The 57,671-nt window shown below is 48.0% G+C and carries 41 protein-coding genes, 1 tRNA gene, 1 other RNA gene and 4 pseudogenes; 24 read left to right on the top strand and 23 right to left on the bottom strand.

Annotation, left to right across the window (positions count from 1 at the left end; translation table 11 throughout):
* Window positions 1-106 precede the first annotated feature (106 nt).
* The 4 genes from ATN88_RS15930 to ATN88_RS15915 all read right to left on the bottom strand — a co-directional run bounded on the left by ATN88_RS15930 (window position 107) and on the right by ATN88_RS15915 (window position 4,364).
* A complete protein-coding gene (locus ATN88_RS15930; RefSeq protein ID WP_067418009.1) occupies window positions 107-1,558 on the bottom strand; it encodes a bifunctional 2-methylcitrate dehydratase/aconitate hydratase in 1,452 nt (483 codons plus the stop codon).
* A gap of 22 nt (window positions 1,559-1,580) precedes the next feature.
* Window positions 1,581-2,717 carry a bifunctional 2-methylcitrate synthase/citrate synthase gene (prpC, locus tag ATN88_RS15925; RefSeq protein ID WP_067418004.1) on the bottom strand — a complete coding sequence of 379 codons (1,137 nt, stop codon included), beginning with the start codon at window positions 2,715-2,717 and terminating at the stop codon, window positions 1,581-1,583.
* Window positions 2,718-2,826: 109 nt separating this feature from the next.
* Window positions 2,827-3,699, bottom strand: coding sequence for a methylisocitrate lyase (gene prpB / locus ATN88_RS15920; protein WP_067417999.1), 873 nt, complete (start codon window positions 3,697-3,699; stop codon window positions 2,827-2,829).
* Window positions 3,696-4,364 (bottom strand): GntR family transcriptional regulator, encoded by a 669-nt coding sequence (locus tag ATN88_RS15915; protein ID WP_067417995.1) that lies wholly within the window; start codon window positions 4,362-4,364, stop codon window positions 3,696-3,698. Before ATN88_RS15915 ends, prpB begins: the two co-directional genes overlap by 4 nt.
* A 406-nt stretch (window positions 4,365-4,770) precedes the next feature.
* On the opposite strand from ATN88_RS15915, the gene ATN88_RS15910 reads away from it, so the two are divergent.
* From ATN88_RS15910 to ATN88_RS15890, 5 genes are all read left to right on the top strand, one after another.
* Window positions 4,771-7,929 carry a chitinase C-terminal domain-containing protein gene (locus ATN88_RS15910; protein WP_067417992.1) on the top strand — a complete coding sequence of 1,053 codons (3,159 nt, stop codon included), beginning with the start codon at window positions 4,771-4,773 and terminating at the stop codon, window positions 7,927-7,929.
* Between the two features lie 162 nt (window positions 7,930-8,091).
* Window positions 8,092-9,918 carry an ABC transporter ATP-binding protein gene (locus ATN88_RS15905; RefSeq protein WP_067417987.1) on the top strand — a complete coding sequence of 609 codons (1,827 nt, stop codon included), beginning with the start codon at window positions 8,092-8,094 and terminating at the stop codon, window positions 9,916-9,918.
* Between the two features lie 103 nt (window positions 9,919-10,021).
* On the top strand, window positions 10,022-10,252 hold the full coding sequence (locus ATN88_RS15900; RefSeq protein WP_067417983.1) for a hypothetical protein: 231 nt from the start codon (window positions 10,022-10,024) through the stop codon (window positions 10,250-10,252).
* A 209-nt stretch (window positions 10,253-10,461) separates the two neighbouring features.
* Complete coding sequence (locus ATN88_RS15895; RefSeq protein ID WP_067418068.1) at window positions 10,462-11,619, top strand: flavohemoglobin expression-modulating QEGLA motif protein; 1,158 nt, start codon at window positions 10,462-10,464, stop codon at window positions 11,617-11,619.
* A 70-nt stretch (window positions 11,620-11,689) separates the two neighbouring features.
* A complete protein-coding gene (locus tag ATN88_RS15890) occupies window positions 11,690-11,947 on the top strand; it encodes a hypothetical protein (protein ID WP_067417979.1) in 258 nt (85 codons plus the stop codon).
* Window positions 11,948-11,959: 12 nt separating this feature from the next.
* On the opposite strand, the gene ATN88_RS15885 is transcribed toward ATN88_RS15890, so the two are convergent.
* Complete coding sequence (locus tag ATN88_RS15885; protein ID WP_232313303.1) at window positions 11,960-13,042, bottom strand: endonuclease/exonuclease/phosphatase family protein; 1,083 nt, start codon at window positions 13,040-13,042, stop codon at window positions 11,960-11,962.
* Between the two features lie 51 nt (window positions 13,043-13,093).
* Window positions 13,094-13,593: pseudogene (locus ATN88_RS15880) on the bottom strand (hypothetical protein).
* A 275-nt stretch (window positions 13,594-13,868) separates the two neighbouring features.
* Here ATN88_RS15880 and mobB point away from each other — a divergent pair.
* From mobB to ATN88_RS15860, 4 genes and pseudogenes are all read left to right on the top strand, one after another.
* Window positions 13,869-14,443 (top strand): annotated as a pseudogene (gene mobB / locus ATN88_RS15875) (molybdopterin-guanine dinucleotide biosynthesis protein B).
* A 188-nt stretch (window positions 14,444-14,631) separates the two neighbouring features.
* Complete coding sequence (locus tag ATN88_RS15870) at window positions 14,632-15,087, top strand: methylglyoxal synthase (protein WP_067417976.1); 456 nt, start codon at window positions 14,632-14,634, stop codon at window positions 15,085-15,087.
* A 312-nt stretch (window positions 15,088-15,399) separates the two neighbouring features.
* Window positions 15,400-17,148 carry a nitrate- and nitrite sensing domain-containing protein gene (locus tag ATN88_RS15865; RefSeq protein WP_067417973.1) on the top strand — a complete coding sequence of 583 codons (1,749 nt, stop codon included), beginning with the start codon at window positions 15,400-15,402 and terminating at the stop codon, window positions 17,146-17,148.
* On the top strand, window positions 17,124-17,960 hold the full coding sequence (locus ATN88_RS15860) for a methyl-accepting chemotaxis protein (RefSeq protein WP_067417971.1): 837 nt from the start codon (window positions 17,124-17,126) through the stop codon (window positions 17,958-17,960). The genes ATN88_RS15865 and ATN88_RS15860 overlap by 25 nt, the downstream gene beginning before the upstream one ends.
* Here ATN88_RS15860 and ATN88_RS15855 read toward each other — a convergent pair.
* The gene (locus ATN88_RS15855) at window positions 17,957-18,253 is read right to left on the bottom strand and encodes a helix-turn-helix domain-containing protein (protein WP_067417968.1); all 297 of its coding nucleotides are present in this window, start codon (window positions 18,251-18,253) and stop codon (window positions 17,957-17,959) included. The two genes, ATN88_RS15860 and ATN88_RS15855, sit on opposite strands and share 4 nt — an antisense overlap.
* 433 nt (window positions 18,254-18,686) lie before the next feature.
* On the opposite strand from ATN88_RS15855, the gene ATN88_RS15850 reads away from it, so the two are divergent.
* A complete protein-coding gene (locus tag ATN88_RS15850; protein ID WP_067417965.1) occupies window positions 18,687-18,935 on the top strand; it encodes a hypothetical protein in 249 nt (82 codons plus the stop codon).
* Between the two features lie 298 nt (window positions 18,936-19,233).
* Window positions 19,234-20,601: a permease gene (locus ATN88_RS15845; protein ID WP_067417962.1), complete on the top strand. Its 1,368-nt coding sequence runs from the start codon at window positions 19,234-19,236 to the stop codon at window positions 20,599-20,601.
* Window positions 20,602-20,644: 43 nt separating this feature from the next.
* Here ATN88_RS15845 and ATN88_RS15840 read toward each other — a convergent pair whose 3' ends face one another.
* Complete coding sequence (locus tag ATN88_RS15840) at window positions 20,645-26,116, bottom strand: cadherin domain-containing protein (RefSeq protein ID WP_067417959.1); 5,472 nt, start codon at window positions 26,114-26,116, stop codon at window positions 20,645-20,647.
* Window positions 26,117-26,407: 291 nt separating this feature from the next.
* Here ATN88_RS15840 and ATN88_RS15835 point away from each other — a divergent pair, with 291 nt between their 5' ends.
* From ATN88_RS15835 to ATN88_RS15815, 5 genes and pseudogenes are all read left to right on the top strand, one after another.
* The gene (locus ATN88_RS15835; protein WP_067417956.1) at window positions 26,408-27,892 is read left to right on the top strand and encodes a carbon starvation CstA family protein; all 1,485 of its coding nucleotides are present in this window, start codon (window positions 26,408-26,410) and stop codon (window positions 27,890-27,892) included.
* Between the two features lie 100 nt (window positions 27,893-27,992).
* A pseudogene (locus ATN88_RS15830) lies at window positions 27,993-29,689 on the top strand (LytS/YhcK type 5TM receptor domain-containing protein).
* Window positions 29,683-30,411: a two-component system response regulator BtsR gene (gene btsR, locus ATN88_RS15825; protein WP_067417953.1), complete on the top strand. Its 729-nt coding sequence runs from the start codon at window positions 29,683-29,685 to the stop codon at window positions 30,409-30,411. Before ATN88_RS15830 ends, btsR begins: the two are co-directional and overlap by 7 nt.
* A 153-nt stretch (window positions 30,412-30,564) precedes the next feature.
* Window positions 30,565-31,896 (top strand): APC family permease, encoded by a 1,332-nt coding sequence (locus tag ATN88_RS15820; RefSeq protein WP_157490734.1) that lies wholly within the window; start codon window positions 30,565-30,567, stop codon window positions 31,894-31,896.
* On the top strand, window positions 31,869-32,756 hold the full coding sequence (locus tag ATN88_RS15815) for a DMT family transporter (RefSeq protein WP_067417950.1): 888 nt from the start codon (window positions 31,869-31,871) through the stop codon (window positions 32,754-32,756). Before ATN88_RS15820 ends, ATN88_RS15815 begins: the two co-directional genes overlap by 28 nt.
* 4 nt (window positions 32,757-32,760) lie before the next feature.
* Here the strand turns inward: ATN88_RS15815 and kch are convergent, their stop codons facing one another.
* The 10 genes from kch to ATN88_RS15765 form a co-directional block, all read right to left on the bottom strand.
* On the bottom strand, window positions 32,761-33,969 hold the full coding sequence (kch, locus tag ATN88_RS15810; protein WP_067417947.1) for a voltage-gated potassium channel protein: 1,209 nt from the start codon (window positions 33,967-33,969) through the stop codon (window positions 32,761-32,763).
* A gap of 108 nt (window positions 33,970-34,077) precedes the next feature.
* Window positions 34,078-34,947, bottom strand: a complete 870-nt coding sequence (locus ATN88_RS15805) for a hypothetical protein (protein ID WP_067417945.1) — start codon at window positions 34,945-34,947, stop codon at window positions 34,078-34,080.
* Window positions 34,937-37,390 (bottom strand): fimbria/pilus outer membrane usher protein, encoded by a 2,454-nt coding sequence (locus tag ATN88_RS15800; RefSeq protein ID WP_083539498.1) that lies wholly within the window; start codon window positions 37,388-37,390, stop codon window positions 34,937-34,939. Before ATN88_RS15800 ends, ATN88_RS15805 begins: the two co-directional genes overlap by 11 nt.
* Window positions 37,387-38,052 carry a fimbria/pilus periplasmic chaperone gene (locus tag ATN88_RS15795; RefSeq protein ID WP_067417942.1) on the bottom strand — a complete coding sequence of 222 codons (666 nt, stop codon included), beginning with the start codon at window positions 38,050-38,052 and terminating at the stop codon, window positions 37,387-37,389. The genes ATN88_RS15800 and ATN88_RS15795 overlap by 4 nt, the downstream gene beginning before the upstream one ends.
* A 13-nt stretch (window positions 38,053-38,065) precedes the next feature.
* The gene (locus ATN88_RS15790; RefSeq protein WP_067417939.1) at window positions 38,066-38,770 is read right to left on the bottom strand and encodes a fimbrial biogenesis chaperone; all 705 of its coding nucleotides are present in this window, start codon (window positions 38,768-38,770) and stop codon (window positions 38,066-38,068) included.
* Between the two features lie 57 nt (window positions 38,771-38,827).
* On the bottom strand, window positions 38,828-39,319 hold the full coding sequence (locus tag ATN88_RS15785) for a hypothetical protein (protein WP_067417936.1): 492 nt from the start codon (window positions 39,317-39,319) through the stop codon (window positions 38,828-38,830).
* A gap of 94 nt (window positions 39,320-39,413) precedes the next feature.
* Entirely contained in the window at window positions 39,414-39,908 is a 495-nt protein-coding gene (locus tag ATN88_RS15780; protein WP_067417933.1) for a hypothetical protein, read from the bottom strand.
* Window positions 39,909-40,212: 304 nt separating this feature from the next.
* On the bottom strand, window positions 40,213-40,770 hold the full coding sequence (locus tag ATN88_RS15775) for a porin family protein (protein WP_067417930.1): 558 nt from the start codon (window positions 40,768-40,770) through the stop codon (window positions 40,213-40,215).
* 339 nt (window positions 40,771-41,109) lie between these two features.
* Window positions 41,110-41,254, bottom strand: a non-coding RNA gene (locus ATN88_RS15770) — RtT sRNA.
* Window positions 41,255-41,297: 43 nt separating this feature from the next.
* A tRNA-Ser gene (locus tag ATN88_RS15765) sits at window positions 41,298-41,388 on the bottom strand.
* Window positions 41,389-41,667: 279 nt separating this feature from the next.
* Between ATN88_RS15765 and ATN88_RS15760 the strand changes: the two genes are divergently transcribed.
* Window positions 41,668-43,032 carry a bifunctional NUDIX hydrolase/phosphatase PAP2 family protein gene (locus tag ATN88_RS15760; protein ID WP_232313301.1) on the top strand — a complete coding sequence of 455 codons (1,365 nt, stop codon included), beginning with the start codon at window positions 41,668-41,670 and terminating at the stop codon, window positions 43,030-43,032.
* A gap of 42 nt (window positions 43,033-43,074) precedes the next feature.
* On the opposite strand, the gene ATN88_RS15755 is transcribed toward ATN88_RS15760, so the two are convergent.
* From ATN88_RS15755 to ATN88_RS15740, 4 genes are all read right to left on the bottom strand, one after another.
* On the bottom strand, window positions 43,075-44,421 hold the full coding sequence (locus ATN88_RS15755; protein WP_067417924.1) for a dicarboxylate/amino acid:cation symporter: 1,347 nt from the start codon (window positions 44,419-44,421) through the stop codon (window positions 43,075-43,077).
* A gap of 342 nt (window positions 44,422-44,763) precedes the next feature.
* The gene (locus ATN88_RS15750; RefSeq protein ID WP_067417921.1) at window positions 44,764-45,249 is read right to left on the bottom strand and encodes a hypothetical protein; all 486 of its coding nucleotides are present in this window, start codon (window positions 45,247-45,249) and stop codon (window positions 44,764-44,766) included.
* A complete protein-coding gene (locus ATN88_RS15745) occupies window positions 45,246-46,178 on the bottom strand; it encodes an ABC transporter ATP-binding protein (RefSeq protein WP_067417918.1) in 933 nt (310 codons plus the stop codon). Before ATN88_RS15745 ends, ATN88_RS15750 begins: the two co-directional genes overlap by 4 nt.
* The gene (locus tag ATN88_RS15740) at window positions 46,175-47,026 is read right to left on the bottom strand and encodes an ABC transporter ATP-binding protein (RefSeq protein ID WP_067417915.1); all 852 of its coding nucleotides are present in this window, start codon (window positions 47,024-47,026) and stop codon (window positions 46,175-46,177) included. Before ATN88_RS15740 ends, ATN88_RS15745 begins: the two co-directional genes overlap by 4 nt.
* Window positions 47,027-47,231: 205 nt before the next feature.
* On the opposite strand from ATN88_RS15740, the gene ATN88_RS15735 reads away from it, so the two are divergent.
* The 3 genes from ATN88_RS15735 (at window position 47,232) to ATN88_RS15725 (ending at window position 48,764) form a co-directional block, all read left to right on the top strand.
* Window positions 47,232-47,612, top strand: a complete 381-nt coding sequence (locus ATN88_RS15735; RefSeq protein ID WP_332308917.1) for a cysteine-rich CWC family protein — start codon at window positions 47,232-47,234, stop codon at window positions 47,610-47,612.
* Window positions 47,613-47,694: 82 nt separating this feature from the next.
* Window positions 47,695-47,997 (top strand): PTS fructose transporter subunit IIB, encoded by a 303-nt coding sequence (locus ATN88_RS15730; RefSeq protein ID WP_067418055.1) that lies wholly within the window; start codon window positions 47,695-47,697, stop codon window positions 47,995-47,997.
* The gene (locus ATN88_RS15725; protein ID WP_067417912.1) at window positions 47,994-48,764 is read left to right on the top strand and encodes a PTS sugar transporter subunit IIA; all 771 of its coding nucleotides are present in this window, start codon (window positions 47,994-47,996) and stop codon (window positions 48,762-48,764) included. The genes ATN88_RS15730 and ATN88_RS15725 overlap by 4 nt, the downstream gene beginning before the upstream one ends.
* Before the next feature lie 12 nt (window positions 48,765-48,776).
* On the opposite strand, the gene ATN88_RS15720 is transcribed toward ATN88_RS15725, so the two are convergent.
* Window positions 48,777-49,622, bottom strand: coding sequence for a helix-turn-helix transcriptional regulator (locus tag ATN88_RS15720; protein ID WP_067417909.1), 846 nt, complete (start codon window positions 49,620-49,622; stop codon window positions 48,777-48,779).
* Window positions 49,623-50,031: 409 nt separating this feature from the next.
* On the opposite strand from ATN88_RS15720, the gene ATN88_RS15715 reads away from it, so the two are divergent.
* From ATN88_RS15715 to ATN88_RS15700, 4 genes and pseudogenes are all read left to right on the top strand, one after another.
* Window positions 50,032-51,942, top strand: coding sequence for a PTS fructose transporter subunit IIABC (locus tag ATN88_RS15715; RefSeq protein WP_067417906.1), 1,911 nt, complete (start codon window positions 50,032-50,034; stop codon window positions 51,940-51,942).
* Window positions 51,943-52,063: 121 nt separating this feature from the next.
* The gene (gene manA, locus ATN88_RS15710; protein ID WP_067417902.1) at window positions 52,064-53,251 is read left to right on the top strand and encodes a mannose-6-phosphate isomerase, class I; all 1,188 of its coding nucleotides are present in this window, start codon (window positions 52,064-52,066) and stop codon (window positions 53,249-53,251) included.
* 240 nt (window positions 53,252-53,491) lie between these two features.
* Window positions 53,492-56,694, top strand: a pseudogene (locus tag ATN88_RS15705) (glycoside hydrolase family 3 N-terminal domain-containing protein).
* Between the two features lie 156 nt (window positions 56,695-56,850).
* Window positions 56,851-57,564, top strand: coding sequence for a helix-turn-helix domain-containing protein (locus ATN88_RS15700; RefSeq protein ID WP_067417899.1), 714 nt, complete (start codon window positions 56,851-56,853; stop codon window positions 57,562-57,564).
* Window positions 57,565-57,671: the final 107 nt, after the last annotated feature.

Genomic DNA, 57,671 nt, shown 5'->3' with positions numbered 1-57,671 from the left:
GCTCCTTGCCGTGCTTTACACGGTGTCGTTCGCTGAACCCTGTATCTTCAGATTGTTTGGGTGGGAGAACCACTCTGGCGATGTCCACACCGCCAGAGTCCCTGCATCAGTTAATCGAAAACATCTCCATAAAGGTGTTTACGGGTGTTTTCATAAGCGCATCTTGATCGCTACATAGCGCAAAAATCTTGTCTGCCTGTGCCGCGGGGAAACGCGTCAACAGATTGCGTTTGAACTTCGCTTCCAACACTGGAATGCCTTCTTCTCTGCGGCGGCGGTGTCCGATTGGGTATTCAATTTCCACTTTGTCCGTGGAAGACCCGTCTTTAAAGAACACTTGGATCGCATTAGCAATTGAGCGTTTATCCGCATCCAAATACTCTTCGGTATAGCGGGCATCTTCACTAATCACCATCTTGTCACGAAGGGCGTCAATTCGCGGGTCATTGCGGTGAAAATCATCTTCATAGTGCTCCGCAACGAGATCGCCGTAGATCAGAGGGATCGCAATCATGTACTGCAAGCAGTGGTCGCGATCGGCAGGGTTCGCCAAGTCACCGACTTTTGAGATGATGCGAATCGCTGATTCATGGGTGGTGATTTCGATGCGATCAATATCATCCAATTGCTCGCTGACGTGTGGATGCAGTGCCACAGCACATTCCACGGCGGTCTGAGCATGGAATTCGGCAGGGAAGGAAATCTTAAACAGAACATTCTCCATCACGTACGAGTCAAACGGCTGATTCACCTTAAAGCTTTCGCCCTTGAACAATACATCGTAGAAACCCCACTTATCGGCCGTCAGCACAGAAGGCAGCCCCATCTCCCCTTTCATGGTGATCATGGCAAGACGAACAGCGCGAGACGTTGCATCACCCGCCGCCCAAGATTTTCTTGACCCTGCATTGGGTGCATGGCGGTAAGTACGCAACGCGCAGCCATCTACCCAAGCTTGCGACAAGGCATCAATCACTTGATCGCGCGTACCACCAAGCATGCGAGTCACCACACCCGTCGATGCAACCCGCACCAAAAGCACATGGTCCAATCCAACGCGGTTGTAGCTGTTTTCCAATGCCAACACACCCTGAATTTCATGCGCTTTGATCATGGCGGTGAGCACGGCTTCCATCGTTAACGCCGGCTTCCCTTCGCTAAGCGCCAAGCGGCTTAGGTAATCTGCGGTCGCCAAAATACCGCCGAGGTTGTCAGAAGGATGTCCCCACTCTGCTGCCAGCCACGTATCATTGAAGTCCAGCCAACGGATCATGCAACCAATATTAAATGCCGCGGTAATGGGGTCTAACTCGTGGGATGTTCCCGGTACACGTGCGCCATTTCGCACTGTTGTACCGGGTACCAATGGCCCCATGTGTTTGGTGCACTCAGGAAAACGAAGTGCCAACAGACCGCAACCTAGGGTGTCCATCAGACAGTTGCGAGCAGTGTTGTATGCTTCTGCGGAGGTGATGTCTTTTTCGCATACATAGTCTGCAATGGTTTGAAGCAATTCATCCGGTGCGGGTCGCTGGTTAAAATCAACGTTCTGTGACATGTTAAATCCTTCCCTGAGTTAATTAGTTTCGTTTCTCAATCGGCAGCCAGTTTTGGTGGTCTGGTCCTGTGTAGTCGGCACTTGGTCGAATAATTCGGTTGTTCTCACGCTGTTCAAACACATGCGCGCACCACCCTGTTACACGGCTCATCACAAATATCGGGGTGAACAATTTGGTCGGAATACCGATGAAGTGATACGCAGAGGCATGATAGAAATCGGCATTTGGAAACAAGTCTTTCTCTCGCTTCATCACCTGTTCAACACGCTCAGAAACGGCATAGAGGGTTTTCTCCTCATCGGTTTCTGCAAGCTCTTTGGACCATGCTTTGATCAGCACATTTCGAGGATCAGATTCGCGATATATGGCATGCCCAAAGCCCATGACTTTTTCTTTTTCAGCCAGCATTTGCATCAAGGTGGATTCGGCTTCATCTGGCGATGTCCAGTTTTCGATCATGGCCATAGCGGCTTCATTCGCCCCACCGTGCAGAGGGCCTCGTAACGTACCAATGGCGGCGGTCACGCATGAATGGAGATCTGAGAGTGTCGATGCACAAACTCGGGCGGCAAATGTCGAGGCATTAAACTCATGCTCTGCGTAAAGCACGAGCGAGCAATGCATAACGCGGGTGTGAAGATCCGACGGCTTATGGTCAAACAACATATCGAGGAAATATCCGCCAATGCTGTCTTCCTCGCTAGAGGCTGTATTGATACGAACACCGTCATGAGAGAATCGGTACCAGTAACAAATGATGGCGGGGAGATGTGCCAGTAAGGTATCGGTTTTGTCCGACTGCTCAGAAAAATCCAGTTCCGTATCAAGGTTTCCTAGCATGGAACAACCCGTGCGCATCACGTCCATGGGGTGTGCATCTGCAGGAATGTTTTCAAGAACGGCGCAGAGAGAGGTCGGCAAACCGCGTTTTTCCATCAAGCGTTTTTTGTAAGCATCAAGTTCAGATTGCGTGGGGAGCTTGCCCTTTAAGAGTAAATAGGCCACCTCTTCAAACTCCGCGTGATTCGCCAAGTCCGTAATGTCATAGCCTCGATATGTCAGTCCTGTCCCCGTTTTGCCTACGGTACACAACGCGGTACTGCCTGCGCTTTGACCTCGCAACCCTTCTCCACCAAGCGGTTTATTTTTGTCTGGCATGGTTCGCTCCTCCTTATTGATGACTTACATCTCTCTAATGACGCTTCCTTTCTCTTTCTTCTGTGATTGCTTTGTATTGCTGGTGACCGTGGCTCTACTAGCTCACCATCTAATTATTTTCATTGAACAGCTTGTCGAGCTTTTGCTCGTACTCGTGATAGCCCAAGTAGTGGTAGAGCTCTTCACGGGTCTGCATAGTTGCGACGACGTTTCGTTGATGACCGTCGACTTTGACTTGTTGATAAACATTCAGTGCCGCTTGGTTCATGGCTCTGAACGCCGATAATGGATAAAGGACTAGTGAAACACCTACCTCGCCAAGTTCGGGCACGGAGAACAGCGGTGTTTGCCCAAACTCAGTGATGTTTGCCAGTACCGGCACATTGACCGCATCAGTAAACTGTTTGTATTGCTCAAGCGTATTCATCGCTTCGGGGAAAATCATGTCAGCCCCCGCCTCCACACAGGCAATTGCCCGCTCAATGGCCGACGCCATGCCTTCAACGGCCAAGGCATCGGTCCGCGCCATGATGACGAAGTTTGAATCTTGTTTGGCATCGACGGCAGCTTTCACCCTGTCCACCATTTCGCTTTGGCTCACGATGGCTTTGTTCGGACGATGTCCACAGCGCTTTTGAGCCACTTGGTCTTCTATATGCACTGCCGCAACACCCGCGCGTTCCATTTCCTTCACTGTGCGCGCAATGTTGAACGCCCCGCCAAAACCGGTATCAATGTCCACCAACAGCGGTAAACTTGAGGCCGCGGTAATGCGTCTTGCGTCTTCAAGTACGTCGTTCATCGACGTCATACCCAAATCCGGCATACCAAAAGATGCATTCGCAACGCCGCCACCCGACAAGTAAATGGCTTGGTGCCCGACTTGCTCTGCCATCATTGCGGTATACGCATTGATGGTGCCCATCACTTGTAAGGGCTTGTGCGCCTCAACAGCTTGTCGAAATTTCTTCCCTGCACTCATGACGCTTTCTCCCTAAAGTCCCTCAGCCTTTCGGCTGCCAGTTGTCCGCTCCGGCGAATATGACGACGCATCAACATTTCCGCCAATTCCGCATCCCTGTCTTCCAACGCTGTCAGTATTTGAAAGTGCTCGTTCAATGCTCTTTCCGGACGCGCTTGCGTTCTTGTCGCTTGCTTTCTGTACATGCGCACTAAGTGATACAGCTCGTCACAAAGCAGTGCGATTAACTTGCTGTTTCTGCTGGCTTGAATGATGCGATAGTGAAAATCGAAATCGCCTTGCTGATGGAAATAAGACGCGCCGTCGACTTCATCGATGTGTTGTTGATGACGAATCAACAACGCGCGCAGCCCGTCCAATTCTCTTTCTGTGATGTGCGCGCATGCTTGACGAATTGCCATGCCTTCTAACGCTTCTCGCACAGCGTAAATTTCAGAAAGTTGAGCTTCACTGATAGTGACAACACGCGCACCGACGTGAGGCACACGCTCTATCAATCCCATTGCTTCCAAGCGCATCATGGCTTCTCGAAGCGGACCACGACTGACATTGAGTTCACGAGATAATTCGGGCTCCGAAATTTTACTGCCCGATGGGAATTTTCCAGAAACAATGGCTTCAATCAGCCACTCGGTCATTCCTTCTGACTTGGTCACATCCTTCAACGCAAAAATCCTCTAGCCATCACTACATTTTGTTAACCACTCTCGCAAATACTTTCTTATTGTCGACAATGTGGTCACCAATGAATAATTTATAGCCGAATAATTGGGTTTTATCTAATTTATTGTCAACAATCTGACTTAGACATTAGTCTACATACCGTTAACATTCAGTGCGTACTTGTCGCACAAATTGTTATGTCGTATGGGAAATTTGCGCAGTTGAAACTGTGAATCGCTACCAGAATGAACAAGATTTAGCAGGTCGTTACCGATTACAGATCTAACTCTGACGAAATCTGCAATGTTTCCTCGAAAGAACTCATCTACTTTATTTATTGCGCAATTTAAGTTGCGCTAATTACATATAAATCAATATTTAAAAATACTTTTTCTCGAGGGATTTACAATGGATGTTTCACGCTCAAGCAAAGGGTTCACGCTGTCGGCTGTCGCCGTCGCGTGTATGTTTGCTTTCAACGCGCAGGCAGCAACCGATTGTTCGACCATCGAACAATGGTCTGCCGACAAAGCCTATGGTGGCGGCTCTAAAGTTCAACATGAGAACAACGTCTACACCGCAAACTGGTGGACGATGGGCAACAACCCATCAACCTCTTCTGGTGATTACAAAGAGTGGAAGTTGGTCGACCAATGCGAAGGTGGTCCGATTGACCCACCACCAAACGAAGCACCAACGGTTTCTCTGGACTCACCATCATCGACCGATACCATTACAGATGGTGACGTTGTCACGTTAACCGCAACAGCTGCAGATGTTGATGGTACCGTGGCTAGCGTTGAGTTCTTCGTTGATGGCGTGTCTGTTGGCGTTGATACCACCTCCCCTTACTCTGCGACATGGACAGCAGCAGAAGGTAATTACACCCTTTCTTCAAAAGCAACCGACGATAAAGGTGCGGTAACAGAAAGTGCGGCCGTTAGCGTAACCGTTCAAGCAGGCAACATCTTACCCGGCAATGAGCCACCTACGGTTTCGGTAACCGCATCACCACTCTCAGTTGATCAAGGCGCAACGGTCACCTTGACGGCAAACGCCTCGGATACCGACGGCACCATTGCGAAAGTCGACTTCTATGCAGCAGGTCAACGTGTTGGCTCTGCGACATCTGCTCCTTTCACTTTTGACTGGGTCGCGAATACTGCCGGTAATGTTTCTGTTTACGCGAAAGCCACTGACAACGACGGCGCATCAACCGATTCTGCGCTTGTCACTGTCAACGTAACTGGATTGCCAACAGTGTCCAACTGTCGTCCAGAGGGGCTTTACCAAACAACGGGCGTAAACGTTCCTTACTGTACGATTTATGACGCGGATGGACGTGAGAAGATGGGTGCCGATCACCCTCGCCGTATCATTGGTTACTTCACTAGCTGGCGTTCGGGCGATGACCCGCAAGCGGCATACTTGGTGAAAGACATCCCTTGGGAACAATTAACCCATATTAACTATGCGTTTGTGAGCATCGGTGCTGACGGCAAAGTCAACATTGGTGATGTTAACGACCCAACGAACGTAGCAGTGAACAAAGAATGGCCTGGCGTTGAAGTTGATCCGGCATTGGGCTTCAAAGGTCACTTTGGTGCGCTCGCAACGTACAAAGAAAAACATGACGTTAAGACGCTGATTTCTATCGGTGGCTGGGCAGAAACCGGTGGTCATTTCGCAGCAGATGGTACACGTGTTGCTGACGGTGGTTTCTACACCATGACGACCAATGCTGACGGTTCAATCAACCATGCTGGTATCCAGAAGTTTGCAGACTCTGCGGTTGAAATGATGCGCCAGTACAAGTTCGATGGTTTGGATATCGACTACGAATACCCAACCTCAATGGCGGGTGCGGGTAACCCAGACGATAAAGACTTCATGGAACCTCGCCGTGCTTACTTGTGGGCTTCTTACCAAGAGCTGATGAAAGTACTGCGTGAAAAAGTTGACCGTGCTTCTGAGCAAGATGGCATTCACTACATGCTGACTATTGCTGCACCGTCTTCAGGCTACCTGCTGCGTGGTATGGAAACGTTCGACGTAACTAAATACCTCGATTACGTAAACATCATGTCTTACGACTTGCACGGTGCATGGAATGACCACGTTGGCCATAACGCTGCACTGTTTGATACAGGTCTGGATTCAGAGCTGGCAGCTTGGAATGTTTACGGCACCAGCCAATATGGTGGTATCGGCTACCTGAATACTGACTGGGCATACCACTACTTCCGCGGTTCAATGCCAGCAGGTCGCATTAACATCGGTGTTCCTTACTACACCCGTGGTTGGCAAGGCGTGACCGGCGGTGACAATGGTCTGTGGGGTAAAGCAGCACTGCCTAACCAATCCGAGTGTGCACCTGGCACAGGTGAAGGTGAGAAGAACAACTGTGGTAACGGTGCTCTGGGTATCGACAACATGTGGCATGACAAGAACGCCCGTGGTGAAGAAATGGGCGCAGGCTCTAACCCAATGTGGCACGCGAAGAACCTTGAGAAAGGTATCTACGGTACTTACACCGCAGCGTACAACCTAGACCCAGCAACGGATCCTACCGATGTACTGACTGGCACCTATGAGCGTAACTATGACGCAGTCGCTGTTGCTCCTTGGCTGTGGAATGCAGATAAGGGCGTGTTCCTGTCGACTGAAGATGTTGCGTCTGTGTCTGTGAAGTCTGATTACGTCATTGACAAAGGTATCGGCGGCATCATGTTCTGGGAACTGGCGGGTGACTATAACTGTTACGTCTTTGACGCGAACGGTAACCGCACCAGCACCATTGATGAAACCGAAAATGCCTGTGCAACCGGCAACGGTGAGTTCCACATGGGTAACAGTATGACGAAAGCGATCTACGACAAGTTCGCAGCCGCTACGCCATACGGCAACAAGTTGTCTGAAACGGCTATGCCAACGGAAGCAGTAGATATTGCAGTCTCTGTAGGCGGTTTCAAAGTGGGCGATCAGAACTACCCAATCAACCCGAAAATCACCTTTACAAACAACACTGGTACCGACCTGCCAGGCGGTACTGAGTTCCAGTTTGATATTCCAACGTCAGCACCTGACAACGCGAAAGATCAATCTGGTGGTGGCTTGAGCGTGATTGCGTCTGGTCATACGAAAGCGAACAACATTGGTGGTCTCGAAGGCACTATGCACCGCGTATCCTTCTCGCTACCAGGTTGGAAGTCACTGCCTGCTGGCGCGACCTATGAGCTGGATATGGTTTACTACCTGCCAATCTCTGGTCCTGCTAACTACACGGTTAACATCAACGGCGTCGAGTATGCGTTTGCGTTCGAATACAGTGATCTGCCTCTAGCAGACCTGAGCAGTGGCGGCAACGGTGGCGGTGGTGACCCAGGTACGTGTGACACGACTGGCCTCGCGGTTTACCCAGACCTTCCTCAGAAAGACTGGGCAGGTAACCCAAGCCACGCGAACACTGGTGATAAAGTGGTACACGAAGGCTCTATCTACCAAGCAAACTGGTGGACAGCGTCTGTACCAGGTAGCGATGGCAGCTGGACCAAAGTGTGTGGCTAACAACCGCTAAATCAATGCGTTAAATTATCATCAAACCGGCCTTTTGGGCCGGTTTTTCTTTTCTAATTGCTTCATAAACGCCCTGTTATTTTGTGCTTGAGGGCGTATGATATGACCTCTTAATGACCACTTTTCCCTACACACTTTCGAGACCGACTCTGCATGATTTACAGACTCTTCGAGCGGATCACATTGGCATTCCCGCAAGCAGACCCTGCTCAGCCGCCAAATTCACTGCTGGCTTTTTGTCGCCATTACACTAAAGGCTTCGAAAAACCGCTGATTCTTATGTCGTTGTTAACGGCCATGATCGCCGTTGCAGAAGTCACGCTGTTTGGCTTTTTAGGTCAGCTCGTTGATTGGCTTTCCAGCCAAGAGAAAAGCACCTTTCTAGCAAATGAAGGCCACACCCTTTTCTGGATGGGTGCGCTGATACTCGGTATGCCTTTGCTTGTTTCGCTGCACTCGCTTGTGCTTCACCAGTCACTTCTGGGTAACTACCCGATGTCGATCCGCTGGTTGGCACACCGTTACCTACTCAAGCAAAGCATTGGCTTCTATCAGAATGATTTTGCTGGACGCATAGCAACAAAAGTCATGCAAACTGCACTCTCAGTGCGGGAAACAGTGATGAAACTGTTGGATGTGGCCGTTTATATCTCGGTGTACTTCTTCAGCATGCTGTTTGTGGTCGGTCAAGCCGACATCCGCTTGATGCTTCCGCTGCTGGTTTGGTTGCTTGCGTACATAGGTATTCAGATTTACTTCGTGCCAAAACTAAAAGCGGTTTCTACGGAGCAAGCCGATGCGCGTTCACTGATGACTGGGCGTATCGTCGACAGTTACACCAACATCGCGACAGTAAAACTGTTCTCACACACAGAGCGTGAAACTGCCTATGCAGAAGAAGGCATGGAAAGCTTCATGGATACTGTGTACCGACAAATGCGTTTGGCGACAGGTTTCAACATCGCCGTTGAGATCATCAACTACGCCCTTGTATTTGCCATCAGTGCGATCTCAATTTGGTTGTGGCTGGACGCCAAAATCACCATAGGTGCAATTGCAATAGCTGTCAGTCTTGCTCTGCGGATTAATGGCATGTCCAAATGGATCATGTGGGAGATAGGCTCACTGTTTGAGAACATCGGTACCGTCGTTGACGGTATGGGGACGCTGTCTAAACCCGTCGAGGTGACAGACAAAACAAACGCACCAATGCTTGATGTACCAAAAGGTGAAATTGCCTTTAACGACGTCACCTTCCATTACGGTGAAAGCAAAGGCGTCATCGAGAAGCTCAACCTTCGCATCAAGCCCGGCGAAAAAGTGGGTTTGGTCGGACGCTCTGGTGCGGGCAAATCAACCATGGTGAACTTGCTGATGCGTTTTCACGATGTTGAAGGTGGCGAAATTCGCATAGACGGACAAAACATTTCCGAAGTTACTCAAGACTCGCTCCGTGCCAATATAGGTATGGTGACGCAAGATACCTCGCTCCTTCACCGCTCGATTCGCGAGAACATCCTCTACGGCAGACCAGATGCCACAGAGGAGGAAATGCTGGACGCGAGTAAAAAAGCACAAGCGCACGACTTTATCGAAACGCTCAATGACCCACATGGGAATCATGGTTACGATTCTCAAGTCGGTGAACGTGGTGTGAAGCTGTCAGGAGGTCAACGCCAGCGTGTGGCAATCACGCGTGTGCTACTAAAAGATGCGCCAATTTTGATCCTTGATGAAGCGACATCGGCACTCGATTCAGAAGTCGAAGCTGCGATTCAGGAAAGCCTGTACCAACTGATGGAAGGCAAAACTGTTATCGCCATTGCACACCGACTGTCCACTATCGCAGCCATGGACCGTTTGATTGTCTTGGACAAAGGTGAGATAGCCGAAGAAGGCACACACCAAGAGCTAATTGCTAGCGGAGGCATCTACGCCCAGCTCTGGCAGCATCAAACCGGCGGGTTTATTGGAGATTGAATCTGATATTTAAGGGTGCGTTTCGCACCCTTAGTTTTGTCGCAGAGTTGAGAATTCTCTCCTACCCTTAGCGAAAGACCATCGTTAAATTGAGGAAGACACCATGCGACTCACCCTACTCGCTGTTACCGTTTTAACGCTCTCAGCTTGCTCCGATTACGACCCCATCCCTGTAAGCCAGTGCAACAAAGTGGTCAGCCATGCGCAAAAAGTCCTTGGGGCGCTAGCACCCGCTGCCAATGAGTTGATGAGCCAATGTAAAGCCGCTTCTGACAGCGAGCGTGGTTGCGTGCTTGCATCAACAAAGAAAGGCCAATTAGCTCAGTGCCTTTAAGCCACAGCACCTAAATCAGCCCTACTAGTAAAAAGCCAGCGTAGTGATGTCGCTGGCTAATATTCTCCTCAAAGTCTCCGATTATTCCCCGACAAATCAAAGCACTTATTTTTGTTGTGGGAATCACAAAACCAAAGCATACTCAGAACGTTGTTGTACCCAAGGATGTGACAAGATGGCTTGTCGGGGTGCGATTGAGGGATGTGATTTTGAGTACAGGATGTTTGGCTTTTCCCCCACGCACAGATCTTCGCTACGCAGCGAAATTGGATGATGCGCTATTCTCACTGGTTAATGGCATTGAAATTCTCTCCGCGGTTAGCCCTCTTAATTACAAAGAACAAAAGGCGAATTTTTTTGACCGCCACTATTCGTTTGAGCCCACTTTCACCTACAAAGAATCTGTAGCCAACGCCTTTCAACTCAAACGACAACTATTCAACCTCCCTGTAGAAAAAGTGGAAGATCCCGATCTTCAAACCATCTACGAGGATGTCATCGTTTCTTACGCTGATAAGGTCGATCAGCTTCAAACCATTGGCAGTAATGAGTTTCTATATAACTCACTACGCTACTTTGGCGAGCCGAGTGAGAAGGATATTCGTAACGCCACGTTTATTCTTCACCTTCCAGACACAGATGATGAAGACAGTGCCTTTGTCGACGCGACTGGCATCCAACAGATGATGGAAGCCTTCGCCAAAAAAGAAGGCTATGACTACCAGTTAATCATTGATGACAACATGATCGCCAATGCGCTGGTATCCGGCACGTCAGTAAAAATCAACTCATCCGCGATCGTGCCCTTGGTCGAAGCGAACGCCCTCGCGCATCACGAACTTGGCGTTCACCTAGTCACCACGTTAAATGCTCGCGCTCAACCACTAAAAATCCTATCTCTGGGTTGTCCTGTTAACACCATGACCCAAGAAGGCATGGCAATCCTCAGTGAATACCTTGCGGGTCATCTGACGATTAAACGTCTCAAGATATTGGCACTGAGGGTATTAGCCGTTGAGTCGATGATTAAAGACAAGTCATTCCGCACCACCTTCATGATGCTAAAAGAACAGTACGGCGTGGAGCGAAACCTTGCTTTCACCATTACCGCACGCGTTTACCGAGGTGGCGGTTTCACCAAAGATTACCTCTATCTCAAAGGCTTTCATGAAGTGCTAAATGCCTACGAGCAAGAAGAAGGTTTCTTGAATTTGCTGTGTGGAAAGACCGCGCTGATGCACTTGCCACAAATCAACCGATTGGTAGAAAAAGGCATTTTCATTCCACCGCAGAAAATCACGCCTTCTTTCAACGCACCACAAGACAATGACGAGATCCGTCGATTTATCACGCATGCCATCAAGTGAGGCGCTAACGCGCTATCACTTTTCATCGCCTATCCCATATACTGGCTCCGATATTTTTCAGGAGCCGTATATGCAGCGTTCAACCCTTATTGGTCTTAAGATTGGTCTTCTTGCCTTACTAGCCTTCATTGCTGCCATTGGCATGAGCGTAAACGCGCCTGCATCGCAATGGCTAAAGGAAGCGTTTCTGGGGCTGAGTTTCGGATTTGGCTTTGGATTGGGACTGCCTGATGCAGCGGCTTATGGCGCAGCAACTCTCATCTTCGTTGCGGTGTTCTTTGCTGGGTATTTCATCGGGAAAACAGCCACCAAAAAGCTTGATGGCTAAACTAAACCACGCTTAGTTCAACGTCACATCTAGCCATACTAGGCGATGATCTGACGGCGCATCGAATGACAATCGGCCTCGGCTGTCCGTGATCAAACTGTGCAAAGGCTCTTGGCGACTTGGCCAGAAAACACCTTGATTCAGTATGTTAAAGTCTGTTGATGGCAACACATAATCGAGTCGTAAACCTCGGTTATGTGTGGCAAGGGCTTTATTTTCGCCTTCTCCATGCGAAAGGTACTCCACTGCCCCGTTGCTGCAAGGTCGAACCGATTTTTCTGTTCTTTCATGATTGAGCAAAGACGCTATGGCTTCTTTGTCACCATCACCGTTTACGCTGTCAGCATTAAGATCGCCCATTATGACAAACGGCATATCCTCGGTAACACCACCAGCTTTTCCTTCATCGTCAACCAAGTAAGCTTCGTTGCTGATGATAGCCTCTAGCAACTTCAATTCATCAGCGTTACGTCGATAGTTGCGCTTCTCTGGTCCATCAAAAACAGGTGGCGTTGGGTGGCAAGCGACCAGTGTGACAACGTGTCCGTGGATATCAATGGGAAGTGCAATATGGTTCTTAGACGACACTCTCCGATGTTCTAAAACGTCATCAGAGTAATAGCCTTTGGGGATTGCATTGTTTGGTAAGTCTTTCCAAAGAAAGTGCTGCCACGTTTTGACCTCATCCACCAGCAGAGGAAATCGGCTCAAAACAACAAAACCGTATTGTCCGTGCCATCTTCCAAACCCCTGCGCTTTTTCTGGTGATTGAGAGGCATCATCTGAGGAAAAAACGGGTAAACCTGTATTGGTAGGCGGAAGATAGCGGTGAGGATAATACACAGGGTCCTGACCAAACTGCCCCACTTCTAAATATCTTTCGCAAAACAGTGCCAACGAGCCATCATCCCCGCCTTTGCCAGGATGGTCGAACTCGCATAACAGCAGAACATCAGGACGACACGACTGGATGGTGGCCGCGAGTTTTTGAATTCTCTTACTATTGCTTTCTAGTTCACTGCGTATCTGTCCCGGCACATCAGCGGACAAAGAGACATTAAAGGTTGCGAAGTGAATAGGTGTGTTTTTTGTCATGATAAGAACTGCGTGAGAGACCCAACGCCCATGGTAACTCACGCGTTCACATTAAGAACAGCTTTGCCGATTCAAAAGCTTAGACAGTGCATCTCGAATATACTTGGCGTCGGCTTCTGCTCGGTGAGGCGCAGGGCCAAGTGCATCCAATGCTGAAATGAAGTCTGACTTTTGAACACCTTCGATGCGTTGAAGCCAATGACCTACTTCTGTCAACGTAAAGGTTGGTCTCATGTGTGCGGCTTTGTACAAACGTCCCAGCCAGAACAAATCCCACTGACTGTCACAAATAACATCATCATAAAAACACAAGGTGCTGTTAAGATGCGTACACACATCAAACACTGACATACCGTTTGAGATGATTTCACCTCGCTCAAACCGTGAATTTCGTTCTCGGCGTATTCATCCCAGTATTGCCAATTTTCAGAGGAAGATTCGGGGTTGATTAGCAAGCTCACGCTTGACCCATCAGGAAGACTGTAACCAACTTCAATCGGATATGAAGCTTCAGTGAGGCCTGAAGCTTCAAAATCGAGTGTAACCCACATATTATCGCTCCGTGATAATCAGGTGTATCTGCATTAATCGAGTCTGCTTCTAGCCAACTCATGCTCACAATCGCTTATCCATAAGAACTTTGTGTGCATGGAATACTTGCCCAGCCAGGCCCGTATTGGTGTGTATTTTAGAGAACAACGATTAACTAAGACTAACTGTAGTGCCTCTTTGCCATCGTGCACGTCTTAATCTTGTACGCGCACTGATTTATTTTGGACCTTATCACTTTTTAGAATGACACATTTCATTTAGGGCAACGAAGATTATGGAATCCAACAAGTTAACTCCGGTTATCGGCTTTGCCGGATTCAGTGGCTCAGGGAAAACCACGCTACTAGAACAAGTTATCCCGCATTTGAAGAACCAAGGCCTTCGTATTGGCGTGTTAAAACATAGCATCACACCATAGAACCAGATCCACCGAAAAAGGACAGCTACCGTCTCCGCTATGCGGGCAGTGATCAACTTTTGCTGGCAACCGCCAAACGCCACATGTTGTTTTTTGAGTACCACGACGCCGAAGAAAGAGAGCCCGAACTGAAAGAGTGCTTGGCACAACTGGACCACTCACGCCTCGACCTCGTGATTGTTGAAGGATTCCGCGACGCGACGCTGACAAAAATTGAAGTGCACCGTCCAAGCTATGGAAAATCCCTTCTGCACATCGAGGATGAAAACATCATCGCCATTGCGTGCGACGAGACATTTGAGTCTGGCGGCAAACGACGTGATGTAGAAGTGTTAGATCTGAACCAACCAGAGTACGTCGCCCACTTCATCCTCAATTGGCTTGAAAGTGGCAATAAAGAACAAAAATACCTCGCTTACTCGGATAATTAGTGCTTTCTGTCACGAGTATCAGCTATCCATGGGTGATTAACGAAAACAGACATGTCACAATCGATGCATATGCGTCACGGTATGAATAGCAGATCCCTGTCGGGAATTTAGTCCTAAGTTGTCGCAGATAGCCGCTCACTTCCTTCAGAATGTGCTTTCTGTTTTCTCTATAAATAAAGAAGTTAAGAATGAAGTCCACCACTCGAAAAGTAGATTCACGCAAACAAATCGCCCTTGTTGCTCACGACCACTGTAAGTCTGAGCTCGTTCGTTGGGTGAAAGAAAACAAGGAAGCTCTGGCTCAACATTCACTTTTTGCTACCGGCACAACGGGAAGTCTACTGAGTAAAGAAACCGGACTGACAATTACCTCTTTGATGAGCGGTCCAATGGGCGGCGACCAACAACTCGGCGCAATGATCTGCGAGAAGAAAATTGATGTTCTGATCTTCTTCTGGGATCCATTAAGTGCAGTACCTCATGACCCAGATGTAAAAGCCCTGCTTCGTATCGCAGCAGTTTGGAACATCCCAGTCGCCATTAACCGTGCATCTGCTGGCTACCTCATAACGTCGCCAAATATGTCGCAAGAAGTTGAGATTGAAGTGCCAGATTACGACGCATATCTGGCTGAGCGCATTTAATCTAACGACGATTACTGCAGGTTAGACGCGCGAGATGTTGATTAATAACGTTAATTTGGCATCTACAAGCAACAATATCCATATCAAATAACGCCCTAGCTTGGGCGTTTGTTTTTCCTTTTTTCGCCGTTTTACGTCTCTCATCAACCCCAACGTTGAGCCATCAGTTCTTAATAAATACCTGACACGATCAACTTCACATTCCCTGTGCTATTTTTTATTAGTAAGTAGACACTTGTCTCGATAAATCAATAGCAATCAGTACGTCGTTTCGCAGTTTGTTTTTTGCTGCGGTGAGATTTAGGGAATGTTATGGCTAACTTCAGTAAACGTTTCATCACCCAACTTAGTGTGAAAGCCAAAATTGGTATTGTTGTCTCTTTGCTTGTGGTCGCTATCTCGTACCTCATCGCTGCGGCGGTACTTCAGCACATCTCATCTATTCGTGGACACGAGCGAGAGCTCAGTGGCCTGCAGCTTATTTGGCCTGTCTATGAGCTAATCACCCCTATTCAACAAGTGCGCGGCAATACCAATCGTTATCTCAATGGCGATGAAAGCGTGCTTCCCGACATTCGAAATGCGCAGCGTAACGTTGACGAAAAGCTATCCGCCCTGTTTTCACTCGCAAACTCCAGCGACATCAAAAGCAATGTCGACATCATCAATGAAGTCAACATTGTTCGCGTCCAATGGGAAAACCTAAAAAGCACAGAGTTTGTTGGCACACCAGACGAAGTCTTCCAACGCTACACGGACGCCATTCAGAACCTGCGCCAACTCTTAACTAGCCTTTCAGACAAGTCGGGGTTGTCGTTTGATTCTGAAGCCACCAGTGCCTACCTCATTAATTTATCAACCAATTTCGCGCTACAACAACAAGAGCTCATCGGTATTACTCGCGGTAAAGGCTCTGGCATTTTAGCCAAATTAGAATCTGGCGAAGAGGTCTCTAACAAGCAGTTAAATAGTCTGACAAAAGTGGCCGCTGGGATTGGTATGTCAGAAGTATCGTATCAACTCAAACAGGTATTTCTCGCCGACCAACGCATGGACCAAGCCCTTCGAAGTTATGCCACTGAGGCGCAAAGCTCTATTCAATTGTTCTCCCGAGAAATGCTGTCGTTTCTTTCTAGCGGGCAAACTGAATTGTCTTCTGACCAAATTTGGGATGATGGCACCGAAGCCATTTCAAGAGTACGCGCATTGGTTGCCGAATCTCTCCCTTGGGTAAAAACCATCATTGAAGAGCGTATTGAACGACAGTACAACCAGTTTTATTGGCTATTGCTGACGTCCTCTATTGCCGTCATTGTTGCTCTGTCGTTCGCTGTTTGGATTCTTGGCGATCTGAAAACCAAGTATGAAGAAGAGCGCGAACTCGCCATTCGTCTAACCCAAATCAAGCAAGCGCTAGACAACGTAAAAACCAGCGTCATGATGGCGGATAACGACCACAACATTGTTTACGTGAACAATGCTGCATCTCACCTCTTTAAACGTCGTGCGCAAATCTTGGCTGATGAAATAGAGAACTTTGAGGCAAAGGCATTAGTCGGCTCATCCCTGACTATGTTCAAGACATCTACCTTCTTACAGAAACTTGCGCTCAATGAAATGACCCATTCACACGTCGAGGAACTTGAACTCGGCAATCTAAATTTCATCATCACTGTGGTGCCTGTATTAAACGAGGCCAAAGAGCGCATAGGTACGGTTGTCGAGTGGCAAGACAAAACCAACCAGAAAGTCTCTGAGCGCGAAATCAAAGCCATGATTGATCAGGCCAAAGGTGGTCAGTTGACGTCTCGCATCCGCACGGAGGAAAAAGAAGGATTCTTCCTCTATGTTGCTGATGGTCTTAATGAGTTGATGGACGTGCTGCATAACGCTTTGTCTGAAACGGTAAACGTATTCGACGCACTTTCTCACGGCAAACTCGATGTCGAAATTGAGGGAGAGTACGAGGCACATTCGCCAAACTGCAATCAGACGCCAATGATACGATCAGAAAACTCGATCAGGTCGTTGTCGATATGCGCCAGTCGGCTTCCGGTGTGACCACAGGTGCGGAAGAAATAGCCGCAGCAAACCAAGATTTAAGTAAGCGCACCGAAGAACAATCTTCAAGCTTGGAAGAGACAGCGGCAAGCATGGAGCAGATGACAAAAACGCTCTCTGACAGCTCAAACTCTGCAACCCGCGCCTGTGAACTGGCGCAGAGCGCGGATGAGAAAGCGAAAGAAGGCGGAAAAGTCGTCTCTTCTGCAGTTAAAGCCATGGAAGACATCAACCAATCCAGCCGCAAGATTTCAGAAATCATCAGCGTTATTGATGTGCTCGCCTTCCAGACCAACCTTCTCGCACTGAACGCCTCAGTCGAGGCAGCACGCGCCGGCGATCAAGGACGCGGGTTTGCAGTGGTTGCAGGTGAAGTCCGCTCGTTGGCACAACGCTGTGCCACGGCGGCAAAAGAAATCAAAGTGTTGATTGAAGATAGTGTCGCTAAAGTGGAAATGGGCTCTGAGCTGATTAACCGCTCTGGCGATACACTGGGTGACATTCAAAAGGCCGTCAGCGATGTGAATGACATCATCTTCATCCTCTCTGAAAACGCAAGTGAACAAGCACTTGGCATTCAACAGGTCAACAAAGCCGTAAACCAGATGGATGTGATGACGCAGCAAAACGCCACCATGGTTGAGCAAACTGCCACGGCGAGTGCCACCATGGCATCTCAATCAAAATACATGTTGTCGCTGCTGTCTTTCTTTTCAACAAAAGACGTAACGCCAAGATCGCCTTTAGGGCTGGTCAGTCATCCTGAGCCACCAAAGAAGGTTGAGCCAAATAACGATTGGGACGATTTCTAAGGCGTTTCGACGGGGTAGTTCAACGTTTCTTTGATGGAAGAGAGATTTTTCTTCACCCAGGATTTGTTGATCGCGCCCCAACTCGAAATTTCGTAGCCACCATTTTTGTTGGCTCCGACAAAATGCACGTCGACATCCAACTCTCCGAGCGCATCAATGGTGTCTTGCGCGGTGCGCCTTGGCATACCCGTTTCTTTCATAATGGCCGGCACGGTATTGAAGCCTTGCTCAATCAAATACGCGACGAGCAGTCGACGATAGAAGCTGGTTTTTGTTTTACTAGGCAATGACAAACGTTTCCCTCCTGTTTGTTTTTATTCAGTGTAACGCTAATAGTTTCAACAGGAAGACATCATAGAAAGATTGGTGCCGATGCTCACAGAAGTCCACATTGAGCCATATCATGAATCCCTAAAATTTAATTCCCTATCTCAGCATTGAAACGCAATCAAACCACCACAAAAAGGGTTTAGTGCCAGACTTGGTGGTGTCTAAATCCATTGAATAACGCAATTCCACTAGAGGACTACGCCTTAATAACACTCGCCTCCCGCGAACATTGTTATCGGCTATTGCCCCTGAAGGAAAGCGAAGAATATCGAACGCCACCGAGAACTTATGTTTCAGTTTTCCCACTGCTTTACCGCGTTTTTTCGGCGTTACAATGAAATCAAGTTAGGTAATAAATCCTTGTAAACAAACAGCTAGCACTAGCAGGAGGCCATTATGGCACAGCAAAAAACCAAAGTGTCTACTCATGAAACGATGGAACATGCTTATGGCGAAGGCGTAGAGCACAAACATAACAAAGATCATATGGATTACCGCGAGCACGAGCCAAGTCATGGGCATCATTTACACGGCGGCGTAAACGCGCACAAAGGCACTCATCACCACCACCGCACCACCCATCATCACCATCACTATTACGGCCCTGTCACGATCGTGATGGGACCTGATGACGACGAAGAATAGTTTTCGGTCAGTGAGAACTTATCTTTCAAGTTTCTCGCTGCTGTCCAGTATTTCTCTGGAAATACGATGACAGCGATTTTAATAAGATAGCTTTATTTCCACGCTTCTTAGAGGCACAGGAATAAGCAAGTTTGACTGACGCTCTATTGATCTAGTCGCTCCATTGTTTCCATGAACAGGAACCATCATAACAACAGCGTCAGTCACTCCTCCCTCTGAACAGGAGCACAAACTTGCCCGACTCTCTCCTCTAAGTGTGCATGGTAAAGCTCCCATCTCACTAGGGTAGGTAGCAGATATGGGTGGCGAGAACAGTAATTTCATACTTCATATTTTCGATGTTTTCTTTAACATGGTTTGGCAAATCTATTGGCCGCTTGCGTTTGGTTTGATGCTTTCATCTTTCATTCGTAACTTGCTTCCTGTCGACACCGTGTCATCCAACCTTGGACACACCAACGTAAGAAGTCTTTCCATCACCACCATGCTTGGTGTTGTGTCTTCATCGTGCTCTTATGCAGCCGCATCCCTTTCCCACACTTTGCTGATTAAAAAAGCCACTATTGCTAATGCGATGGCGTTTTTAGTGTCGAGTACCAACCTGATACTCGAAATGTTTATCGTATTGGTTGCTCTGCTCGGTTGGACGTTTCTTTGGGGAGAAATATTAGGTGGCATTCTTCTGATCATCTTCGTCGCCGTCCTGTTTAGCCAATTCTTCCCTAAAGATGTGGAAGACGAACTCAGGGAAAAACTGGCGTCAGAAAATGCGCCCGCTGCAACGCACGACTGTGGCATGGATATGGGAGACATGGCTCATCACGACCATATGCACATGACGCACGATGAAAATCATGCAGATTGCGGCATGGATATGGGCGAGATGCATCATGAAAGTCATCAACACATGCACCATGAAGGTCACGACCACAACCATGCGCAAGAAGGTACGCACCCTGAAAGCAGCATGAGTGACTGCGGAATGGATATGGGTGGCAAAGACATGGGAAGCATGAGCCATCATGATCACGAACATATGCATATGGAGAACTCTGACACGGGTTCATCCATGGCAAAAATCACCAAAGCTGCCAGCTTTTTCCATATGGATTTAGCCATGATTGGCAAAGAAATCTTGATTGGTGTCGTGGTGTCTTCGCTTTTGATTGCCGTCGTTCCACTGGATGGCTGGCGCGCATTGTTCATCAGCAGTGACGCTAACCTTCCTATTTGGCTGCACTCTTTCCTCGATGTGATTATCGGGATATTCGTCGCCATGATTGCCTACGTCTGCTCGGTAGGTAACTTATTGCTCGCAGCAGCACTTTGGCATGGCGGAATCTCGTTTGGCGGTGTGATTGGCTTTATCCTGGCTGACGTGCTGACGATTCCGATGATGCGGGTTTATCAAAAGTACTATGGTCATCGCCCTGCAAAATGGATGGTTGGACTCCTGTTCGTGGCTATTCTCATGACAGGGTTGTGCATTGATGTTGTCTTCCATGCGTTGGGATTCGCCGTCAACGACTCGTCCTTAAGACCGCTCATTCAGGATGGCTTTGGTATGAACTTCACCACCATCATGAATCTGATTTTCATTCCCCTTTCCTTCTGGTTCTACAATGTTGGTAAAAAAGCCAACGCTGGCATGGGAATGAGTATGTAAACAAAACGGGGCTAAGTAGCCCCGTTTTTATTATGGACGTGAGTTAGTGGTCGATGGTCAATTGAGCTTGAAGCATCATATTCACCAAGACGAGCGAGCTCACTTCACCATCTGTTTTCCCCGATGTATCAATCGAGTAAGCGGCCGCCATGTCAGAAACTGATAAGTTATCAAACACGATTTGCTGGTCGACTGAACCATCACCATGGCTTGAGATACTGATAACCGCGTGTCCCGAACCATCATCAAGCACTGACAGGTAGTCATCTAACGTACCATCGCTCTCATCCTGCAATAAGTCCGATAAATCGAGCACATCGCTCTGCAAATCAAAGTCGGCAATGTGGTCAATCGTAACGCCAGTCGTGCCTTCCACGTCTGCATGCAGAAACTTAAAGGTGTCTGAGCCACTGCCGCCAGTGAGAGTGTCTCCACCCGCGCCGCCAACTATCAGGTCGTTTCCAAGGCCGCCATCGAGTGTATCTGCGCCGCCGCCACCAAAAATGGTTTCGTCTGCAGAAGTCCCGGTAAAACTGTCGTCAGAGCCCATGCCCGCAAAAGAGATGATAGGGTCATCCACGATGCTCACGGTGACGGTTGAGCTTACTGATTCTGATGAGTTTGAAACGTTGTAGGTGAAGACCTCTGTTTCATTGCTGCCATCACTGGCTGTTGTGAGATGAAACTGAAATTCGCCAGCGCGGTGCACGCCATAGTTTTCCGTGTATAGCGTAAATTCGCCGTGGTCTGTAGGAATAACAATGACACCTGAACCGTTTGGATTGTAAGTGGTACCGTTCCACTCGACCGATGTGACTTCGGCATCACCGGTGATACCAAGATCGTTATCAAGCACATTGCCTACACGATAGTGGAGATCAGCACCGACCTCTGACCCGTACGCCAAACTGGATTCGTAAACAGACACGACATCGGCGACAGCAGTCATCGAAAGGTCATGGGCGATGGTTAGCACCGCAGTATCAGAGTCTCCGTCATCATCCCCTAAGGTGTATGTAAATAGCTCATCGCTGTAAGGACCAGAGCCCGACACTGAAGAGACAAAGGAGTAGCTCCCTTCAGGGTTTATCGTCAGTGTCCCGTGCGTTGCTGTTATCGTTGTCGCACCGGAAATGAAATAGGTAGTCCCGTCATAGAGAACGGAGGTGACTTTAGCATCGGAAGCGGCCGAGTCTGTGCCGCCACTGTCTGAGATGACGTTGCCGTAAATGGTTCCTAGCTCGCCCACACTGTCACTGTCATCATTGGCAGTAATGTCCATATCGTCGACATTCAACGCCACCTTAGTCCAACTGCCGTCGCCTACGCGGTAGTAGAAGCTATCCTCGATGCTTGATGATGACGTATGGTCCAACAGTGGTGCGGTGTAGGTAAATGAGCCGTCAGGATTCACCGTGACCGTTCCCCCTAACGTTGTTGTCAATGTCACCGCAGCAGACACAGTAGATGCATCGCTACCACTGTTGTCCGTCGCAATCTCAATGGCGTTGTTGGTATCGCCAGTATCATTGGACAACAGACCCGAGCTCGCATTTACGGTGAGCGTTCCCTCTTCTGTCGCAGAGTAGGTATCTGCAACAGCAGAGAAATCATCAGTTAGAGTGATACCGAACGTCTTAATGGACACCGAACCGCCACTTGAAACGGCTCTCACTGTCACCGTTGGATTCGGGTCAGTTTCAAAATCGAGTTTGGAATTATCTCTGACTGTCACAACACCCGTGCTTGAGTTAATTTGAAAAGCACCGTTGTGATCATCCGTCAATGAATAGGTCACGCTGTCCTGTGTCGTGGATTTAGAGATCTGGTAGTTATTCCAAGGGTCTTGGAAGTGATAGCCCTTGGCAACATTGGACGTCATGCCATTGTATGTAACCGTTGCCCATACATCACTTCCGTTTGGAATGTTGTCTGTACCACTTGAGTTGGTACCGTACACCTTGTAATCACCATTAGTGGTAACTGTGTGAACCACAGTGTTTCCCACATAGAACTTCACCGTTGCTCCAGACGGTATACCACCAACATGCAAGCCTTGAATGGTATTACCCATGTGGCCGTGCCAAGCAACATACGTATTATCAATCCAATTAGATATGCCCCCTGGTGTTGCGGCCGCCGTGAGATTCACAGCTGTCCCGTTTGCAGCACTTTCACTGACGGAGTTGGAACCTCCATTGCTGTCCGTGATATTTGAGATGTTTGAACCAACCGTTTCGGACGTCACGTCTATGGTGTATTCCTTAGAGACGTGCGTACCATCTCCGGATGTGGCTTTGACTTCAATGGTCACTTGAGGATTTGTCGAGGCGTTAAGCAATGAATGATTTGCCACATAGACTTGCCCCGTTGATGCATTAATGCTGAAAGCGCCACCGTAGTCATTTGTCAGGCTATAGGTAACGCTGTCTCCATCTCCATCAACGGCTTGCGCTTGAAGATAGGTATATCCATTGCTCGCATCACCAACAAGGTTTTGCATCGAATCCGCATCGGAAAGCTCGCCAATACCTCCATCAATGATGTCGATATCAAAATCTTTTGTGCTGCTGGAGCCATCGCTTGAAGTCGCCACTATAGTAATGGTTTGCGTGGTATCGGTTAACGTGCTCACATCCGCAGCTATCGTCACCACACCCGTTGAGCTATTGATCGTGAACAGACCACTCGCATCATCAGAGAGGCTATAAACAATGTTGTCGCCGTCTGCATCAATAGCGGACGCGTCAATGCCAACGGTGTCGCCAATACTCGCCGTGTCTGACACTTGGTCGACGTCGGTATCTGTGTCTGTAATGGCACCAATGCTATTGTCAGTATCACCCATCGACGCATCCGCATTGGTCACGTCTATCACAAAGGATTGATTGTTAGTGCTGCCGTCTGAAGATTTCGCTTGAACAACGATGGTGTGCTGAGTCGCGGATTCATAGTTAAGGTTGCCATTGACCGTCACCACACCGGTTTTGGCATCAATCGCAAACATACCGCCTGCATTGTCGATAAGCGTATAAGTCACCGTGTCGGTTGCATCACTGTCAGAGGCACTTAGCGTCACTCCTACCTGAGAACCCACAGCAGCGTTTTCCGATACCGTATTTGCTCCAGAGTCGGTGTCTACCACCGCCGTAACAGCGTATTCGCTGGTGTCATCCGTCAAACCAATGGTGAGCGTTTGGGTACTGGTGCTCCCGTCCGTTGACGTCGCTAAGACGGTAATAACATGTGACGTGGCGGTCTCGTAATCCAAAGTGCCGTTGACCGTCACTTCCCCTGTTGATGGATTGATGGCAAACAGGCCACCCGCATCGTTGGTTAACGAGTAGGTTATCGAGTCTGATCCATCGCCGTCTTGAGAATGGAATGTCACGCCCACGGAGCTACCAATAGTAGCACTTTCGGACACGCTGTTTGCGCTAGCATCTGAGTCCGTTACCGCTGTCGCTGAAAACTCAGATGTATTGTCTGTCAGATTGATGGTGACCGTCTGAAACGTGGTCGAGCCATCGGTCGATTTGGCTTCAACGGTAATGTCGTGACTGGTCGCAGTTTCGTAATCTAACGCGGCAGCAACGGTCACAACGCCTGTCGTTGGGTTGATGGCAAACAACCCGCCCGCATCATCTGACAGTGAATAGGTTACGGTATCGGACAGATCGCTGTCACTCGCGGTGAATTGAACACCTACCGTGGAACCAATCGCCGCCGTTTCCAAAATCACATTGGCAGTTCCGTCAGTATCCGTCACTGCGGTCACAGAGAATTCCGTCTTGTCATCTTCCACTTGAATGGTGAAATTTTGGGAAGAAGAACTGCCATCGGTCGAGGTTGCTTTGACAGTAATGGTATGGTCAGTCGCGGTTTCATAATCTAGCGAACCATTTAGCGTAACCTCTCCCGTCGATGCATCAATCGTAAACAGCCCGCCTGCATCGTCGGTCAGTGTGTAGGTGATGGAGTCCGTGCCATCACCGTCTTCCGAGTGAAAATCAATACCCACACTCGCACCGTTTGCCGCACTCTCAGAGACGCTGTTAGCGGTAGCATCGGTATCGGTGACGGTTGTGGCTGAAAACTCGGAGGTATCGTCGGTGATGTTTATGGTGACGGTTTGATTGGTTGTTGTGCCGTCCGTAGATGTTGCTACAACGGTGATGTTGTGACTGGTTGCCGTTTCATAATCCAATGCGGCTGCGACCGTGACTTCACCTGTCGTCGAATCGATTTGGAATAAACCTCCAGCATCATCAGAGAGCGAATAGCTAATCGTATCCGAAAGGTCACCATCCGACGCAGCAAAGTTGACGCCAACGGATGTACCGATTGCAGCACTTTCCAGTACGACATTGGGGTTGGCGTCATTATCTGTTACTGCGGAAATGCTGAATTCAGTGTTGTCGTCTGTGAGATCAATCGTAAAGGTTTGTGTGGTGCTGCTGCCATCCGTCGACGTTGCTTGTACCACTATGGTTTGTGATTGCGCGATTTCATAATCAAGCAGTGAGGAGTCTGCCACCGTGACTTCACCCGTTTCACTATCGATTTCAAAGGTACCGCCTGCGTCATCAATCAGTTCGTACGTAATGTAGTCGCCATCTTCGTCAATGGCACTGACAGTCAGCCCCGTGGAACTGCCATTGGTAATACTCTCAGATACTTCACCTTGCACCCCATTTATCGCCGAAATGGATGACACCGCATTGTCTGTGTCTCCCTCTTCTGGAGAGCTGTCGGTCAGTGAAATCGTAAAGGTTTTCGTCTGGGTTTGATTGTCTTCCGAGGTTGCCGTGACCTCTATTTCGTAAGACGTCGCTGTTTCATAGTCTAAATTGCCTGCGACTGTGACGACGCCTGTTTCTGGGTCGATGGCAAAGAGACCACCCGCATCTTTGCTCAAAGAATAAGTAACTTCACCGTGCCCATCGTCAAACTCCTTTGCGGCTCTAATTCCTACCTCATCGCCAATCATGGCGTTTTCGCTAATGATATTCTCACCGTCATCGAGGTCGATGATTTCAGCCAGTGGGAACATGCGACCAACGAGATCGAGTTGGAAAGGAGAGAGTTCGCCGAAAATACCCTTGGTGTCGAACCCTGCCATGTCAGACATGGCGACACCGCTGTTCAAGCACCCTTCAATGACAGAGAGAGGCACGCGCGTCTCATCGTGAGATTCGTCGTCTTCATCGTCGTTTTTTCTGCTGATTTGAATGCCAGAGTTGGCAAGACCAATCACAGAGGCAATCCCTGAATTAGGAAACGACTGGGACATCACATCGTCCAATCCGTCATTAGCAATCGCGGAGAACACAGGCTGTGGGCCATAGTCTGCAATCACGAACGCAGTGGCGCGACTCCCCAAACCCGGATAGTCGGTGCTTCCTGGAGAGGCCATAAAACTGGCGTCGTGAAAGGCAATGATCAAATCACCTGCAAATCCTACATCGTTCCCGTTAACAACACGAAGTTCACCGTCAGGAGAAACTGCAATCATATCCCCAACCTCAAGGTCAAAAATGGCTAACCTAAATTCCGCGCTCCCCTCTGTTTCCTTGCGCTAGGCCACACTGAAAATCACGCAGACACACTTTCCTTCATTAAAAATAGTACATATGTCTCACTATTGGTCAGATGAGTGTTTGGACCATTATTTTCGGCCTCGCCACTTAGCCCGCGATGCTGCCGTTTACCACGCTATTCTTCCACTTACCTTTTGAGCCACTGCTCTCTTGCCTCAAACCCCGTAAATTAGCCACAGTGCATTAACTCAATAAGGACGATTGCCATGATGTGGTTCCTCTTCTGCGTAGCAGCCCTTGTCGGCGGCTACTTCATTTACGGAGCTTTTGTAGAAAAAATCTTCGGTATCAATGAAAACCGCAAAACCCCCGCTCACACTAAAAACGACGGCGTTGACTATGTGCCAATGTCGACACCAAAGGTTTACCTCGTTCAGTTGCTAAACATCGCAGGTGTTGGCCCGATTTTTGGTCCTATCATGGGGGCGCTGTATGGCCCAGCAGCGATGCTTTGGATTGTGGTGGGTTGTATCTTCGCGGGTGCGGTTCACGACTACTTCTCTGGCATGCTGTCTATCCGCAATGGCGGTGCTTCGGTTCCTAGCATCACAGGTCGCTACCTGGGTAATGGCGCAAAACATTTTATGAACATCTTTGCCATTATCTTGTTGCTTCTCGTGGGTGTGGTGTTCGTTTCTGCGCCAGCAGGCATGATCACTAACTTGATCAACGAGCAAACCAGTCTGACGGTCAGCATGACCTTCATGGTTGTCGTCATTTTCGCGTACTACATTCTGGCGACTATCGTTCCTGTCGACAAAATCATCGGCCGTTTCTACCCGTTCTTTGGCGCACTGCTGATTTTCATGTCTGTCGGCTTGATGACAGCAATTGGCCTGTCAGATGAACACACTGTGATGGGTGGCTTCGAAATCTCGGACATGTTTACCAACATGAACCCTGACGACATGCCGCTGTGGCCTGCACTGTTTATCACCATCGCATGTGGCGCAATTTCTGGCTTCCACGCAACCCAGTCTCCACTGATGGCACGTTGTATGGAAAACGAAAAGAATGGTCGTTTCGTGTTCTATGGCGCAATGATCGGCGAAGGTATCATCGCTCTGATTTGGTGTACCATCGCTCTGTCTTTCTTCGGCTCACTGGAAGAATTGAACACTGCGGTTGCTAACGGTGGCCCAGGTAACGTTGTATACGGCGCGTCGTTTGGCTTGCTGGGTGTATTCGGTGGCGTTATCGCCTTCTTGGGTGTGGTTATCCTGCCAATCACGTCCGGTGATACCGCGTTCCGCTCTAGCCGCCTGATTTTGGCTGAATACTTCAACATGGAACAAAAGACGCTGCGTAACCGTCTGATTGTTGCCGTCCCTCTCTTTGTTGTCGGTGGTATTCTGACGCAAGTCGATTTCGGTATTATCTGGCGCTACTTTGGTTTCGCGAACCAAGCGACTGCTGTAATGATGCTGTGGACTGCATCAGCTTACCTGCTGCGTCACAACAAACTGCACTGGATTACCACGCTGCCAGCGATGTTTATGACAACCGTGTGTGTCACCTTCATCCTGAACAACAGCACCTTGGGCTTTGGCTTGCCAATGAACATTTCAACCGCTGCTGGCATCATCTTCGCACTGGGTGTAACGGGTCTTGTCATCAAGACCTCAAAAGGCAAAGGTGAAGACGATCTGGCTGACGAAGAAAAACCAGAAGTTGTGACCAAAACAGCGTAATGAATCATTAAGACGAAGAACAAGAGCCTGCACTGTCAGGCTCTTGTTGTTTCTACCTCAGACGAGAATAAAATAGCGAAAACTCCCTGTAAGGCCTGATATGGAACTTGTCATCTCCCTACTTCAGCAGATGTGTGTTTACCTTGTACTCGCATACATGTTGAGTAAAACGCCCATTATTCTTCCGCTGCTGAACATTTCGTCCCGTTTAAGCCACCGCATTATTTGTTATGTCCTTTTCTCTGGCTTTTGCGTATTAGGCAGCTACTTTGGGCTGCAATTTAACGACGCCATTGCAAATACCCGCGCCATTGGTGCCGTCATGGGCGGCCTCTTTGGCGGACCTGTCGTCGGCTTTTTTGTCGGACTGACGGGCGGACTTCACCGCTATTCTTTGGGTGGGTTTACAGACGTCGCCTGCGCAATTTCTACCACGGCAGAAGGACTGATTGGCGGCTTGCTTCACGTCTATTTTGTGCGGAGAAATCAGCTTACTGCCCTGTTCAATCCGGCGGTCGTTTTCTGTATCACCTTGTTTGCTGAAGTGGCACAGATGCTCATCATCCTCTTGGTCGCTAAACCCTTCGACCAAGCTTATGCATTGGTGTCTGCCATTGCAGCCCCGATGATCATCGCCAACTCCATTGGTGCAGCCTTGTTTGTCAGCATCCTTCAGGATCAAAAAACCATCTTCGAAAAATACTCCGCGACCTTTTCCCGTCGGGCACTCAAAATCGCAGAGCGATGTGTCGGCATTTTGCATAGCGGATTTAACAGCCAAAACGCGGGGAAAATCGCCCGCATCGTTTACGAAGAAACGCGTGTGGGTGCGGTTGCCATTAGTGATAAGGAAAAAATCCTCGCCTTTGTAGCATTGGCGATGACCACCACTTGCCAGATACCGTGATTTCCTCGCAAGCAACCAAAGACGCAATCGCGATGGACAAAATTATCTACCACGATGGCAGCGAAAATCCCTATCAGTGCTCTATTTCTCCCGACTGCAAACTGGGCTCAGCACTCATTATTCCTTTGCGTTCTGGCGATGAGGTCGTCGGAACCATCAAGCTTTACGAGCGTAAGCACAAGCTGTTTTCCACCATCAATATGTCGATGGCAGAAGGTATCGCGCAGCTGCTGTCGAGCCAGATTTTGTTTAGCGGCTACTTACAGCAGAAGTCCTTGCTGACACAATCAGAAATTAAGCTGCTTCAAGCACAGATTAACCCGCATTTCTTGTTTAATGCTTTGAACACCATCAGTGCGGTTATCCGTCGCAATCCGGACAAGGCACGCGAACTGATTCAAAACTTGTCGCAGTTCTTTAGAAGTAATCTCAAGCAGAACATCAACACGGTGACGCTTCGAGAAGAGTTAGCGCATGTGAATGCCTATTTGAGCATCGAGAAAGCGCGCTTTACCGACAGACTGAATGTGGTCATCGATATTCAAGATCACTTGCTGGATATCGCACTTCCAAGCTTTACGCTTCAGCCGTTGGTGGAAAACGCCATTAAACATGGAATATCGCAATCCCTTGAAGGTGGAGAGATTCGTATTTTCAGTGAGGAAACTGAAAATGGATTTGCCATTGTCGTCGAAGACAACGCCGGAACATATCAGCCTCCAAACCCCGACCATCAAGGGCTGGGCATGGAAATTGTGACTAAACGATTAGAAAACCATTTTGGCCGTGATGCATCGCTAAAAATCGATATGCAACCAAACCAATTCACGCGAATGACGTTTATCATCCCGTCCGTTATAGCTCACAAGAGTATTGAAGCAACATGCTAACCGCCCTTGTTATTGATGACGAACAGTTTGCCCGAGAAGAGCTCACCGAGCTGTTGACGGAAACGGGGATCGTAAATGTCATTGATGATGCCCCAAACGCGATCATTGGCTTGCAGAAAATAAATGCGTTCCGGCCAGATGTCGTCTTTCTTGATATTCAAATGCCTCAGGTATCTGGCTTAGAGCTTCTTTCTATGTTGGACCCGAATAACATGCCTTACGTGGTTTTTGTAACGGCGTACGACGACTATGCTCTGCAGGCATTTGAAGATAATGCGTTTGATTATTTGTTGAAGCCTGTCGAGCCGTCTCGTTTACAAAAAACCGTTCTGCGGCTTCAAAAAAGCCTCAATACGCTGACACAACAACAAAACTTCTCACCGCTGGCGTCCAGCTCACTGGCGCAAATACCTTGTTCGGGTCATAACCGTATATTGCTCGTGCCCACCAGCGAAGTTGAGAGCGTTAAGTCAGATTTAAGCGGTGTTCATATTCAATCTTCACAATTGAATGGCACCACGCAACTCACGTTGAAAACCTTGGAAGAAAAAACCCCGCTGATCCGTTGCCATCGACAGTATTTGGTCAATGTGAATCATATTCGTGAGATAAAATTGCTTGATAACGGGCTAGCGGAAGTTACAACAACAAGCCGCTTTCAAGTTCCTGTCAGCCGCCGCTTTCTTAAGCCACTCAAAGAGCACATAGGCATCTCTACCTAGCAAGCTCGCCTGCAATTTGTCCTATCGAAATCATTGCCGTGTTGCCGCTAAATATTGAGCATCACGGCATTTGTCACTGATCCGCGTCATATGCCCTCAAACAGATGAACTATTCTCCTTGATACTGAATCGCAGTCGCCCCAAGGAATACGGATGTCAGACTCAAATCCTCTCCATCATCACAGGCATATCAGCATCTGGGGCGTGGCAGCATTAGGTATTGGTTCGATGGTGGGTGCAGGGGTCTTTGCCTTGCTCGGCCAAATTGCAATCAATGTCCGGGGAGACACCTGGATAGCTTTTGTGCTCGCCGGCATCGCAGCTCTGTTTTCAGGATACTCTTACGCCAGACTCAGTGCTGTTTACCCATCCCGCGGTGGTGTTACCGATTTCTTTGCGCTGGGAATGGGCTCGCCCGTTGTTGAGCGCGCGCTCGCTTGCCTTTATTTGATTACCTTAATACTCACGCTCGCGTTGATCGCGAAGGCCTTTGGGGCATATGCCGCACGCATTCTACATCAGCCCGAGCACAGTGATTGGGTCAATATTTACGCTACAGGCATCATGGTGTTACTGACCATCATTAACTTGCTTGGCTCAAAAACAGTTGGGCGTGTCGAGCTTGTTTTAGTGGCAGTGAAACTTATCATCCTGTTTCTTTTCATCGTGGTCGGTGCGATTACGCTCAAACCAAGTATGCTCGATGTGCATCAAGATGTTTCTTCCTCCATGATGTTTTCCAGCATTGGGCTGGCCTTCTTCGCCTATTCGGGATTTGGACTCATGGCCAGTGCCTCAGCCGATGTCTCCAACCCAGAAAAAGATATGCCTCGCGCCTTTATGCTCGCCATTGGGTTAGTGATTGTACTTTATGTGGTACTGGCACTGGTTGTGTTGGGCAATGTGAGCCCAGAAGATCTTATCAAATACACTGACACAGCCGTCGCGCAAGCCGCTGCACCAATACTCGGGAGCTTTGGCTTTTTCCTTGTGTCTGTCGCCGCGCTCTTCGCGACCGCCTCTTCCATCGTGGCGAATGTATTTTCTATGTTAAACGTGTCAAAAGAGATGGGAGGCTCAGGCATTCTGCCATCTGCATTCAGACAAACTATGTTTGCAGGGGGCAGTAAGGGGTTCTTTTTACTGATTGCGCTGGTTATGCTGCTGACTAACTTTTTCAACCTCTCCTTCATTGCCAATGTCGCCAGTGCCACTTTCCTTGCCTGCTACATCGCTGTTTTTGTCGTATGCTGGCGCAGGCGAAAGGCGTGCCATGCGAACGCATTGCTTCTAGCGATCGGTTTCATTTTTATGGTCGGGATTTTTACGACCTTTATCGCTGAAATGATCATGCTGGCCTTTGGCTACAATGTGGGACATTGGCAGGTGCCATTTTGCTTAGCTTGGCAATTGGCTGGCGTGAACCGAATACCAATAACTCTGACTAGCAGAAACCGATGTTTGCAACCCTTTCAAGCAGGTTGACTGGCCTGCAAGGTGAATCCAAAGGACGCCTTTACACGCTTATTGGCGTAATGATTTTAAGCTTTGACAGCTTGTTAGTGCGCTTGATTGATAGCGACCCATGGACGCTGATCTTTTGGCGTGGCTTACTGCCCTCTATCGTTTATTTTCTCGTTCAGTGGCACAACGACAAATCGATCATTGAACAGCACTTTTTCAAGCCCTCTATTAGTACCTTGCTCACGGCTCTCTTGCTCGCCGCATCCACGATTTGCTTCGTGTTTTCCTTGGACAATACCCAAGTCACCAGCACCTTAGTGATCGCCAACACCGCGCCATTGATCACTGCTGTTCTGGCTTTCTTTTTCTTGAAGGAGAAACTTGCGCGCTCAACCGTTATCGCAATTCTGGTGTCCGTTGGCGGCATATGGCTAGTATTTGGCTATCAACCAACCACCGCCGAGCTTGAAGGCGATTCGTTAGCTTTGGTTACCGCGTTATCCATGTCGGTGTATCTCATCATGCTGCGCAAAACACAGGCGCGGTATGCCACGGTATTCTTGATTTATGGAGGGTTATTTACAGCGGTAATTGCACTCATAGCAGGGGCGAAACCTTTTGAATTACCCCCCCTACATGCTGTATTCGTGTTTATGCTTTGCTGCGTTGTGTTGCCGTGCTCGTTTCTGTTTATCAACCTAGGGCCACGTTACTTGCCCGCCGCAGAAGCAAGCTTGATATTGCTGTTAGAAATCCTATTTGGCCCTTTGTTGGTTTGGTTGATACTTGGTGAAGCTCCCTCGCTTTCTGTTGCGCTCGGCGCGGGGATTATTCTGACAACGCTTGTCACCTATACCCTTTACGGCCAGAGGCACAGGTAACGACTTAGTCCTCTTTCATCAGCCCTTTGCCTGAGCCAAGAAGCATATCAAGCAGCTGGTCGTTATCTATTGACTCGCCAGACAACACGCTTGCCAGAATCATGCTGCCAAACAGTTGAGGTGAAATAAGCACGTCCGCATTTACCTGCTTCACCTTGTTCAAGTTCTTGGCATCATTCACTGCCGCCACCACTTTAATGTCTGGCGAGATGGCTTTTACCGACAGCACAATAAAGGCGTTGGTCGCATCGTCTTCTGTGAGTGCCAGCACAGCACGACATTGCTCTGCACCGGCATTGGTCAGAAATTCACTGTCTGTGCTGTCACCGGACAAGATGTCAATTTTCTTGCCGATACGCTGTTCGATCGCCGGGAATTTGTCCTCGTCTTCAATGGTAAGCAGTGTGACGGGTAAATCCCGCTTGGAAAGCTGCCACACCGTACTGACTGCCAGCACAGATGTGCCACACACGAGGAAATGATTCTTCCGATTCATTGGCTTCTGCGCTCCTTTTACCAGCTTGTTTAAGCCACCTTTAATGATTGGACCAAAAACTGTCGTTAACGACGTTGCGAACACCGTGATACCCGCAATGATGACAGAGACGGTAAACAACCTCGCCGTCTCCGTTTGAGGAATGATGTCGCCATACCCAACGGTAGTCATGGTGACCATGGAGAAGTAAAATGCGGTCATCAAATCATGAATTTGCGGGTGGAACCCACCGCCGAAATACAGGGCTCCGTAAGTTGAATAAAACAGCAATACGGCAAAACTGATGAAGGCTGCGATCCCCCCCGCCGTCGCACTCGAACGGTGAAAATCTTTGCCCAACATAAAGAGCAAAACTGCTGTCCCAGCACTGAGGTATAAGTGCTTTCCTAAGTGTGGGAAGAAGTGCCAGTTAAACGTGAACGCAATGATGAGCAAAATCAGACTCACCGCCCAAGCAACGCGCGCGCGATATAACAAGCCCAATGCATTGAGCATCAGAAACACGCCGAGTAACAGCCAAGGGCCATTTGCGGCATGTGCCCAGTCTATGTTGGTGAAATTCTTGATATTGAAGAGAGCAACAAGGTCGAGTTTTTGACCCCATACTGCGCGAAAGATGATGACGCCATTGATAAAGACGAGACCGGCAATCAAGATGTGTCGAAGGTAGAGTAACAGGTTAACAACCTTGTCCCATTTGGCTTTATCCCACTTCAATGCGTCTTCTCTCCTTGGCCTTTTATTGAAGGGAGTATAGTGGCTGTAGCGACAAGTATTTGTATATTCGGCAAGATTTGAACCCCGAAAACACGCACAAAATGCCGTTTAATCTGGCGCCATAGACAGACTTGGGGCGATAGAGATATGGACGGTATCGCTATACTTTCCGCCAGCTTTACGCTCTGTATCCCCAATAATGATTTGAATCGGTAGCGGTGTGCCGGCAGTAGAATGACTCCTCGTCCATCGTCTTTGCGTTCCGTCGAGAGGAATAGCTTCATTAGCAATCAGCATCTGATAGTCCAAATCCCACATCGCATTTTGAGATTGATGGCGAAGCTTGCCATTAAATTGAGAGTCTACAGAGAGAGAATAAGGTGCCGTGCTTTCCACCCACAATCTTGGTGCATAGTTAATGATTTTGTTCGATTTCAGCGAGCCAAGATCGAGATTGAAGTGACGCTGCGACAGACCATAAAACTGAATTCTTGCACTGGGCAACACCGATACTTCGACATTTAACGTCATCTGATCCATTTCCATCGCAGAGTTCTCCTTGAACAGCGATGCGCGTAACCGATTCTTATAGGTACCCGCTTCAAGCCATTGCCCGCCAATGAATCGAAACTCAAATTCTGCCTCAGTGTTTTCACTATCCAACTCAAGCAACCATTTGTCGGCTTGCAGATACCCTTCGGCGGCGTACCAATCAAAGCGCATGCTTTCTCGCGTGGCATTTGTCAGTGCGGACACATCGTTTTCCAAATCTAAAACGACAACGACTTTACAGCCCTCAGATACTGACGTGCGCACTTTAAATTGCTGACGAAGCGGATAATTGCCCGTGGCGAAAACATCATAGTTTGCCGCGCTGTTTGTGGGCTCTAAACTGACAACCGACGCTTCACAAGCTGCATTTACAACACCTGAATAACAAAGCATCAGCCAGAAGAAGGCGAGTTTTCTAATCTGCATATAGATCTCCCAAGCGCATCAGCGTGTCGCCGCTGTCTTCTATCTCAATATCTATTTCTCGTTTGGGGTTGGTTTTCAAGAGTAGCTTGTACTTGCCTGGGCGCATTCCCGATATCGCGAATCGTCCCTTGCGATTAGTGAAGAATTCCAAGGGAGCAACGCTTTCATCATCTAGATAAATGGCTTCTCCAACAGTGAGAGGCACTGGTTTCTTGCTGCCTTTAAACTTCAAAATGCCCAATGCGGTAATCACGGCGTCAGAGCCGATTGTCAGTTGATAGCCCTGCTTATAACCGGGGTTGACCGAAAAAACACCTTCTCCCAAGTCATAGCCGGGTGGCAGATTATCAACGTCATAGCTGATGAACTGAGGGTTATAAGCGACGAGATCAGGAATTAGCACATTGCTGGAAGAATTACTGATAACGCGGGAATAGCCATCTGTTGTGGCAGGGTCTACATCCACGATGTTGTCCGCGAGACTTTTATGTTTGCTCACTATCGCAAAGGCCTCCCCTACTTCCCGCCCAATGGCGAATTCCGAACCAGAGAACGCAATCGCACTCGCGACCTGAAGGCGTGTGTTGTGGCTTCTTACGTCATCATTAATGTTTTCAAAGCGCGTGAAATGATCGGCGCTGAATTGAAATCGATTCCCCGTGTAGTCGAACGATCCATTGATATTGGCGTCTCGACTGTCATCTCGCTCAATGGACGCGAAGGCTGACACTCCGCCAGTATTACCAATCCCTTCACGATAGCTAACATCCACCCCCGCAAAGTTGTTTTCACTTTGCACTCGGCTAACAACACGCGTGGCTTTGCCAAGCGGCCAACTTAGGGTCAAGGTAAGGCAAAACGCGTCATCACCCGAGCGAAATTGCTGGTAGTCAGCGCGCGTGCTCCACGTTGCACGGGTTGCAAACAGTTGGCCTGAGAAACTAGGGCTGATAGACCAGTAATTGTTGGTTTCTCCGTCCCCTTTTGAGTAGGTCAGCGACAGCGAAGAGCGCAGTGTTGATGTGAGGTCGAATGAAGTAAAGAGTGACCCAAAATGCGTCACTGAATTCAGTGGTGAACTCATGCTGTCTAATGAGTCAACACCACTAAAATTTGGGCTAATGTAATCGTAAAGCACACTCACCTGCGTTAACCAAGTTAACGCTTCTGGGATATCCGCTTCGTGAGCAAAACGATAAGCATAACCATCCCCCAACGTCGGGTGGTCACTTTTACTGGCAACGAGTTCTGTAATACCTAGAGAGGAGGCAAACAGCACCGACCCGCCAAATTGGTAAAGCTCTTCTCGCTTTTGTCCATTAATACCCAAGGTCAACCAAGGTGCGACGCCAACATCAACGTAGCCGGACAGAATCCGTTGTTCCGTATCATATTTAATCTCATCATCTTCAAAGCGCGCAGGCGAACCCAATAAAAACGCATATTCATATTCCCCGCTCGCTAACAGTTCATTTCCCGTCGCAACCGCAAAGCTGATGCGTTCCTCTTCACCTGACGCGTCGGTGATGATCAACTCAACGTCATTGATACCCTGCACGATCGGAATGTCATTGAGGTTATATGTGCCTGCATTTAGGGTGAATCGTTGAACGACCGCGCCGTCAACAACAACATCCACACTAGAGGTACGTGTTAGAGTAAATGTCTGTGCCGCTTTAGGGCGGACATTGCGCGTTGGAATGAGTGAGAAGTCTCGCGAGAGACCAATACCTGCAATATCAACACTGTCTTGAAAGACGGTTCCCGTGTTGAACATATCGCCAACCACAAGGCGCGTGCCATATGACGGAAAATCCAGATTTAAGCGTGTGCCTTCTCTTACATAGACACTTTCTAGCCCTTCTGCGTCGCTAAACGATGATTCATATTCCAGTGATAATCTTCGATAGTTCAAGCCAGCATCAAAACGGTGGTTGTAGTGGCTCAGTTTTTCATCATCCGCATCAGGCAACTGTATCAATGAGTTTGAAACCGACACATTCAGATAGCCGTTAAGATTTGATGGTTCTAGAAAGGCGACATTCGCTTTTTGACCTTCAACAGAAAGCTGTTGTGTTTTCATCAAATCGGTTGGTATCGCGATGACGCATTCCAAACTTGAAAAATCAAAGGTTAACGTCAGTCCCGCCGCTTCAAAGTTCGAGGATGCAAGAAGGTTTTTTTCAACCGATTGCAAGGTTGCAAGGACATCGTCATTGACCATGTCCGACAACGCCGTGATCGTCGATGCTTTGGGCAAGAGGATCTGATCGTCCGCAGTTATAGTGAGTTCGGTTTCCCCAATGACACTGTCACTTACGCGCAACAGAGATGTGAGCGTGATGTCTCGCCCTGTCGGGTTAATTTTTTGATTCGGCCAAACGGGCGCAGACAACAGCAAGCCAATAACCAGCAAGTACAAACAGCGTTTCATCCTTCTCATCGCTTTTCGCCCACATATCGGCCTGATTTAACTGACGGAAGCACATCAACAGCGATTGTGGAAAAAGGAGGAAGAAACCGCTCACCAAACACGGTTTCAGGTGATTCGATGGAAGGTAAAGCTTCACTGTAAAAGCGGATTTTACTGAGAAAGGTGTATCGATTACCTCTGTTGGATATGGCTGCAGCCCCACTCTCGTCAACATCCAGCGTCACAAGAGGTTGTTGATTCGAAGAAGAAAGATGCACAAGCGCGTTATAATGAATTTCAACAGCTAGTGCCGATCCTGCTGATTCATCCAACTCTTCTATCGCGGGCTGAGTAAAGCGAATAAAGACACTTTCAGACTGAGGTAGTTGAGGTTGCCCAACCCATTGGAGCCGAAATATCTGAACGCCACCAGGTGCTAACACCGCAGCGGGCGGGAACACCATCAAGTCAGAATCATCTGCATTTTCAACGTTAAAATTGCCATTTTCATCAAACACTAACTTCCTGACAGCAACTTCAATCGGTGTCGGAGATAAGCTGGTATTTTCTAACCGTATTTGAGCAGAGGACTTTAAATCCGTGCTCAACTCCAACACGGTTGGAGAAATGGTTAACGCACCCAATTGAAACGAAGAAAACGCGACCGCTATGCAAAACAACAACCTATGCATAAGATTCTCATTACTATTTTAATTCGACAATTTCAATGGATGTTTTGCTAGGTGAGAATCCGTTGATGGGTTTCATTGGAAACACGCGCGAAGATTTTGGCAGTACTAAGGTTCCTGTGACGTATTGTTGAATATCCCTACCTCTGACTACGACAGATTTTCCACCTTGCTTAATTGTCCAGATGCTTTCCGTGATTCTTCCGTAACTGTCTCCATCATTTTTCACTTCGACAAACCATCCGTTGTTGCCTTCCGATACTTTAATCACCGATAAGCTTGGAGACGCTTTTTCTGGCTTGACGTTCATTAACGTGTCAAAGCGCATCAGAAGCCCGATATCGTTTTGACTGCCAAGGACATTTACTTGCCTTACGGAGATACGGTAAGCGTTTGAATTTTTTATCTCAGGATCGCCAATATATCTGACTAAAACAGACTGAGATTTACCCGGTTCAATGACAGCAGTGACAGGAATAACCAACAAATCATCATCTGCTGAAGACAAGGTTTCTTGCCCAAAGCGATCCATCGATAGCTTTAAAGGCACCAGCTCAACGGTCAATGGGAAATCATTGGTGTTATCGACGCGCATCGAGAGCTGAGCACCACGGCCTAGCGGCGTCATCTCTGCGATCATCGGCGTCACTTGATAGGCAATCAAATACGTAGGGAAAATAAGAACGAGAAAACCAAGCACTTTGCCGAACAAATTCGTCATCCCTGAATACTCCTCTGGATTGAAAGGGGAGCACGGCTCCCCCTCAAGACACGTTTCCTACTGCTGAGCAATAGTGATGGTTAATGTATCTGTGTAGTCGCCAGAGAATACGGTTCCTGTAGGCACGTTGACTGAAAGGTCACTTGTAATACCAGCAGCCAATGCTGTCGCACCGCCACCACCATACCCTTTAGTCACAAAGGTGGCTGAAGATGTATCAAGTGTCACAGGGTCACCTGCCATATCGAGAGACGCTGTGTAATTAAGGATCACAGGTGAGCTAGGATCGGTACTTTTCAGGCCTTGATTGGTGCTAGTTAAGGTGACATCCGCGCCTGAATAGTAGTTGCACGTCACCGTAATAGCATTCACCGTGCCGCTATTACCAGACCCAACAGGACCCACATGAAGACTGGTGCTAGAGTGCAACCCCGTGACCGCACATACGGGGTCAACATTACCTGAGATTTGAATTGACTGAGGTGCTGCGTACACAGCAGACGCAAACAGTGCAGATACTGACATTGTTGCAAGAACTAGCCTTTTCATAATTTTTCTCCAAGAGATTATTTAACTTACATGTATCGATTCAAAAACCATCTTGAACCGAACTCACTGCATGACTGCAGAAACTTATAAATCATTAAAATGCGTCGTTAATTGAAGGCGAAACATCAATGGTAATCACATCCAAATACTCTCCAGAAAAGAGCAACCTATCCTGCAATGTTATTCTCAACTCCCCATTAGAAATAAAAGGGACGTTATTTGAGCCATTAATATATTGAGGCGTAAGTAAATCTTTGCTGTTAAATGTGCTATTAATCCCCACGGAAGAGACCAATATACTCAAGTCGTAATACGTAGAGTTATCACCAAAGTCGCTCGTCAACTTTAGACCGCCGGATCTTGAAGAGACTGACATTGCAAATGGCTGATTACAGTCGACAATAAACGGCAAAGAGTGTTGCTTACTCTCTGTAATATTGACGACATTCCCAGCATTTAATTTGATATCACAACGAGTTTCGATCTCACCAGACATCGTCATCGAAAGTGATTCTGAAACAGCGAACGCCGTTTCTGTGTGAATGATACATATGCCAACCAACAATACTGTATTAACGCGAGAATACATATAACCTCCCGCTTTTTATATTTTATAAACTGCAAATGAAAATGTAGCCCAACACAGTATTACTTGTATTAAACATGACTACTAATTAAGTGCTAATTAATAAGCATGAGAAAAATCTAAGACTAAAGTCGAATGGAAATATTATTTTTCATTACTCATAACGAAAATGAGACAGTAAATTAGGGGGAACTAATTTGACTTTTGGAGATTTTTTGACTAATCGTCATGTTACATTTTGGTTAATTAAAAAAGCAATTAAAAAAAGGGAGCAATCGCTCCCTAAATAGATAATGACTATTTCGGTTTAAAACAGGTAATTAATACCCACATAAACACCGTCATATGTAAAGTCGACTGTTTGAATTTCGGCTTTTGCCACTTTATAGCCTAGGTTGAAGCCGAAGCCAGAATCCATTTCATAACCAGCCTCAACACCAAACTGGATACTGGTATCAGAATCGCTCGCAGATCCGCTTGAGGTATTCAGTTCAATCTCCATCGATCCCAAACCGACCAAGCCACCAACGTAGAAACTCTTGTCGTCATCAACATAGAACTTTGGTTTCGCGTTAAAATAAAAAGCAGAACCTTCCATTTTTAAAACGTTGGCAAAGTCTGCTTCACCAAACGAACGAAACTCAAGTTCCAAGCCTAAGTTGATGTGGTCCGTAAGTTTCATTTGATAGCCAAGTTGCGCATCAAAACCAGTATCTGCATCTTCACTAAGTGCTACACCAGACAACTCAAACTCACTCTGTGCTGCAAACAAGATGTTTGCACCAACATAAGTGCCTTCATTTGCATTTGCAGTGCCTGTCAAACCTAAGGCCAATGAGGCCGCTAAAAGTCCAATTTTTCTCATTTTCGTCTTCCTTACTCCATGACTACAAGTGGCTTTCGAGAGGCGTTCCTTACGCTCCCTAACGCTGAAATAAACCGATTTGGCATTTGCACAGGCTTTATTGCAAGAGGCCAATGTTCACAATAATGATGATTTTATTTATTAGAATAATCATTATTACTTTCTGTTTTGAAACCAATAAGTTAAATCTTGTTATCAGAAGATTAATGGAATCTAGCCAAGTGGCACTATACAAGTAACTTGAATTTGCGTGAGGGTTCACAGAGCAACGCATTGAGGTCGGCTAAATGCCTAAAGAAAGCAAAAAGGCCGCTGATAGTTCAGCGGCCTTTTCTAATTTGGCGGAGAGATAGGTTATTTACTCGGCCGCTTCGCGTCCTCGCCCTTCGGGCCGTTGCTTTTCGGCTACGCCGAGCAACGTTGTCTCGCTTCGCTCGGCTGAACCCTGGCTAGGGCTCTGCACCCCTATCTCATCAAGGGTTAAAAAAGCAAAAAGGCCGCTGATAGTTCAGCGGCCTTTTCTAATTTGGCGGAGAGATAGGGATTTGAACCCTAGGTGCGCTATAAACGCACGCCGGTTTTCAAGACCGGTGCTTTCAACCACTCAGCCATCTCTCCTTCGTTGCGGCGAATACTACTGAGCGAATCGTCGAGTGTAAACCCTTTTTCTTAAAGTTTTTGTTCAAAAGCCTAAAAATAGAGCATCTACATCTTGTTAGCGTTGATTCTTAAAGTATTCACTCCAGACAGCCACACAAAAACAACAAAGAGAAAACAAATGCCACTTTTTCGTAAACTAGCATTGATACACTTGCGTCATCAGATACAATGCTCGCAAATGCACCTATACATTAATGCTTTATGAAACAACTCTTTCTTTGCTTTTTGCTCGCAATAGTGAGCACAACGTCTGCACACGCAGCCACAGAAATCGCCAATGTTAAAGGCGCGGCTTGTTTAGTTTCAGACGAATCAGGTCGAGTGCTAGTAACCAAAGATATTTTGAACAATCTTATTGCCATTCCTGGTGGTTATGTCGATAGCGATAACCCAGCCGATGCAGCAATCAGAGAAACTCGCGAAGAAACCGGTATTGATGTAAAAGTCGTTGGTGAACTAGCAAGGCCTCGAAATGCCGTTTTGTATGATTGCGTCGCTCTGGCACCCATCCCTGTCCACACGGGTACAAATGGCGAAGCAACGGTCGCTGCTTGGAAAGCCGAGCACTTTGGCCGAGAAGTACGCGCGGTTTACATGATGAAACCTGACGAAGATATGTTGGAAAATGCACGTTTTCCTGATCAAGTCGCCATGTTTCCAGAGCTATTGAAATCATCCTCTAAAAGCCCATTGGATGAACAAGATAACTTCTCTTACCTTGCTCATGATTTTTCTGTTTGGAATGCGGGCGTCAACCAGCAACTACAAAATGCCGTGAGTGCCTTACCACAAACAATCAGTGGTTTTGTAGGCAGTGTTTTAACGACTTCGTCAGCATTAGGAAGCGGCGCATTATTTTTCCTGCTTCTACCAATTGCTATCGCCACAGGCGGGATTAGGCGAGCCAGCGAAGTCTTACTTGTCACCGTAGTCGCAACCGTGATTGTAAGCTTTGGAAAGCTTTACTTCGGTGTCCCAAGACCGTTCCATATCTTCCCAGAGTTGCAATTAGCCGAAGCGTCCGGGTTTGCTTTCCCTAGTGGCAATACCGCAACTGCTTTTGCCGTCTGGGGCTTACTCTATCATTGGTTAAAACAAGCAGGTCATGACCGAATTACCCTCTGGCTAGTGCCGTCGTTGCTTGTCGCTCTGAGCCGAGTGTACTTGGGTGTGCATTATGTCACTGATGTCCTAGCAGGAGCGGTTATTGGTGCTCTAATCGTGTTTATCGTGACATCATTGAACCGCCGTCAATGGCGCGACAAGCCACTTCTGGTTCATCCTGCGTTTTGGTTTATCGTTGGTATCCTTACCCTACCTTTCGCTGCCACACAAATTCAACCATTGTTCCTATACTGCGCCGTGTTTTCACTCATCTATGCCGCAATGTTGCTTGGCAACCGTGTAGCAATAACCCGTGATTCTGGGATGGGATTAAAAGCAGGAATACTCACGTTATTCGTGATTTTTGCTATCACAGGGATGGCTTTTTGGGGTGGTCAGGTGTCTAACTCGAGTATCGAAATTTTAGCCATGAATTGCCTCGCTGTGGCTTTCTTGGCCATGTGGATTGGCAGAGGCGCATGCTTGGCAACCCGATAAAAAAAGAGCACCGAAAGGTGCTCTTTTTGCTCAGGTTAGGCATCAGCTTTTCGCTGCGTCTGCCAACTCTTTTTCAGCGTCGTGGTCTATCTCAACACCTGAAATCACTCCCGCTGTTGGGTCGTTGTAGATAGATTCGTCCAGCTTGCCTTCACTTTTAGCTACAATACAGCTTACTGCTGCATCACCTGTCACGTTAACCGCGGTACGAACCATATCCAGCAGTCGGTCTACACCCAAGATCAAACCGATCCCTTCAAGCGGCAACCCAACTTGCGCGAATACCATCGACAGCATGATAAGCCCTACACCCGGCACACCTGCAGTACCGATGGATGCAAGAACGGCCATCATGATTACGGTAAGAAAGCCCGCAACACCAAGGTCTATGCCGTAAATATTTGCAATAAATACCGTCGCGACACCTTGCATGATCGCCGTACCATCCATGTTGATGGTGGCACCAAATGGCACGGTGAAAGAGCCGACAGAGTTTCTTACACCCAAACGCTCTGTCACGGTGCGCAGTGTCACTGGGATCGTCGCATTCGAGCTTGCAGTACTGAAAGCGAACACTTGCATGTTGCGCACTTTCTTCATGAAAAGACGCAGATTCAGACCAGAGAACACCTTGAGAATGGTTGGGATCACGACAAACAAATGAAGCAGTAGCACAGCAATCAAGACCACCACATAGCCAATGAGCTGTGCAAAAAGTGCCAGTCCCAAGTTTGCCATCGCTTTCGCTATCAAACAGAACACCGCGTAAGGTGCGATTTCCATGATAACGGTGACCATTTTCATCATGATTTCGTTGAGCACTTCCACCAGCTCAACCACTTTTTTGGCGGGCTTGCCAACCATCAAAATACAAATACCCATCAAGATGGCGAAGAAGATGATTTGAAGCATCTCACCTTCAGATAACGCATTGACTGGGTTATTTGGAATGATGTCGATAAGCACTTGAGAAAGTGGCGGTGCTTCACGACCAGAGAATGCCGTGTCTGCCGCCATTTGCATGCCAGTACCAATGCCACTGAGTGAAGCAATGGTAATCGCAAAGGCAATTGCGATTGCAGTAGTAAGAAGGTAAAGGCCAAAGGATTTTGAACCTACCCTTCCCAGTGTTTTGATGTCTCCAATCCCGCAAACACCGCATATCAGTGAAAACAGAACCAGTGGAACCACCAGCATTTTTAACGCGTTCACAAACATTTTGCCCACTACGTGGAACAAGCCGTTTGTAATGTAAGTATCAACAAACCCTCCAGCAGGGTTGAGTCCTAGTATATTGATTGCAAGTCCAAGAATAATACCTGTGACAAGGCCAATAATGACCTTGGCTGTCAGGCTTAATTTTCCATCATTTGATGCAGAGTTTTGCATAACGCCTCCATGACTATTTTTCTAGTACGTCACGAGGTTCTTGACTCTTGGAACATTCCCGAACAATGGGCTCTATGCCCCGGCTAAAAGAAAAAGTTTTTTAGCCGACAAATACCGAGATTTGACGACTGAAAATTGTTTTAGCATCAGAGTTAGAGGGAAATGAGCAAGCTTATGTCAGGAAACCTTCACAACGTGACATAGATATATCCTGAAAAGCTTAAATGCTTTGTCTCGAAAATGAGCCTGAATGAAAGTTTTGTTATTGGATTGTTAAATTATAATCTTAAGATATTGATACACAATGAAAAGCGCACCTTTGGATGCGCTTTCTTTTTGGTATTAAACCGCGGCAAGCTCTTGAGAAAGGTTTAAATGATTCTGCGCTGTCATATAGCTAACGTGCGCTTCTATCAATGATGTTGACTCTCGTTCCCAATAAGAACTTTGCTGACGCTGACAAAACTCTAAAAGCGTCACAATGAGCGCGTCCATCCGCTTTAGACACCATTTTTTAACTTCAATGTCATGGCTAATATTGCTGCCCATTTCCTGCATTTTGCTGTAAGCGAACTGTAGGAATGCATAGGCACCGTCTCTGTCATCCACCGAATTCAAATGATGATGGAGCCTGACACACGCATCCAACCAATAGCCAATGCCTAAGCTCTTATCTTCATCAATGCAAGGAGCAAAAAGGTTTGCTGGTGCCTCTATAACCAACGATTCTAACCCACGCATCTCATTGATGTTTTGGTTGCAGTACCAGGCTTGCATGCAGCCAAGCCATTCTGGGATTTCTCTTACGTGCTCTTCGCTTTGGGTCATGCGGCAGACTCCCAGCAACGCACGAAGTGATTCTCGCCCACTTGGTTTATCACAGGTTGCAGCCGTTCACTCAAGGTTCGGATTTCGTCCGCATTCTCCGAATAATTCGCCGTATCTTTAATCAAATCAGCAAAAGGCAGGTCAGGGTCAGGCACCGCCGAAATCAAGAGCTTGGTATACGGATGTTGAGGGTTAGACAGAATTTGCTGCGTATCACCCCACTCTACAATTTGGCCCCGATACATCACCGCTGTGTCTTCAGCAATATAGTGTGCCGTTGCCAAATCATGGGTGATGTAAAGAAATCCGATCCCCATTTCTTGCTTCATACGTTGCATCAGGTTCAACACACCTAGGCGAATGGATACATCCAACATAGACGTCGGTTCGTCCGCCAGAATAACCTGCGCGCCCACACCCAATGCACGCGCGAGATTAATGCGCTGGCGTTGGCCCCCACTTAACTGATGTGGAAACTTTTCCAAACAATCTTCGTCAAGCTCAACGAGATTGATCAACTCTCGCTGGCGTTCACGAATTTCTGCCTCAGTCAGTTTGTCATGATGAATGCTAAGCGGGCGTGCAATGTGATGACCGATCCGGTGCGCGGGATTTAACGATCCAAACGGGTCTTGAAAAACCATTTGAACCTGACTTCTGTATTCGCGAAGGGCTTTCCCGGATTTGATTTCTTCAATGTTCTGTCCGTTGAACAGAATATTGCCAGAGGTAACATCATGCACTTTGGTGATCAGCCTTGCGACCGTGCTTTTGCCACAACCCGACTCGCCAACAAGTGCTAGCGTTCTGCCTTTGTAGAGGTCAAACGTCACACCGCGCAGCGCATGAAATGGCTCTTTCTTGGCAAAACCACCGCCGGTAGAAAACGTTTTGGAGATGTCTTGTACCTGAATGATTGGTTGGCTCATGACATGGCACCTTCTTCAAATTTGGTTTTGCTATGTTCTCTGTCGTGAATGTTTGGAAATGACGCCCAGAGCTTTTGCGTATACGCGTGCTGTGGATTATTGCGGATCTCCTTCGCTGAGTTCACTTCTACGATTTCGCCATGGCGCATTATCGCAATGCGATCGCTAAGTTGAGTCATTAACGCCAAGTCGTGAGTAATGAACAGAACAGAGAAGCCAAACTCCTCCTTGAGCATGAAAATTTGCTGCAGGATCTCCCGCTGAACCACCACATCCAGAGCGGTAGTCGGTTCGTCCATAATGATGAGTTTTGGGCTCAGGCTTAGCGCAATGGCGATAACCAAACGTTGGCGCATCCCGCCACTAAACTGGTGCGGGAAGTCTTTAAGACGGTCTCTTGGAATGTTCACCAAATCGAGCATCTTTTGCGCACGATTGATGGCTTGTTCTCGCGTCCAGCCTTTGTGATGCTGAATCACATCCACAAACTGCTCTTCCACGGTCAGTACTGGATTTAAAGAGTTCATGGCACTTTGGAACACCATTGCAATTTCGCTCCAGCGAATTGCCGACATCTGGCTGTTTGATAATGTTCGGAGGTTCACGTCTTCCAACCATATTTCGCCACCAGAAATCATCGCAGGTGGTTTATGCAGGTTGTTTACCGAAAACGCGATAGTGCTTTTTCCACACCCCGACTCCCCCGCTAACCCAAACACTTCCCCGCGACCAATGTCGAAACTAACACTCTTCACTGCTCGAAAGTGTCCATCATCCGTGATGTAATCAACGCAAAGGTTCCTGACTCTAAGTAACGGATCCTCATGAAAAGCATGTTCTTGTCCCATGTGCTTTCACTCCAAAACAAACATTGAATGCAAACTATTATCATTTGCATTAATCGTAAAGCTTGTCTGCCGAAAGAGTGAATCGGATCGCAAGAATCTCAGTATGAGATAACTTTTAAGGCGTCCAAACGGCTTAAGTTGAGCCGACGAGTCAGTTAAGATACGCCGCTAACGTAAAAATACGCTCTGGAAGTCGTGCGAAAGAATGAAGAAATGTCCTGAATGTCATGTTGAAGTAGCCTGTACAGCAGATTCCGGCACCTGCTGGTGTATGAGTTACCCTTCCGTATTGCCAGTTTCAGAGGACGATAATCTCTCCTGTCTCTGTCCTAGCTGCCTCGCAAAGCGCGTTAACACTAAGCTTGGCGAGATCTACCAAGAATACACCACCAACGATCTTATCCGCCTCGCAAAGCCTTACGCGTCAAACACCCAACTTGTCGAGAACATCGATTACACCATGGAAAATGGCTACATGGTTTTCTCCGCTTGGTACTTGCTGAAACGTGGAAAATGCTGCGGCAACGGCTGCAGAAACTGTCCTTATGGCAGCTTATCGACCAAGGATGCCAACAACGTGGGCTAAATCACGGACGCATTCCAAATCTTAAAGCACAATGCGCGCCCTCAACCGTTTGGCTGAGTTGGAAAAAGAAGAAGAACGAAAAATGAAAATTGTCGCTGTAACCGCCTGCCCGACAGGCATTGCCCACACCTATATGGCCGCTGCCGAACTCAAAAAAGCCGCACAGCAAGCAGGCATTCATATCAACGTAGAAACACAAGGCGCAATGGGTATTGAGAACCCACTGAGCGTAATGGATATCGCCCGTGCCGATGTGGTCCTTATCGCATCAGACATCGAAATCGAAGACCGCGCGCGCTTCACTGGCAGTAAAATACACTGTGTCACCATTGAAGAAGTGCTTACCGATCCGGTTAGCGTGTTGGAGCGTTGTAAAACGCTATGATCACCCGCAGGATCACGTTTCTTGTTGGCGAAGAAGGGCTGGCAGCGTGGCGATTGGCAAAGCTTAAAACACTTGCGGCCTATTTCCGCTCTGTCACCATCCTTAGTAACCTCTCGCAACGTAAAGAAGCGAGTGTTGAGCATCCAATGAGAATCATGAGTCTGAGTGCCTTGCCTGGCGATTTGTGCCAGCTTCTCATCGAGGGGTCAGATGCCGAATTGGCATCTATGGTGCTAACAAACTTTATCGATGAACATGCCACGCTGATCTCTGGCGGGAAACGCACTGTCTCTTTCTCGCCATCAGATTTCGTTACGTTACCCTTTGTCTTCCAACGTCATCGTATCAACGCATCACCGCTGGACAAGCATGCGCTGTTGGCCGAGTTCGCCAAAAAAGTCTCTGCTGAAGAAGACATTGAGCACGAGACGCTGTTCAACGCACTTTATAAACGTGAAGGCGTATCCTCAACGTGTATGGGAAATGGCATCGCGCTGCCCCACGTGATGATTGCTGATGTTGCCAATGCCCATATCTTGATTGCATCAACCGCAGAGCCATTAGATTGGATGTCTAACCATGGAGATGTGTCGCGGATTGTTGGCTTGGTCTTACCAACACCACCCGTTCGAGAGCAAATCGTTGCCTTTTCCGGCTTTTCTCAGCAATTGCTAGACCCAGAATTTTGCCGATACCTCACCGAAAACGCCGACATGGATATTGTGGAGACCATCATTCTCCACACGCTGAGTACGCCGTTTCGCTAGAGCCTGTTGACCTTAATCTATTCCACGGTATTCCGACGGCGTCATCCCTGTCTTCGCTTTAAACACACGGTAGAAATAGTTCACATCCTGAAACCCGCAGCGTGTGGCCACTTCCCCTAACCGAAAGTCATAACGTTTCAACATAAACTTGGCACGGTCTACCCGAACCCAAGTGATGTAGTCCGCCATTCGCATGTGACCCTGTTGCCTGAAAAGCCGAGAAAGATGATTGGGTGTGATGTTGAAGCGCGCGGCAATCGTCTCACGCGTGATCGGTCGGTGGAAGTTTTCCTGAATGTAGATACAAATCCCTTGATAGAGATCTTCAACACGATTACGCGTACCCACAGCCGGTGCCGCCAGCATCGTTTGGCAATAGCTCATTAGGGCTTTGAGCAGATAACCATCCATCGGCGATTGAACAGACTCTTTTGGCAACATGTTAAGGGCATTCAACATGTGGTCAATGGAGTGGCCGGTACGGGTTTGAATACTGTGCTTTTGCACGTCATAAAACCCCGGCTGATTCTTTGCTTTACCGACCAAGCTAAAACCAAGTTGCCGCTTACCAAATAGCAAACTAAGCACCGAGCAATCGGTATCCCAGTTAGGTTTATTCCAGCTGTTAGGCGGTACATAAAGGACTTCACCGGGACGAAGAATTACCTCGTTAATGGATTTGTCTTCGCTTTCCAACAGGTTGGGGTATTCACCGCTCAGCACCAGCTCAACACGCGGAAAATTAACTTGATAGCTGAATTGCGGCGGCGTGACTTGGTCACGAGCAAATACAATACGGCTTACGTGCTCACTTTCAGAAAGCAGGTTTTCTAAAAGGAGATGAAAAACCTGACCCATTTTTCCTCTAACGCGTTGAAAAGTCCGGTTGCATTATCCTGTTGCAAAATGTTTCGAGCTAGCTCTTATCTCATTGAGCTTCAATTGCGTGATTGCAGTCACCTAATTTTCACCACAATATCTTCATATAGCGTTACTAATTTCTAGCACCCAAAAACGCTTCACCGAATTCAAACCACATCAGAACCCAAAAACAAACATATAACCTTATGTTTAAATTGAATTATCCATGATATTACTCATTTTATTTAACAACTCTCGAAGTGAGAATGAGATCACACTAGAGATTCAATGTTACAAATATCCAGTAAAAGCCTTATCTCTCCTCTATCTGAAACATAGGGGAAAAGCGGAAAATTACCTCATCGGCCATTGCCGCATTAACAACACATTACTAGGGGTAGCAATCATGATTACGTCGCTAATCAATGAAAATCTGATTTGCCTGAACCTGAGCGCAAAGACAAAAGAAGACGTCTTCGTTGAGATGATCGAACTTCTGCATGCGCAAGGTCGCGTTAACGACAAAGCACAGTTCCTTGCGGACATTTATGCTCGTGAAGAACTGGGTAACACTGGTTTTGAAGATGGTGTTGCGCTGCCGCACGCAAAAAGTGCTGCGGTTGTAGAGCCTGCTGTCGCTATCGGTATCAGCCGTGAAGGCATCGAATACGGCGCAGAAGACGGCCAGCCTTCGAAACTCTTTTTCATGATTGCTTCGCCTGACGGCGGTGCTAACCACCATATCGAAGTATTGGCGAAACTGTCTTCTAAGTTGATTGAAGAAGGCTTCATCGACAACTTCATGAGCGCGGAAAATGCCAAAGATGCACTGGCTCTGCTGCTGGAAAAAACGGAAGAAGAAGCGGTTCCTGAAGCAAACAAAGGTCTGCTGATTGGTGTAACAGGTTGTCCTGTTGGCGTTGCGCACACTTACCTTGCTGCAGAAGCACTGGAGAAAGGTGCGGCTGAACTGGGTTACGAAATTAAAGTAGAAACCAACGGTTCAATCGGTGTAAAAAACAGCCCAACCGCGGAAGAAATTGCGCGCGCTGAAGCCGTCATCGTTGCTTGTGACCGCCAAGTGGATACCAGCCGCTTTGCAGGCAAACGTGTTATTAAAACGGGCGTAAAAGCACCTATCAAAGATGCAAAAGGTGTGATTAAGCAAGCACTGGAAGCACCTGAATACGTGGCGTCTGCTGAAGAAACCGCTGCAACCGAAAGCAATGCATCATCAGCGCGTTCAGATCTTTACCGTTGCCTGATGAACGGTGTATCTCACATGATCCCGTTCGTTGTTACTGGTGGTCTTTTGATTGCACTGGCACTGGCAATTGGCGGTCAGCCAACTGAGGCAGGTATGGCGATTCCTCCTGGCAGCCTGTGGAACAAAGTACTGGATGTGGGTGTTGTTGCCTTCACTCTGATGATTCCAATTCTGGCAGGTTACATTGCTTACGCGATTGCTGACCGCCCTGCTCTAGCACCGGGTCTGATCGGCGGCTGGATTGCAAACAACGGTTCTTTCTACGGCGCTGACGCAGGTACTGGTTTTATCGGTGCTATCGTTGCTGGTCTGCTGGTTGGTTACTTCGTGAAGTGGGTTGCTACCCGTAACTACCACAAGTTCATTCAACCGCTTGTGCCAATCATGATTGCGCCAATTACGGGTTCTCTGTTCATTGCTGGTCTGTTCATCTTCGTTATCGGCGCGCCAATCGCGGGACTGATGGAAGGTCTGAACACCATGCTGACCAACATGAGCACGGGGAACGTTATCCTGCTGGGTATTGTACTGGGTGGTATGGCTGGTTTCGACATGGGTGGCCCATTCAACAAAGTTGCGTTCCTGTTCTCTGTTGGCATGATTGCAAGTGGTCAAACACAGTTCATGGGTGCAATGGCGTGTGCGATTCCTGTTGCTCCACTGGGTATGTCACTGGCAACTGTTATCGGTCGCAAGTTCAACATCTTCGAAGATTCTGAAATCGAAGCGGGTAAAGCGTCAGGTGCAATGGGTCTGGTAGGTATCTCTGAAGGTGCTATCCCATTCGCGGCACAAGACCCAATGTCAGTGATTCCTGCGAACGTTATTGGTTCAATGGTTGCCGCTGTTATGGCCTTCTCTTTCGGCATCACCAACAGTGTTGCTCACGGTGGTCCGGTTGTAGCCCTGCTGGGTGCAATGAACAAACCTGTTCTGGCACTGGCATGTATGGCTGCAGGTGCTGTAGTTACCGCTCTAGTAGCAGTTTCTCTGAAGAAGATGCGCCAAGCGAAAGCACAAAAAGAAGCAGGCGACGTAGCAACCGCTTAATTTGTTTCCCCCTGAAATCGCTCCCTTATTCGTAAGGGGGCGTTTTTCTGTTTTAGATCCAAATCTTTCAATGTGATTCTGATAGACTCACGCACAGATTAGATACATCCGAAGAAGAACAATGACCAATAACTTTTACCCACTGAACAACATCATTCAGGACTACGCGTGGGGCAGCCACGACGCTCTGAATACCCTTTTCGATATTCCAAACCCAGAGAACAAACCACAAGCTGAGATCTGGATGGGTGCACACCAAAACGGTTGCTCAAAAATTACCGTTGAAGGCAAAGAAACCCTTCTTTCTGATTTTATTGCTCAAGATATGCCGAAAATGCTCGGTGCAGACACTGCTGAAAAGTTTGGCGAGTTGCCTTACCTGTTCAAAGTGCTGTCAGCAGAAAAGGCACTTTCTGTGCAGGTTCACCCAAGCAAAGCGCAAGCTGAAGAAGGTTTTGCGAAAGAAGAAGCGGCTGGTATTCCACTATCAGCGGGTTTTCGTAACTACAAAGACCCTAACCACAAACCGGAACTCGTTTACGCGCTGACTTCCTACAAAGCCATGAACGGCTTCCGTGACTACAGCGAGATCCTGAACTTCTTCCACCAGCTAAACATTGCAGAGCTTGAAGGCCTCGTGAGTGCTTTAGAAGCCAACCAAACTGAGCAAGGTTTGAGTGCATTCTTTGAAGCGATGCTGTCCCTTGATGGCGAAGCGAAAACCGCAAGTCTTGACCAACTGATCGCCTTTGCAAAAGCAAACCAAGATGACGAGCTTTGTGCGCTATTGCTTGATTTGTCTACCCAATATCCGGGCGATATCGGCTTGTTCTCACCGCTTATCCTCAACACCATTACATTGGTACCGGGTGAAGCTATGTTCCTTGATGCATGTACCCCACACGCCTACATCAAGGGCACGGGTCTTGAGATCATGGCAAACTCAGACAACGTGCTGCGCGCAGGCCTGACGCCAAAATACATGGATGTGCCTGAGCTTATCTCGTGCACGCGCTGTGTACCGATGGCGAAGGATGCAATCCTGCTTCAACCGACGGTTGTTGGTTCAGCGCAGCACTACCCAATCCCTGTGCCTGACTTCAAGTTCAGCGTGTACACAGCAACCAGCAATCAAACGCTCTCCACTGACAGCGCAGAAATCCTGATTGCCATCGATACCCCACTGACTGTGTCACACAGCGATGGTGAAAGCGTCACACTGGAAAAAGGGCAATCTGTATTTATCCCTGCATACGTCGGCGACTACGCAGTAAGTTGTGAAGGCGCATTCGCTCGCGCTTACAACTGATCAGCACAAATCCATACGCTATTCACAAACCCGGAATTGCCGGGTTTTTCTTTATATGTGCTTTGCTTATGGTGATCTATAAAGTCGATTTTTCGCGCAAGTGAGAACCCCCTATCGCAGAGTCTTACGTTAGTATCGATTGTTGGTTTATTGCTTTAGCCTTAAAAGAAAGCGCTTTCAATACTCAGCAGCAAGGCTATCGCCAGTAAGAAAAATGAAGAACATGTAAGGAAGAACACCGTGTCAGGCAAGGAACTTTCATCCATTAGCATTCCAGAACAGCAGAATTCAAAGGTTCCCTACTTTCCTGATTGGCCTCGGGTTAAAAGCGCGATCGCAAAAGACCCCGAGATTGAAACAAAGATTCTGGAAATTCTGGGTCAAATGACACTGGAAGAAAAAGTGGGCCAGATGATCCAGCCTGACTTACGTAGCGTCACGCCTGAAGAAGCAAAGCAATACAAACTGGGTTCGATTCTCAATGGCGGTGGTGCTTGGCCAAACGGCAATAAATACGCATCTGCAAAAGAGTGGGCAGAAGAGGCAGATAAATACTTCCTCGCTCTGGAACAGGCCTATCAGGGTCGAGGCTTCCGCATTCCGTTTATGTGGGCAACCGATGCCGTTCATGGTCATAACAATGTGTTTGGCGCGACAGTCTTTCCGCATAACATCGGCTTAGGTGCAGCTAACAATCCCGCGCTTATCAAACAAATCGGCCAAGCAACGGCCAAAGAAATCGCCGCAACAGGTTTGGATTGGACGTTCGCCCCTACCGTGGCAGCTCCCCGCGATTACCGTTGGGGTCGGGTTTACGAAGCTACTCCGAAGACCCTGAGATCATCTACCAGTATGCCTCTCAAATGGTGGAGGGCTTGCAAGGTGACGCTCAAGGATTGAAATCAGACACTCATGTCATTTCAAACGTTAAGCATTGGCTTGGCGACGGCGGCACTAAGCAAGGTGTTGACCGTGGACAGAACCATTACACGGAGGAATACCTTCGCAATATCCATGCAACAGGCTATTTTTCGGGGCTGGATGCAGGCGCACAGGTTGTAATGACGTCGTTCAACTCTTGGCACGATGACGCCAACTACGACGTCATGAACACAAGCGTCTACAACAAAAAGCTCCATGGCAGTAAGTACATCGTCAATGATGTACTGAAAGATAAAATGGGCTTCGACGGCCTAGTGGTGACGGACTGGAACGGCCACAGCGAAATAAACGGCAGCACCGCAGGGAATAGTCCTCAAGCAGTCTTGGCGGGTAACGACATCTTTATGGTGACGGCAAGAAAAGACTGGCAAGCCTTCTATCGAAATGTCATCAAGCAAGTCAACAACGGGATAATCCCCATGTCCCGTATCGACGATGCCGTCACGCGTATTCTTCGCGTAAAAATGCGCGCAAATCTTTGGAACAAACCTAAACCCACTGAAAGAAGGCTCGCTGGTAAGCAAGACATTCTTGGCTCAGAAGCACACAGGGCTATTGCACGTCAGGCCGTCAGCGAGTCTCTCGTGTTGCTAAAGAACAAGGACAACATTCTTCCTCTCTCTCCTGATAACAAGTACCTCGTTGTAGGCAGTGCCGCCCATGACATTCAAAAACAAACTGGCGGCTGGTCATTAACTTGGCAAGGGACAGAAAACACGCTGGAGCAAGACTTCCCTGGCGCAACTACCATGCTCATGGCCATGACAGACGTGGTTGGCAGCTCGAACGTCTACACCAACCCAGCCACCGCGCCAAAGGATGCCATCGCAGTTGTGGTTATTGGTGAAGACCCCTATGCAGAAATGTTTGGCGATATTAGTCCGACCAAAACGTTAGAATACGCGACGTTAAAGCCCTCTTACGCCGATGATCTGCACCTTATCAAAGACTTGCATCATCGTAGTTTTGATATCGTGACGCTATTCTTCTCTGGCAGACCGCTCTACGTTAATGAAGAAGTAAACATGTCTAACGCTTTTGTCGCTGGTTGGCTGCCGGGAACAGAAGCCTTCGGCATCACAGATGTCCTGTTTAGTCAGAACAACCGAGACTTTAGCGGGCGTTTGTCCTTCTCCTGGCCCGGAACCAAATGCGCGACGACAATCAACCGCAAAGCACCAAATCTTGTTGATTATCAAACACCAGAGACAGAACAGGATCTCGATGGTGACCATGCGCCCCTGTTTCCTTATGGCTATGGCCTTTCCTACGATGTTGAACCACATATTCAGATCGATGCTGATCTTGATAACCTCCCTCTGGATCCAAGAGAGTATGGCTGCGGAATGAATATGCCCGGCAACGGCATTGCTGCGATCAATCTGGAGATCTTCGGCCGAATGGCATCGGGCGAGTTTACCGCTCGCATTTCAAGCGAAGCAAACCATTGGGACGGTGTTTCCGTGTCGAACAACACGCCGACCACAATCAAAGGGATCCGTACCACGCCAATTGATCACCTCCACCAGCAAGACGCGATTCACGTTGAATTCAGTGGCGATGTTCCCGCACAAGTCTATTTGCAAACACCGGATGAAGCTGTCGCAGACAGGTATGACTATTTGAATGCAGATGCGACGTTGCAGTTTGATATCGACCTAAAATCCCCTGCACCAAAGAGCATGATGCTGGCGATGCACTGTGGTTGGCCATGTTTGGGGCAAATCCCAATCCACAACATTCTGCCTTCTCCGTCAGATGAAAACGAAACATCATGGACAACCATCAAGATCCCGCTCCAGTATTTCGCAGACGAAGGCATGAACTTCTCGCGGCTCAATACTGCGTTTTTGATCCACTGTGATGAACCTGTCGACTTCAACCTTGGCGAAATTCGTTTTGTTCCTCACAGTCAGGATCCGGCAGATGAAGCAGTCACCCATGATGCATTAAACATAGAGACGATACCTCCGCTAGAGGGCGATGACATCAACCTCTGGACACTGATGCAACCTAACCTTGTCGCGTGGCAAGCACACACCGCCGACTGGACACCATTGCATGACCACATGCTTGTCAGTCAATGTGAAGCAGATGACACAACCCACGAGTTCTCTGTGACCTACAACAGTGCGAGTCCTGAAGACTACAAAGGCGTTGTGCTAATGCAGGGCATCACTCAAAACCTGAGTGCATTCACGTCAGGTCAGCTCGTGTTTGACGTGTATATCGAAAGCTATGGTAAACCCGCTACCTTCGGTGAGACGCAGTGTGAAACGCTGGTCGTGAAAATGGAGTCGCCAACAGGTTCAGGAAATGACTACCCGCTTGGTCCACTGGAGACGGGTAAATGGCATTCGGTCTCTGTTCCTATGTACGAGCTAAACACGGGTGCGCTCGATATCACCAAGGTAAACAAGCCCTTTGCCACCTTGGCGGAATGGGATGCTTCTCAGGCGGGCGTAAAATATCGGATTCGAAATATACGCCTGAAGAAATAGCAGCATGGAAACGCCCGCGAACACCGCGGGCTTTTTTATGCACCAAGACGGCTACCTCGGCGGATAATGCGAGAGCAACAAAGGAACTGCGCTTCATCACTATCACTTACCTTCACATGCGGCGATACTGATAGAAATGGATGTGGACGCTACGCGATGACCAATGCACTGAGTATTCGTGCTTACACAAAGCAAAAACAAAAGCACACACACAACTTCCACCAATTGGTGCTACCGATTCAAGGTGCGATTGACATTGAACTGTTAGATTTCTCCGATACTGTGTCCATTGGCGAGTGTGTGGTGATCAAATCTGGCGTTGAACATCATTTCAACGCCGATGATGCGGCAAGGTTTATTGTGGTCGATTTAGAATCGCTACCCGAGCACATTTCACAGTCCGATTTTGTCTTATTTGCCATCTCACCACCTTTGCTAAGCTTCCTCTATTTTGTCGAAAAACAGCTCGAATTTAAGGTGGACGATGCGCTGGAAACCTCTCTGTTCAAGCTGTTCTACTTGTTACTTGAGCAGCAAGAAATCAGTGCTGTCATGGATAGCCGTATTCGAAAAGCGCAAGCACATATTCTCGAAAATATCGCCGAAGACTTGTCCATAGACGCCCTTTCACGTATTGCCTGTCTCAGTCCCACACAATTCAAAAAACGCTTTAAAGAAACCGTCGGCAACACCGTACATCAATTCATCACGCAGCAGAGAATGGAGAAAGCCAAAGCGTTGCTAGTGCATACCGATCTGCCCGTTCAGATTGTGGCCGAGCGTGTAGGCTATTTAGATCTGTCCGCGTTCAGCCGGCGTTTTTCAAAAGCGTTTGGTGTCCCACCTAGTCGTTGGAAGTCAAAATCCTAAAACAACGGGACGTAGAGAACATTTCCTTACTTTTGTTTGCCTTACTCCGTCCCAATTGTTATCTAATAGTGAATACCCAACGTTTGACGGATACGGATGATAAGGAG

The sequence above is a fragment of the Enterovibrio coralii genome (genome assembly GCF_001559595.1).
GTDB classification, from domain to species: Bacteria; Pseudomonadota; Gammaproteobacteria; order Enterobacterales; family Vibrionaceae; genus Enterovibrio; species Enterovibrio coralii.
The sequence above is the reverse complement of the archived record's forward strand: the minus strand, read 5'-3'. Positions and strand labels throughout refer to the sequence as shown.

Coding starts and splice junctions, on each gene's coding strand:
- ATN88_RS15930 (WP_067418009.1), bottom strand. CDS start 1,558: ATGTCACAGAACGTTGATTTTAACCAGCGACCCGCACCGGATGAATTG.
- prpC (WP_067418004.1), bottom strand. CDS start 2,717: ATGCCAGACAAAAATAAACCGCTTGGTGGAGAAGGGTTGCGAGGTCAA.
- prpB (WP_067417999.1), bottom strand. CDS start 3,699: ATGAGTGCAGGGAAGAAATTTCGACAAGCTGTTGAGGCGCACAAGCCC.
- ATN88_RS15910 (WP_067417992.1), top strand. CDS start 4,771: ATGGATGTTTCACGCTCAAGCAAAGGGTTCACGCTGTCGGCTGTCGCC.
- ATN88_RS15905 (WP_067417987.1), top strand. CDS start 8,092: ATGATTTACAGACTCTTCGAGCGGATCACATTGGCATTCCCGCAAGCA.
- ATN88_RS15900 (WP_067417983.1), top strand. CDS start 10,022: ATGCGACTCACCCTACTCGCTGTTACCGTTTTAACGCTCTCAGCTTGC.
- ATN88_RS15890 (WP_067417979.1), top strand. CDS start 11,690: ATGCAGCGTTCAACCCTTATTGGTCTTAAGATTGGTCTTCTTGCCTTA.
- ATN88_RS15885 (WP_232313303.1), bottom strand. CDS start 13,042: ATGACAAAAAACACACCTATTCACTTCGCAACCTTTAATGTCTCTTTG.
- ATN88_RS15870 (WP_067417976.1), top strand. CDS start 14,632: ATGAAGTCCACCACTCGAAAAGTAGATTCACGCAAACAAATCGCCCTT.
- ATN88_RS15865 (WP_067417973.1), top strand. CDS start 15,400: ATGGCTAACTTCAGTAAACGTTTCATCACCCAACTTAGTGTGAAAGCC.
- ATN88_RS15860 (WP_067417971.1), top strand. CDS start 17,124: ATGCGCCAGTCGGCTTCCGGTGTGACCACAGGTGCGGAAGAAATAGCC.
- ATN88_RS15850 (WP_067417965.1), top strand. CDS start 18,687: ATGGCACAGCAAAAAACCAAAGTGTCTACTCATGAAACGATGGAACAT.
- ATN88_RS15845 (WP_067417962.1), top strand. CDS start 19,234: ATGGGTGGCGAGAACAGTAATTTCATACTTCATATTTTCGATGTTTTC.
- ATN88_RS15840 (WP_067417959.1), bottom strand. CDS start 26,116: ATGATTGCAGTTTCTCCTGACGGTGAACTTCGTGTTGTTAACGGGAAC.
- ATN88_RS15835 (WP_067417956.1), top strand. CDS start 26,408: ATGATGTGGTTCCTCTTCTGCGTAGCAGCCCTTGTCGGCGGCTACTTC.
- btsR (WP_067417953.1), top strand. CDS start 29,683: ATGCTAACCGCCCTTGTTATTGATGACGAACAGTTTGCCCGAGAAGAG.
- ATN88_RS15820 (WP_157490734.1), top strand. CDS start 30,565: ATGTCAGACTCAAATCCTCTCCATCATCACAGGCATATCAGCATCTGG.
- ATN88_RS15815 (WP_067417950.1), top strand. CDS start 31,869: ATGTTTGCAACCCTTTCAAGCAGGTTGACTGGCCTGCAAGGTGAATCC.
- ATN88_RS15805 (WP_067417945.1), bottom strand. CDS start 34,947: ATGCAGATTAGAAAACTCGCCTTCTTCTGGCTGATGCTTTGTTATTCA.
- ATN88_RS15800 (WP_083539498.1), bottom strand. CDS start 37,390: ATGAGAAGGATGAAACGCTGTTTGTACTTGCTGGTTATTGGCTTGCTG.
- ATN88_RS15795 (WP_067417942.1), bottom strand. CDS start 38,052: ATGCATAGGTTGTTGTTTTGCATAGCGGTCGCGTTTTCTTCGTTTCAA.
- ATN88_RS15790 (WP_067417939.1), bottom strand. CDS start 38,770: ATGACGAATTTGTTCGGCAAAGTGCTTGGTTTTCTCGTTCTTATTTTC.
- ATN88_RS15785 (WP_067417936.1), bottom strand. CDS start 39,319: ATGAAAAGGCTAGTTCTTGCAACAATGTCAGTATCTGCACTGTTTGCG.
- ATN88_RS15780 (WP_067417933.1), bottom strand. CDS start 39,908: ATGTATTCTCGCGTTAATACAGTATTGTTGGTTGGCATATGTATCATT.
- ATN88_RS15775 (WP_067417930.1), bottom strand. CDS start 40,770: ATGAGAAAAATTGGACTTTTAGCGGCCTCATTGGCCTTAGGTTTGACA.
- ATN88_RS15755 (WP_067417924.1), bottom strand. CDS start 44,421: ATGCAAAACTCTGCATCAAATGATGGAAAATTAAGCCTGACAGCCAAG.
- ATN88_RS15750 (WP_067417921.1), bottom strand. CDS start 45,249: ATGACCCAAAGCGAAGAGCACGTAAGAGAAATCCCAGAATGGCTTGGC.
- ATN88_RS15745 (WP_067417918.1), bottom strand. CDS start 46,178: ATGAGCCAACCAATCATTCAGGTACAAGACATCTCCAAAACGTTTTCT.
- ATN88_RS15740 (WP_067417915.1), bottom strand. CDS start 47,026: ATGGGACAAGAACATGCTTTTCATGAGGATCCGTTACTTAGAGTCAGG.
- ATN88_RS15735 (WP_332308917.1), top strand. CDS start 47,232: ATGAAGAAATGTCCTGAATGTCATGTTGAAGTAGCCTGTACAGCAGAT.
- ATN88_RS15730 (WP_067418055.1), top strand. CDS start 47,695: ATGAAAATTGTCGCTGTAACCGCCTGCCCGACAGGCATTGCCCACACC.
- ATN88_RS15725 (WP_067417912.1), top strand. CDS start 47,994: ATGATCACCCGCAGGATCACGTTTCTTGTTGGCGAAGAAGGGCTGGCA.
- ATN88_RS15720 (WP_067417909.1), bottom strand. CDS start 49,622: ATGGGTCAGGTTTTTCATCTCCTTTTAGAAAACCTGCTTTCTGAAAGT.
- ATN88_RS15715 (WP_067417906.1), top strand. CDS start 50,032: ATGATTACGTCGCTAATCAATGAAAATCTGATTTGCCTGAACCTGAGC.
- manA (WP_067417902.1), top strand. CDS start 52,064: ATGACCAATAACTTTTACCCACTGAACAACATCATTCAGGACTACGCG.
- ATN88_RS15700 (WP_067417899.1), top strand. CDS start 56,851: ATGACCAATGCACTGAGTATTCGTGCTTACACAAAGCAAAAACAAAAG.